32 protein-coding genes and 2 tRNA genes are annotated in these 55047 nt (G+C 36.3%); 15 read left to right on the forward strand and 19 right to left on the reverse strand.

Annotation, left to right across the window (positions count from 1 at the left end):
• Positions 1–53: 53 nt before the first annotated feature.
• A tRNA-Lys gene (locus GQR60_RS18820) sits at positions 54–126 on the forward strand.
• A 240-nt stretch (positions 127–366) separates the two neighbouring features.
• Positions 367–1389: a serine protease family protein gene (locus GQR60_RS18825; RefSeq protein ID WP_124994423.1), complete on the forward strand. Its 1023-nt coding sequence runs from the start codon at positions 367–369 to the stop codon at positions 1387–1389.
• A 417-nt stretch (positions 1390–1806) separates the two neighbouring features.
• On the opposite strand, the gene GQR60_RS18830 is transcribed toward GQR60_RS18825, so the two are convergent.
• On the reverse strand, positions 1807–2550 hold the full coding sequence (locus GQR60_RS18830; RefSeq protein WP_124994424.1) for a DUF6261 family protein: 744 nt from the start codon (positions 2548–2550) through the stop codon (positions 1807–1809).
• An 859-nt stretch (positions 2551–3409) separates the two neighbouring features.
• Between GQR60_RS18830 and GQR60_RS18835 the strand changes: the two genes are divergently transcribed.
• A complete protein-coding gene (locus GQR60_RS18835) occupies positions 3410–3952 on the forward strand; it encodes a DUF2867 domain-containing protein (RefSeq protein WP_124994425.1) in 543 nt (180 codons plus the stop codon).
• Between the two features lie 146 nt (positions 3953–4098).
• On the opposite strand, the gene GQR60_RS18840 is transcribed toward GQR60_RS18835, so the two are convergent.
• Entirely contained in the window at positions 4099–5133 is a 1035-nt protein-coding gene (locus GQR60_RS18840) for a LacI family DNA-binding transcriptional regulator (protein ID WP_124994426.1), read from the reverse strand.
• Between the two features lie 183 nt (positions 5134–5316).
• Here GQR60_RS18840 and GQR60_RS18845 point away from each other — a divergent pair, with 183 nt between their 5' ends.
• Together GQR60_RS18845 and GQR60_RS18850 are read left to right on the forward strand one after the other, a co-directional pair.
• A complete protein-coding gene (locus GQR60_RS18845; RefSeq protein WP_124994427.1) occupies positions 5317–6738 on the forward strand; it encodes a tagaturonate reductase in 1422 nt (473 codons plus the stop codon).
• A gap of 5 nt (positions 6739–6743) precedes the next feature.
• On the forward strand, positions 6744–8381 hold the full coding sequence (locus GQR60_RS18850) for a UxaA family hydrolase (protein WP_124994428.1): 1638 nt from the start codon (positions 6744–6746) through the stop codon (positions 8379–8381).
• A 128-nt stretch (positions 8382–8509) separates the two neighbouring features.
• Here GQR60_RS18850 and GQR60_RS18855 read toward each other — a convergent pair whose 3' ends face one another.
• The 10 genes from GQR60_RS18855 to GQR60_RS18900 form a co-directional block, all read right to left on the reverse strand.
• Complete coding sequence (locus GQR60_RS18855) at positions 8510–9724, reverse strand: pectinesterase family protein (protein WP_124994429.1); 1215 nt, start codon at positions 9722–9724, stop codon at positions 8510–8512.
• A gap of 33 nt (positions 9725–9757) precedes the next feature.
• Positions 9758–10744 (reverse strand): alpha/beta hydrolase, encoded by a 987-nt coding sequence (locus tag GQR60_RS18860; RefSeq protein ID WP_160463524.1) that lies wholly within the window; start codon positions 10742–10744, stop codon positions 9758–9760.
• A 93-nt stretch (positions 10745–10837) separates the two neighbouring features.
• On the reverse strand, positions 10838–11212 hold the full coding sequence (locus GQR60_RS18865) for a cupin domain-containing protein (protein ID WP_124994431.1): 375 nt from the start codon (positions 11210–11212) through the stop codon (positions 10838–10840).
• A 144-nt stretch (positions 11213–11356) separates the two neighbouring features.
• Positions 11357–12994 carry a glycoside hydrolase family 43 protein gene (locus tag GQR60_RS18870; protein WP_124994432.1) on the reverse strand — a complete coding sequence of 546 codons (1638 nt, stop codon included), beginning with the start codon at positions 12992–12994 and terminating at the stop codon, positions 11357–11359.
• 137 nt (positions 12995–13131) lie between these two features.
• The gene (locus GQR60_RS18875) at positions 13132–14724 is read right to left on the reverse strand and encodes a pectate lyase (RefSeq protein WP_124994433.1); all 1593 of its coding nucleotides are present in this window, start codon (positions 14722–14724) and stop codon (positions 13132–13134) included.
• A 26-nt stretch (positions 14725–14750) separates the two neighbouring features.
• On the reverse strand, positions 14751–15428 hold the full coding sequence (locus tag GQR60_RS18880; RefSeq protein WP_124994434.1) for a LamG-like jellyroll fold domain-containing protein: 678 nt from the start codon (positions 15426–15428) through the stop codon (positions 14751–14753).
• Between the two features lie 230 nt (positions 15429–15658).
• Positions 15659–17788 (reverse strand): RagB/SusD family nutrient uptake outer membrane protein, encoded by a 2130-nt coding sequence (locus GQR60_RS18885; RefSeq protein ID WP_124994435.1) that lies wholly within the window; start codon positions 17786–17788, stop codon positions 15659–15661.
• Positions 17789–17828: 40 nt separating this feature from the next.
• Entirely contained in the window at positions 17829–21119 is a 3291-nt protein-coding gene (locus GQR60_RS18890; RefSeq protein ID WP_124994436.1) for a SusC/RagA family TonB-linked outer membrane protein, read from the reverse strand.
• Positions 21120–21392: 273 nt separating this feature from the next.
• Positions 21393–22580, reverse strand: coding sequence for a glycoside hydrolase family 88/105 protein (locus tag GQR60_RS18895; protein ID WP_124994437.1), 1188 nt, complete (start codon positions 22578–22580; stop codon positions 21393–21395).
• 7 nt (positions 22581–22587) lie between these two features.
• Entirely contained in the window at positions 22588–24186 is a 1599-nt protein-coding gene (locus GQR60_RS18900; protein ID WP_124994438.1) for a glycoside hydrolase family 28 protein, read from the reverse strand.
• A gap of 294 nt (positions 24187–24480) precedes the next feature.
• Between GQR60_RS18900 and GQR60_RS18905 the strand changes: the two genes are divergently transcribed.
• Positions 24481–28908, forward strand: a complete 4428-nt coding sequence (locus GQR60_RS18905) for a hybrid sensor histidine kinase/response regulator transcription factor (RefSeq protein ID WP_124994439.1) — start codon at positions 24481–24483, stop codon at positions 28906–28908.
• 79 nt (positions 28909–28987) lie between these two features.
• Here GQR60_RS18905 and GQR60_RS18910 read toward each other — a convergent pair whose 3' ends face one another.
• Positions 28988–30355, reverse strand: a complete 1368-nt coding sequence (locus tag GQR60_RS18910) for a peroxiredoxin family protein (RefSeq protein ID WP_160463525.1) — start codon at positions 30353–30355, stop codon at positions 28988–28990.
• Positions 30356–30531: 176 nt separating this feature from the next.
• Between GQR60_RS18910 and GQR60_RS18915 the strand changes: the two genes are divergently transcribed.
• From GQR60_RS18915 to GQR60_RS18935, 5 genes are all read left to right on the forward strand, one after another.
• A tRNA-Lys gene (locus GQR60_RS18915) sits at positions 30532–30604 on the forward strand.
• A 156-nt stretch (positions 30605–30760) separates the two neighbouring features.
• Positions 30761–31330: an RNA polymerase sigma factor gene (locus GQR60_RS18920; RefSeq protein ID WP_124994441.1), complete on the forward strand. Its 570-nt coding sequence runs from the start codon at positions 30761–30763 to the stop codon at positions 31328–31330.
• 114 nt (positions 31331–31444) lie between these two features.
• On the forward strand, positions 31445–31990 hold the full coding sequence (locus GQR60_RS18925; protein ID WP_124994442.1) for a hypothetical protein: 546 nt from the start codon (positions 31445–31447) through the stop codon (positions 31988–31990).
• 46 nt (positions 31991–32036) lie between these two features.
• Complete coding sequence (locus GQR60_RS18930; RefSeq protein ID WP_124994443.1) at positions 32037–33098, forward strand: hypothetical protein; 1062 nt, start codon at positions 32037–32039, stop codon at positions 33096–33098.
• A gap of 152 nt (positions 33099–33250) precedes the next feature.
• Complete coding sequence (locus tag GQR60_RS18935; RefSeq protein ID WP_124994444.1) at positions 33251–35023, forward strand: aminopeptidase P family protein; 1773 nt, start codon at positions 33251–33253, stop codon at positions 35021–35023.
• A gap of 33 nt (positions 35024–35056) precedes the next feature.
• Here GQR60_RS18935 and GQR60_RS18940 read toward each other — a convergent pair whose 3' ends face one another.
• From GQR60_RS18940 to GQR60_RS18955, 4 genes are all read right to left on the reverse strand, one after another.
• Positions 35057–35467 (reverse strand): secondary thiamine-phosphate synthase enzyme YjbQ, encoded by a 411-nt coding sequence (locus GQR60_RS18940; RefSeq protein ID WP_124994445.1) that lies wholly within the window; start codon positions 35465–35467, stop codon positions 35057–35059.
• A gap of 200 nt (positions 35468–35667) precedes the next feature.
• Positions 35668–36108, reverse strand: a complete 441-nt coding sequence (locus GQR60_RS18945; RefSeq protein ID WP_124994446.1) for a hypothetical protein — start codon at positions 36106–36108, stop codon at positions 35668–35670.
• Positions 36109–36575: 467 nt separating this feature from the next.
• A complete protein-coding gene (locus GQR60_RS18950; RefSeq protein ID WP_124994447.1) occupies positions 36576–37004 on the reverse strand; it encodes an arsenate reductase/protein-tyrosine-phosphatase family protein in 429 nt (142 codons plus the stop codon).
• A 75-nt stretch (positions 37005–37079) separates the two neighbouring features.
• Positions 37080–38312 carry a dipeptidase gene (locus tag GQR60_RS18955; RefSeq protein WP_124994448.1) on the reverse strand — a complete coding sequence of 411 codons (1233 nt, stop codon included), beginning with the start codon at positions 38310–38312 and terminating at the stop codon, positions 37080–37082.
• Between the two features lie 184 nt (positions 38313–38496).
• On the opposite strand from GQR60_RS18955, the gene GQR60_RS18960 reads away from it, so the two are divergent.
• From GQR60_RS18960 to rocD, 4 genes are all read left to right on the forward strand, one after another.
• Entirely contained in the window at positions 38497–40908 is a 2412-nt protein-coding gene (locus GQR60_RS18960) for a TonB-dependent receptor (RefSeq protein ID WP_124994449.1), read from the forward strand.
• A 56-nt stretch (positions 40909–40964) separates the two neighbouring features.
• Positions 40965–43010: a vWA domain-containing protein gene (locus tag GQR60_RS18965; protein WP_124994450.1), complete on the forward strand. Its 2046-nt coding sequence runs from the start codon at positions 40965–40967 to the stop codon at positions 43008–43010.
• Between the two features lie 94 nt (positions 43011–43104).
• The gene (locus tag GQR60_RS18970) at positions 43105–44625 is read left to right on the forward strand and encodes a PAS domain-containing hybrid sensor histidine kinase/response regulator (protein ID WP_124994451.1); all 1521 of its coding nucleotides are present in this window, start codon (positions 43105–43107) and stop codon (positions 44623–44625) included.
• A 109-nt stretch (positions 44626–44734) separates the two neighbouring features.
• The gene (gene rocD / locus GQR60_RS18975; RefSeq protein WP_306599147.1) at positions 44735–46084 is read left to right on the forward strand and encodes an ornithine--oxo-acid transaminase; all 1350 of its coding nucleotides are present in this window, start codon (positions 44735–44737) and stop codon (positions 46082–46084) included.
• A 78-nt stretch (positions 46085–46162) separates the two neighbouring features.
• Here the strand turns inward: rocD and GQR60_RS18980 are convergent, their stop codons facing one another.
• Positions 46163–46870 carry an energy transducer TonB gene (locus GQR60_RS18980; protein WP_124994452.1) on the reverse strand — a complete coding sequence of 236 codons (708 nt, stop codon included), beginning with the start codon at positions 46868–46870 and terminating at the stop codon, positions 46163–46165.
• Between the two features lie 239 nt (positions 46871–47109).
• The coding region (locus GQR60_RS18985) for a hemoblobin-interacting domain-containing protein (RefSeq protein WP_124994453.1) at positions 47110–55047 on the reverse strand (7938 nt) is incomplete at its 5' end.

The raw sequence follows: 55047 nt of genomic DNA on the forward strand, positions 1-55047 counted from the left end.
TTCGAACCCCAGAGGGATCACAAAGACAACCAAAGTCTTCAAAAAATAAGGATGATTCCTTAGCTCAGCTGGTAGAGCACATCACTTTTAATGATGGGGTCCTGGGTTCGAACCCCAGAGGGATCACTTAGTCAATTTGGCTTCACAAAGGTATGATTTGTCTTCATACCTTTTTTTTTGGCATTATTGATTCCTTTTGAACCACCTACTTTTTGAATTGATCCCATAAGAGTCTTGAAGGATAGTAACTTAGGCGTATTGCTAGCGTTTTTTTGTATTCTGATTTCATTTTTTTGCCTACAATTGAGCAACCTTTTCCAGAAACGACCATCTCTAAGATAGCTCAAATCAAAAAAATAAAATATTATGGTAATCCTGACAAAATTATTAAAGCACCTGTTTGTTGCAGGTGTAATTATCTTTTTTTACGCTTGTTCAAAAGATGATAATGTAAACCCATCTCCGAATAATAACCCGGAAAACCCCTCTAAAATAGAAGATGTATTAAATGGAAACGACAGGGAGCTGATTGATCTGCTAAATAAAGTAAGGGGAAGCATCGGGAAACGAAATTATGGATCAAAAACGATTTGGAGTAGAAAGAATGACTATGGTTTGGGATTATATATCTCCGCTAATCATGTTATTGGGTTAAGTTCCTGGAGTTCGAACAATGCAGCGTATTTTGATATTACATCTGAAGACAATGGCATTTTTACTTCTTCGCAAATTCCGCCGTCAAGTGGGAAAGTGGATTTGGGCGATACATTAATCGCCGATTTTCCCTTAATCCATTTTGATATTTCTTCATCAGCTACAGATACTACTATTTTGCCTGCCGAGGATTTTTTCTTAGGTATTGTTGATAATCAAAAGATAATGTCTGATTTATTGGCACATAGCCCCGAGCTGGTTCAAACCGATGTTCCGTTGCAGATGTATGATCCAGATAATCGGACAAAAGCCGATCAAACATGGAATGTCCCAAATGCAGGAGAAAAAGCTATAGTGGTTGGTTACCCTCAGGACGTTGTTAATTACCCCAATGGAGGTGTTGCTTATGGAAATATACTGTCGAATTCGGAAGCAGAAGCAGTAATTAAAGAATTACAGGCTGCCGGAGATTCAGAAGGTGATATTCCGTACAACGAAGATGCCGAATTTTTTGTTGAAGCCCGGTCGTTAGCCGGAATGAGCGGAGGTGGGACATTCAATTCAAAAGGACAATTGTTGGGTATTGCGGTTAGGGGCAGTGATACGGCAAATGCACCTAAGATTATCCGGATCGTGAGGGCATCTTATATTCGTTCAAAAATGATCGGGTTTTATAATGGATTATCTCAAACCGATAAAGATAAATTAAGACCATTTATTAGCGGGGAAATTTGAGAATAAGTATTATTTCGTTTCGAAGAAGGCGGCTTGCAATAGGGGAACATGGCTCAATATTCCCGAAACTTTTGCTTGCCGCTTTTTTCGTCCAAAAATAGAGGAAGAAATCGAACAAGGTCAAATTCTCGGTTATAGTAGATTCCTTCAGGAAACAACAAATTCTGAAATACTTTTTTACTGTTCAAATCACCGGAGCCCTAAAATAGGAAGGGATTCCAGAGCAAATATGCAACAGTTATATGTAAAACTACTTTTCCTGAAAAAAGGAACGATAAACAACTTGATAAAAGCACTATCTCATAAACTTCATCACAGCCTCATAATCTTCAGCCAAAAAATTCGACATATTTCCGGTTGGGATCACTAAAAAGAGACTATCTCATTTGAGACAGCCTCCTGATGATTAACCGGATACTATTCTTCAATAACAGCATCTTCTTCCTTTGCACTTTTTAGGCGGGTAAGCTTTGCCGATACCCTTGTATTAATCTCACTCACTACTTCGTTTATTTTAGCAGCAATTTTGGCGTAATCTTCTTTCCCCGACTGCTCCGACATTACCGACAAAAACTGCCCCAAATATTCGATAGATTTGCGCAGCTCTTTCGCCGATTCGAGACCATCTTTACTGGGCTTGTCAGCTTCTTGGTCCAGCCTTTCGGATTCTTTGGTTACAAAGGCATTCTGAGTAATTTTTATTTCGGAATAGCGTTGCTCTCCCGACATTTTTACCAAAGCCTCTGTAAGCTCCGAACTCGAATCAACTCGGTTAAAGAAGTTAATCATACTTGCTGTTTGCTTCTGATAGCCCATTTTATGAATACGCATTTCCGGCATGTGAATCAGTACTTCCAGCTTATGAGCATGTTCACGAACCTCATCATCCATACAACGTACCTGCGACAGCACCAAATGATAAAAGCACATCCATGCATCATCACGGCGGTTATCCAACCGAGCCAACTCCTCGGTACGTAAATTGGCTTTCAATATCTTTAGTCCCTCTCTCAATTTATTTAACGCTTCTCTTATTTTAGCTACCGGAACACCCAACTGCAAAGCCACCTCATCCTCGTTACCAAGAATATCCAAAATTTTTGTTCCCAACAGCAGGTAATCCTGTAAATACATTCGGTAAAATCTAATTTTGTCAATCATTTCTTTGATTTTTAGTTTGTTTATAACCCTTTGTTTTGTTTTATGATGAACTGAAATTAGTAATCGAATTAACTAAAACAAATTTTCTATGTACTTTATTTAGCTTCATGATGTAAAATACCCGACACATACAAATCGTATTGTCCCAAAAATCAGAGCAAAGGATACTATTTCCATAACAATTCATAAGTTTATTTATTTTTTAGCTTCTACAGCTGCAGAAATGCACTATTTCGAATCTTAAAAAGATACAATTTCCCGGACAATGCACTCAAAACAATTTAACTTGATTGAATTTCCGGAGCAATACTGTATTCCGAATCGCTAAAAGCTTGCATTGCCCCGGAAATGGAGTCAAACAAAAGTAAGTTGGTGGTATTTCCCGGGAAATACATTCGTTTTACGGGTAGAATTAATGCGTTTCTGAAGCAATCGTATCTTTTTAAGATTCGAAATACAGATCTCACACAGCGGCAGGTAACAAAGCAAATACAAAAGCATACAATTTCCCGAACAATTGTGTCAAACAAAAAAACAAAATACAGATGCCACAAGCTAAGGTGTGCCAAATAAAAATAAAACAGGCATAAATGCGCAAACAACACAAGCATTTCACACACAAAAAAGCAGTGCTTATATTGTTTTGTTAATTGAATACAGATTGCTACATTGGCGAATCGTAAAGACATAGCATGCAATGTCTGTACATTTGGATTGAAGATTACAAAAACATCAAAAAGCAGGGCTTTTCCTTTTGCGATGGAATCGCTTATTCGATGGATTTTAATCCATCGTTATTATATTTTGTCCTTTCAGGACATAACAACTTACAAAAAACAACCGTGTAATACAGAGATAAATGATCAAAAAACAGACAAAGATTCCCGATCAATCAATTCTGAATAAAAACAAGACCTTATTCCACTATATTGATAGTTTTCAAAGTGATTATATGAATCGAGGATTGGATTATGACATAATTAGTATCGGAAAATTATTCTTCACCAGCGGTCCCAAATGGGCTGATAACTTAATGTCTTTCAGAGATAAGATAGTAGGACTGTTCGGATTAAAAACAGCTTCTCAGCTTACTGCCGAACAAAGGAACACAGATAGTTTTCAATTTGAGCCGGGAGAGCAACTCGATATTTTTAAACTTTATACCAGAACTGAAAATGAACTTATTATGGGTGAGGATGATAAACACCTAAGCTTTCGATTTTCGTTATTGCTTGAGAATATAAATGATGGTACTATAAAACAGAGGATTACATTAACAACCGGAGTTGAATTTAAAAATCTATTCGGCCGACTTTATTTTTTCCCAGTCAAGCCATTTCATCAACTTATTGTAAAAAGAACGTTGAAAAAAATGATTCGGAAGATAGAAAAGGAAAAATGATTAAAAACCATCTCCAACACTGGCAACCGTTGCACATTCCTATAGTATTTCAAAAATAAAATGAGAGCTTTAAGCCTTTGTGTTTATTGCAGGCGACTATAGTTATCAAGAATACCAATACCATAAAAACACTACCCGTAACTTCTCTACTGACAATACATTACATTCTCTTTGTTAATAATATCCAACGGCATATACTGATGCAAAGGAACATCTGTTTTTAAAACAATGTTTTTGTACAAAGACTGCATGCCTAAATAGCCTTGCACTTTAGGCTTTTGATGAATCAGATAATCGATAGTTCCACTATTTAGCAATCGTAAATTTGATTGCAGTAAATCGTAACCTACAACCCGCAATTGATTTGTTTCTTTGAACTGAATCAACTGCTCGGCCAGCTTATAGGTTTTTGAATTGGGAATAAAGAGATGAACCGGATTTTCATGTTTCAAGAGTACATTCAAGAAATCATCGGCAGTAATCTGATCTTTTTCGAGGTTTACTTCATGAATATTTACATGACTGATCTGATTTTCGTCGAAATAACTTCGAAAGCCTTCTATTCTATTTTTAATGATTTGCTCTTTAATGTCCGATTCGCTGAAGGTGGTGATGTAAATCTCATAATCCGACAAGTATTTATCGTGCAGCAGGCAAGCTCCCAAAACGCCGCTTCGGTAGGAATCCTGACCAATAAAAGTAAGCTGTCCTGCATCAATTATATTTGAATCGACAAACACATATGGTTTTCCTTTTTCTCTTAATTTGCTTAATAAATCGGTTTGCTGATGAAATGCTGACGGTGCAATAATAAAACCATCTGCATCGGAATCCAATATCTGATTCAGCTGCATTGCCTGAGAACCATCGTTGGCCACAAAACAATAACCGGCTGTAAAACCCATTTGACCAAATTCTTCGCAGCCTTCTTCAATGCCCTCTTTAAGCATCAGCCAATAATTGTTTTCCTCGGGCAAGATTACCGAAATCCGATAGGTCTTATTTAGCTTTAAATGACGCGCCATTACATTGGAGGAATAATTCCCTTCTTTGGCAATTTTGAGCACTTTATCGCGGGTTGCTTCTGCAACACGTCCCCTATTGTGCAAAACTCTATCGACAGTACCAATTGATACATCTGCCTTTCGGGCTATTTCTTTTATTGTAATTCGATTCACCATCTGAAAAAAACTTCTGTTTATTATGCAAATGTAGGCACAATTTACTATATTTGTCACAAAGTGTTAACGTACACGCAAAATATATCCTTTATTAGTAAAGGTTTTTTTCAGAAAATCTGCGGTAACGTTACCGCAAATAAATTGAATCGCAATTTCTTCACATTTATTTTTAAAAATTAAGTTATGAGACAGTTAAATAGAGAAACAGTACCATCACAAGAATTACCGATTAAAATTCTTCAATTTGGAGAAGGAAATTTTTTGAGAGCCTTTGTTGATTGGATGATTGACATCATGAATAAAGAACACAATTACAATTCGGGTGTGGCTATTGTTCAACCAATTGAATTTGGTATGACTGATCTTCTAAGAAAACAAGATAATCTATATCATCATATTTACCGCGGACTAAAAGACGGAAAAGCAATCAGCGAAACCAGACTGATCTCCTGTGTACAAAAAGCAATCAACCCATTCGAACAAAAGAAAGAATACGATGATTTGGCAATTCTGAATGAACTGGAATTGGTGATTTCGAACACAACCGAAGCTGGTATTGTTTTTAAAGCGGACGACTGTCCTAAAGATGGTGAACTTGCTGCTACCTATCCTGGAAAATTAACACAGCTTCTTTTGAGTCGATTTAATCATTTTAATGGTGATGCTGCAAAAGGATTGAAATTTATTCCTGTTGAATTGATCGACAAAAATGGCGAGAAGCTTAAAAAAGCGATTTTAGACTATGCCAAATTATGGGATTTATCGGAAGAGTTTACTCAATGGGTTGACAAATCCAATTATTTTGCAAATACTTTGGTAGACCGTATTGTTCCAGGATATCCAAAAGACGAAATTGACGAAATTAAAAAATCAATCGGTTTTGATGACAATTTAGTAGTATCCTCTGAAATTTTCCACTTGTGGGTAATTGAAGGATGCGAAGAAATTCAAAAAGCTTTTCCTGCTGACAAATGTGGCTTGAACGTAATCTACACAAAAGATTTATCGCCTTACCGCACCCGAAAAGTTCGTATTCTGAATGGTGCACACACATCAATGGTTCCTGTTGCTTTACTAAACGGTATTGAAACAGTTCGCGAATCGGTTGAAAGCGATAATGTAGGTGAATTTGTTCGTCACATCATTTTCAATGAAATTGCACCAACTATAAATCTGCCAAAAGCCGAATTGGAATTGTATGCAACAGAGGTTTTGGAACGATTCATGAATCCATACATTCATCATGAATTAAAATCTATCGCTCTCAACTCAATATCAAAATACAAAGTACGTGTATTGCCTTCGCTGCTTGACTCTTTAAAAACAAACAACAAGTTGCCTGAAGGATTGGTTTTGGCATTTACCTACTTAATTAAACTGTATCTATCTGAATCATTTACCATTCAAGACAATGATGAAGTAATTGCCTTCTTCTCTACTCTTTCAGCCACAGCTGAAACACCGGAAGCTATCATCCGTAAAGTATTGGGCGAAGTTTCATTCTGGGATACTGATTTAAATCAAATTAACGGTTTAACAGAAATGATGACCAGTCAGTTGGAAAAATTGAATAAAGATGCAGCAATCAGCAACTTTAAATTTTAACAATCATGAATAAAGCAATCACGATAAACAGCAGCGACAATCTTGCCGTTGCTCTTACAAACCTTGCAAAAGGTGAGGTTATTTGTGTTAATGATATCAATATCACTTTACAGGAAGATATTAAGGCGAAACACAAGTTTTCGATTAATGATCTTGCTGTTGGCGATGAAATGTTTATGTACGGTTTGGTTGTAGGTACAGCAAGCAAAGCAATCAATAGCGGCGAAGCAATTACCGTAAATAATACAGAACACAAGGCAACCGAATACGATCCAAATAAAACAAACGAGTTTCATTGGACCGCTCCAAATGTTGAGCGATTCAAAGATAAGACTTTCATGGGTTATCACCGGGCTGACGGACAAGTTGGCACGGCCAATAACTGGTTGGTTTTGCCTTTGGTATTTTGCGAAAACAGAAATGTTTTAACCCTGAAAAAAGCTTTTGAAAAAGTTTTGGGTAAGAAAAAGACCAATCCATACGAAAATTTAGTTCAGGATATGGCTGCCGGTTATCAATCCGGTGTTTCTTTCGAAGGATTGTCGTTGGCTAAAGAAGAAGATGTTGATCAAAAACAGGTTTTCGATCAGATAAACATCAAATTCATCACCCATGAAGGTGGCTGTGGTGGTACCCGTGAGGACAGCGATAGCTTGTGTAGATTATTGGCTGGTTATTTAAAAAATCCGAATGTAGCGGGAGCTACCGTATTGAGTTTGGGTTGTCAGAATGCACAAATAAGCATTTTACAAGAGGCTATTAAAAATCTGGATCCGAACCTGGACAAACCGATTTTAATTTTTGATCAGCAAACAATTGGCAATGAAGCCGTAATGCTTGAAAAAGCCATTAAGGAAACCTTTAAAGGTTTGGTTGAAGCCAATAAAATTGAACGCAAACCTGCACCTCTTTCAAAACTAACCATTGGTTTGGAATGCGGTGGATCTGATGGATTTTCTGGTATCTCGGCCAATCCTGCCTTGGGACGGGTTGCTGATTTAATTACTGCCCTAGGCGGTAAGGCAATTCTATCGGAGTTTCCTGAATTATGCGGCGTTGAGCAAGAATTGATGAGCAGAACCGGAAATCCTGAGCACGCTGATAAATTCCTAAAAATCATGCGTGCTTATGCACAAGCAGCAATTGATGCAGGATCTGGTTTTGATATGAATCCTTCGCCTGGCAATATAAAAGACGGCCTGATTACTGATGCGATGAAATCGGCTGGTGCTTCAAAAAAGGGAGGTTCCTCTCCTATTAATGATGTGCTGGACTATACCGAATACGTAAAACATGATGGTCTTAGTTTGCTGTGCACACCAGGTAACGATGTTGAATCGACAACCGGATTGGTTGGATCTGGTGCCAATGTAGTTTTGTTTACTACAGGTTTAGGAACACCTACAGGTAATCCAGTTGCTCCTGTGCTAAAAGTTTCTTCGAATACTGAGCTATCGAAAAAAATGTCGGACATTATCGATATCAACGCTGGTGTTGTTATTGATGGTACTCAAACTTTAGACGAATTGGGAGAAAGCATATTGGAGCATATTATAAAAGTTGCCAGCGGAGAAATTGAATGCAAAGCAGATCAATTGAATCAGGAAGATTTTATTCCCTGGAAAAGAGGTGTGTCTTTGTAAGATTTACCAGCTTAAATCATTTATTATAAACCCGTAATAATTTTACGATACCACAATAAAACCCGGTTGCTTATGCATTTTGCATGAACAATCGGGTTTTTCATTTACAACGACTAAACTAAATTGTATTATTTAAATGTTCGGGGCTTTACTGTTGCTTTGATGCTTTGAATCGTTCCACTTACCAACTCAAACTCCTGTTGTAATTCTTCCTCAGTTAAAGTATTTTCTCCTTTAAATTCGAAACGTTCCCGTCCCACTCCATTAAAATAGGAGAAAACTTTACCGCTTTTTGTCTGGATTTTTAAATCGCCGACCGGCATTACAATTTCATCAAACCATAAAAAAAGAGATTGGTTTTCATATTCCGCTTTAACCACTTTAATAGAAGAAGTATCTTCAGGATTCCATTTTTGATCGAATGTCCATTCCGGAGATATTTTAGCTGCAAAGCTGGAATCAATATTATTGGCGAACCATAAATAATTACCTTTTTTACGATTACAATTGTAAAAATTGTATCTGTCCCCGTACAAGTAAGGTCTGCTTTTCTCTGGTTTATCCGGATAAAAAACATGAACAATCGATTTATCTCTCATTTCTGAAGGAAAAATACAATTCAAAAAATAGAACTGCGCATCGTAATGATGACGGGCTAAATAGAAGCTATCCACTCCCATAAATTCACAATGGCTCAATACCATTTTTTGATTTTTATTTGTAGTTGCAGCATGCCACACGGCTGCGGTATTCATCAACTCTTTAAAACTTGAGTTGGAAATATAACACCATCCCCGGGGACAAACAAAATCAACACCTCCTTCAAAACAGCAGTTGTCGTGATAATACATTCCTTCCTTATAATTCCATAGAGAAACAGTATCGCCACCATTGCTGGTTACATTGCAATTTGTTATAATCGTGCGTGTTCCTGTACCATAAATGGTAAACGCATGAGGCCCCAACCTGGGTTGAGTGTTTTTTATGGTGAGATTATCTAAAATAATGTCATCAGCATGGATGTTGATAACCGCAGGGCCAATGTAATCTCTGTTCTTTTGCCAATCTTCCCGTAGTTGAGCATATTGTATAATTGTACTGTCACGGCTTTCTCCGCGAATGGTCAGGTAATCCTGTTTGATTCTTATCTTCTCATTGTACACACCATTTTTTACAAAAATTACCAAACGCTGATAATTGTAAAATGGCAAATGATCAATTGCCTCTGTCAGAGAGATGTAATCTCCGGTTCCATCAGCGGCAACAACAATATCACCCTTATTGTCTGCAATAGCGCAGTTTGTAAAAACTGTCAACCATGCAATGATCCAGATATATTTCATTTATTCTATTTTAAATCATTTATAAATTTGTCACTAGCTTCTATCGCACCTAAAAACAGTGTTAAGAAAATTAAGAATGCAGCCATGCGTTTCTTCGAACCATGGATGAAAAAGCCAAAAAGGATGAGGTGTTTTTTCAATTGTATGTACTTCGTGATACGTTTTATTCCTATCGAGGATATGAAACAAAGAATCTCTTCCGGCATGAAAACGTGGCAAAGCACTGTTTATGTACAGAGTTGCAGGCATATTTTCATCCACGTAATTAATTGGAGATGCTTCCTCCCATAGTTTCGGATTTTCCTGGTAAGTAACTCCAAAAAACAGACTTGCTGCCGATGGCTTATTGGGATTAGTTATTTTTCGGCTTTCATTTGGGTCAGTATAGTCAACAACACCATCTACATTCACCAAGGCCTGTACTCTTGACGAGTAGTTCGAATAAACCGATTCAGGATCGTCAAACTTCTTGATTCCTGCTGTAGCAGCCATAAAACTTGCAAGCGTGGCTCCCGATGAACAACCCAATACCGCTATTTTCGTTGTGTCGATACCATATAAATCACTATTGTGTTTTAAAAACCGAATGGCCTCCTTCAAGTCATAAATAGCGGCCGGGTATATCGCTTCAATTGACAAACGATACTCAACCGAGGCTGTTACATAACCATCTACTGCCAACTGCTGCGCCATTGGAATCAAATGCGACTTATTGCCCGATCGCCAACCACCACCATGAATCATCATAACAACTGCACGTTTCTGCCCACCTTCTCTGTTCGGAAGAAAAACATCCATGCGCAGCTTTCTGTTTGGTCTTATCCGGTAAACTTGATTTGGTAATGATAGAAACTCACTGGAAACAATTTCTTTAACCGGTGAAGCTTGTGGAAAATCTTTCTCTATTTTTTTCCCTGCAGAATATACCGAAAACGAAGTGTCCTTAGGAAATTCATTTTGCCCCCAACCCAATATTGGGAGCAGTAAAAAAAGAAGCGGTGCTATTTTATATTTTAACATTCTTGTCATTTTCGATCAAAAATTAAAGGGCATTAAACAAATTCAGGATATCCTATCTTTAAATTCAGTGATAAGATTTCTGCATTTTGAATATTACTTTTTGCCTCCTAAATAAGAAACACCGCTGCCTGTTAGAAAATCTTCCCGAACCGGACTGAATACATCTATTAATACTCCAGGTTCCAAACAAACAGCACCATGTAACATATTTGGCTCAATATATACGCCGTCACCTACGCCAATCACTTTTTTCTCACCACCAACAGTAAATTCAAACTGACCACTTGCGCAACAGGTTGTTTGTGTATGGAAATGCTGATGAGAAGCGCCAACAGCTCCTTTTTCAAATTTCACTTTCACCATCATAATTTGATTGTCGTAACCTAAAAACTGACGGGAAACACCAGCTCCTAAATCTTCCCATTCTAATTCTTCTGTCAAAATAAACTTCTCACTATTACGTTTCATATGATTATAATTTTATGTGTTTGCCATATGGAACTTACCATAAACAAATAATCATTCCCCTTCGGTCACAATTGCCTGTCATGGACGTTTCATATCTTTTTTTAATGATTTAATTTTATAAATACCAGTCAATAAAGTTAAACACTAATTCATGGTAAACCGATCAATATCTACAAAACCTGAATCATTTATTTTATTCTTTCTTTGAGCAAAGAAACCAATTTTACTACCAATCCATCTTCCTGTATTGGCTGTGAAAGGTAAACCAACCGATTTGAAATCCAATCCATTTTCGGAATATGAAAAATGACAAATTCCCCCCTCCTCAACTTTAACTTTCAAAAACAAATCGGAAGACACGGGCTGAAAATCACCTGCATAATTCTCCTCTGATCCTTTGCGTGCATTCAAACAAGTAATCTCATTCAAAACCAATTCTCCATTTTTATTTTCTACTACTACTGACGCATAATCCTGTCCCATTATTATCAATCCGAATCTTTCGCCATCATTTAAAAGTGACAATTTCACTTTTGCGACAGCTTCAAAAGAAACAGCCGGCCATTTCTGAAGAAACAATGAAGGTACATCCCATAAATTAACAGATCCTTCAGCAGACGACTGACAATACATTCTGAAAACACCTTTCCCTGGAAAGCTTTTTCCCCAATCGAGAGCAGGATTGGCATGCCATTGCCATAACAAAGAAGGTGCATCCCCATTAAATTCATCATCCATACTTTCAGGAGAAATCATCTCTGTCTGTTTAACAACAGGCTTACGATATGTAATTACAGGCTCTCCTGTTCCGTCGCCATCAGCATCATGACCAATCACGGGCCAATTGTCCTTCCAATTCATTGGCTGCAAATGCACAACACGTCCGTAAGCTTCCTGATCCTGAAAATGAAGGAACCAATCTTCACCACCGGCCAAACTAACCCAAGCTCCCTGATGAGGTCCGTTGATTTCTGTTTTGCCTTGACTCATAACCACTTTCGACTCATATGGTCCTGTAATATTTTTAGAACGAAGTACCAATTGCCAGCCTGTAGAAACTCCACCTGCGGGAGCAAAAATATAGTAGTATCCATTCTTTTTATAGAATTTAGGCCCCTCAACAGTTCCATTTCCATCATGACCATCGAAAACCAAAATGCCATCGTCCAACAATGCAGTTCCGTCAGGTTTCATTCGGTTAACCGCTAAAATACTTTTAATACCTGCTCTTGAACCAGCGTAGCCATGTACCAAATAGGCTTGTCCGTCTTCATCCCAAAACGGGCAGGAATCTATCCATCCTTTAGCTTCCTTAATTAAGAGTGGTTCACTCCACGGACCTTCTGCTTTTTCAGATTTCAACATAAAAATTCCAAAATCGGGATCGCCGTAAAAGATGTAAAATATTCCATTGTGGTAACGTAAAGATGGAGCCCATATGCCATTACCATGTTGTATTTTATTATAATGAGCTTCGGGCATTACTTTGGGTGAAGCATAAGCAATCAGCTGCCAATTTACCAAATCGCGGGAATGAAGAATGGGTAAACCTGGTGCACATCCAAAACTAGAAGCTGTCATGAAAAAATCATCCCCCACTCTAATGGCATCAGGATCGGAGTAATCAGCCTGAATAATTGGATTGGTATAGGTGCCATCTCCATTATCGGCACTTTTGAGTGTTACTTGAACTCCACTATAATCAGGAGCTGTGGTTGGCTCGGAACAAGCCGAAACCAACAAATAAACAGCTGCAAGGACACAGATTAATTTGCTTTTCATTTTTCAATACCTTTTTAGTTTCTATTCCTTTTTATTTAATGTATACAGACCTTTCTCAGTGCCCCAAATCTGTTGAAATGATAATTATCATAAGTGCTGATAAAGCAACTTTTCCTGTCTGTTGTTTATATACAGCTCTATTTTCGAGACTGATTCGATTTTAAGTAACTAATCAGAACATTCATATTCTGGATGTACTCTTTAGTTGAGATATAATATTTATCAGAAAGATCAGGATAAGTAGACGTATCTGTTTCATCACCAACACGAGTTGTTGAATACTCATCACTTTGATTCTGATTCTGATCATCCCCAATGTAAGGATGGCTAATAAAAGCATGTTTCACCAACCACCTGCCCTGCTGATCGAGAGATGCAATAATATCTTTTACCTCAGCTTCCGAAGCAATACCAGTAAATACATTACGGTTTAGGTCGTAAAATCGTTGAGGTGTATCACTTTCCTTGAAACATGCTTCCTTTAGAGGCGAATCTTTTGTCACCTTATCTAAGTCAAGCTCATTAAGCATTTTGTATTTAAACTTCAGCTCCTCAAGCTGAATACGGCACTTGCCGTAGTAATGAGCCAATAACTTTTTATCATCACTATCGACATAATACATTCCAAATTTCACATTCGCCCCTTTCCGATGCACATATATGGGCTTGTTGGTTCCTACTTCAATAAAAGTTGGATGAGAACGAGCCCCTTCTATCTGATTTTCGGGAAGTCGTGTACTGTCCAACCAACGAATTGCATCAGGAACTCGGGAAATAAATTTTTTATCTCCCGTATATTGATAAAATTTCAGTAGAAGCATTGCATTTTTGCATGTTGTAGATGGCAAAAAAGCTGCGGGCTCATAAGTTCGGGCACCTTCTGTTTCCATATTCAAATTAAGCTGCTGTCCCCAAGCTCCGCAAGCATCCTGAGAAATCAGATAAAAATCCATACCCCGGCGAATCGGTTCCAAAAACCGTTCTTCCCCCAAAGTCAGATAGCTTTGAATCAAAAAATGAACGTTTTCCCAAATTACATCGTCATTAAATGTGTAAAACGAACTATAATCAGGATGACCTTGTTTATTGAAATCATATTTTAACGGATAACGCTGTGGCCAGCCACCTGATGCATACTGACTTTTTAAGATAAAGCCAATTGCTTTGTCAAGAGAAGGTTTATAAACCGGATCTAATTTCTCGAGATAGATTCTTAGTAAAAACCTTGCTGCATCAGATGTAATATCATCGTCGAAAGTAGAATTGCCGTAATAATGCTGGAATTCTTCAAGTCTCCACCCATTTTTACCAATAGTATTATACCATTTCTTTAAAGAGCGGTCTCCGGCAAAATCGATCATATAATTCCAGCCACCTTCGTTACTTTGCCCCCAAATAATAGCTGTTGCAACTTTTTGCGCAGCTTGATAATAATATTCGTTTTTCGTGGTTCTATAAGCTTCTAAAAATAAGTGTCCAATGCTAATTGTTCCAGGATGTTGAAGCCAAATCATGGTTTTATAAGCTTCCATTTCGCCCCATCGACGAGATAAATCAGGCAAATAATACCAAACATAGCCTCCATTAGTACTCACCTCTTCAACCATAAATTGAGTGGCTTTCAGCATTGTTTCACAAATTTGTTCCTTTGTAATTTCAGATTGAGCTTTTAACTTCAATCCAAAAGCAAGAAATAAAAGAAGTAAAATTAAATATTTAGTAGGTTTCATGGTATTTATATTCTTAGCAGAGTTAACTAATAAGTCATAAAATCATCGGGCTTGAGTTGTTTAGATACTATTCTGATTTTGTAAATCATTCCTTTAAACCAAGACTTTTTGTTCAGGCAAACACCTATGGAACAACTCCCTGTCTTAATTGGCTGATAAGAAAACGACTCGGACAATTCCTGTTTTCCGTTAACAAAAGTTGTCAAGCTATTAGGTCTCACAACTAATGCAACATGATACCATTGTCCAAGCTGATGAGTAAGTTGTTCGTTAATTAAGGCTTTCTTGTTATTTCCGGAAGCCGCAAAACCATCGAAATACCAGATATCCGTAACTGCACGGATTTCCAGCAACATTCTATTACCTAAGACCTCACCAATATGAAGAATCCGCTGTTCGAAAGATGCATTTATATCCGGACAAAAAATCATTTCTACGGTAAATTCCTTCATCGATTTAAGAGGCATTTCCTGTAAAATAAGAGCATCACTACTTCCATTAAAGGAAACAGCTTTTCCATAAGGAGAATCAACCAGTTTTGGCTGACCAAGTATCTTTATTTGTTTTGAGTTCTTTTGCAGTAAATCCGCCACTAACCACTCTGTATGAAATTTTACTGTGGAATTTTTTTCTGAGTTTTGACCATTCCCTGAGAAGGGGAAATACATAAAAAACAAGACTAGTAATATTGGAGTAATCTTCATTTGTCTGTTTTTTTATTGGACTCAACAAAATTCATCTCAAATTCCTTTTAAAGGGAAGTAATAAATAGTATTTATCCAATTTGAGAACTTATATTATAATCTCTATTTAAATAACAGAGATTAGCTTCATGTTTTGTTACCGTTCACCTAAATTCAGAGATAAAAAGCAAAGATAATCCGTCAACGAATCAACGGATTATCCTATTTCTTATTAAGAATTTAAAGCATTCTTATTGATTAAATCCATAACCATTGCTTATTCCTGAATTCTCTAAAATTGTAGAATTCAATGGCACTAGATAGACTGGAGGATTACCCGCACTAAAGTCAGCATCACTATAACCCTTAAAAAGATCAGTTGAGTAATCTGCAGCATTAGCTACGATATCAGCACCCCAGTTTGTTTGAACATATCCATCAGCTTCAAGAGCCAATGCTTCTGCACTTCCAGGAGCGATATAATTGAACAATCCTTTGATCGCAACGTTAGTTTCCGGTCCATTAACAGTTTTGCCAATCTCAGTTGCAAAACTTTCCCAATTATCATATTGTCCTCTCCAACCTGGGAACGATACAGGATCTGTTTCGTCTACACATTGCGTAGTCAAACGATAACCATGAGTTGCTTTTGCATCAACCATTTTTGTCCAAATATACATTGGTATTTGGTTACCATTCTCAAATTGATAATATCCATTAGCCTCTAAACCACTAATAATAGTAGTCATCAATTCTCTGTTATCTACTATTGCTTTAGGTAATTTACCAGTACGAATAAGATCATAACGACGCATTCCTTCACCACCAAATTCTAATTTACGCTCTTCCAAAACAGCTTCATAAACACTACCCGCTTTTGCAATAAAACCGTTTAAATCGGCATCTGCAGGTGATGTAAATGCACGATTGTGTACTTTCTCTAATTCTGTTCTCGCGGGACCATCATTGCCTAAAGCAGCCTCAACCTCAGCGAGCATCAAGATAACATCTGATACACGCATGTATGGGCAATTAATTCCCGATCTACGTGATTTCGCTACATATGGATTGCTCATACGATTTTCATCCCATTTATTATTAGCAATACCTCCGTGCGACTTAGAACCAGGAATCCAATCGATTATTACTTCAGTACCATCTCCTTTACTTGCGGTTACTGCAACGGTAACATCACGTCTCAAATCCTTAGGATCGAAAGAACCATAATAATAATGTGCCTGGAAACGTGACTGCCCATAACTCTTACAAGGGAAAGCTTTGGAACCACCACCATTTGAAGGACGACCAAATGCATAAGGACGTTCTGTTTGTTGCCCATACTCTTCCGGAATCTCATAAATAGACTCTTTCGATAGTTGTTCACCAGTCATCATCATCTGAAATACGTATTGGAATGGATTCCCAAATTCTTGTCCTGCTCCTCCGGCAGAACGTGGATCACTTGTAATTAAATAAGCAGAACCAGAATTTTCTACACATTTAGTCAGATATGTTTTAGCAATATTGAAATAATCCTGCCAGTCAGAACGACGGGAATAAACTGCTCCATCCTTTTCAGTTCCCATAGTCTCAAATGAAATTGCACTTCCATCCAATTTTTTATAAAAATCACTTCCAAGATCAGTACGACGGGTAGCATAACCTCCGGCATAAAGACACATACGTCCGATTAATCCCTGTACATAAGTTCGGGTCATTACATCAGCATTATTTCCTCCCTCACCAACTCGGTACATATAAGGCTCTACCTTCATCAATTGGTTGATGTGATATTCATAAATTTCATCACGAGAAACAAGACCTTTGTTCTCTGTATCACTTATAGAAAGTACGTGAGGTACATCACCATAAAAGCGACACAATTCAAAATATGCAGTAGCTCTCAGTGCAACAGCTTGTCCGTATATATCCGACAATTCAGTCACTTCTCCACTACTCATCATTGCCTCAAAATCACTTGTTCCTTCAAACGCCTCAATCAAAGAGTTCGTTACTGACACAATCCCATAAAGAGCTGTCCAAGCTTTTTCACTATCCGTAAATGAAATGTCAAAACTTGAAGTTCCTCCTGGATAGAAATATTCAGGAACGTGACGTGTTTGTGATGAAAATGTTTCCGGATGATGTTCAACATCAGAACCAACAACTGCAAGATCGTAAAAAAGACCATTAGAGTGCACATATGCATTACCTCTCCATTTTTCGTATGCATTCAGTAAAGCTCCCTTTGCAGAAGTAGCTCCTGAAAATACAAATTCAGAATCTACAACCGAAGGAGAAGATGTATCTAAAAATTCTTCGCAGGAATTAAGCGATAAGGTGAATACACCAATAATTGCTATAATTAATATTTTTTTCATACCTAATTTAATTATCAAATTAACAATAATATTCCTCATGTTAGAAAGTAACATTTACTCCTAAAGTGAAAGTTTTTGCACGAGGATATGCACCCCAGTCCATATTAGTTGTTGGGAATATTTTCAAACTGCTAAAAGCGCTGCCTGCACTCTTTGGAGTTGTATTCACCTCTGGATCTACTCCTGAATAACCTGTTATTGTAAATAAATTATTACCTGTGAAGTATACACGGATTCTTTCAATTCCTATTTTTTGAGAAGCCAACTTTGGAACATTATATCCCAATGTTACTGTTTGTAAACGCAAATAAGATGCATCTTCAACAAATGTAGAATAGGTTACACCATTCTCATTGTAAGGTAGAGCATATTTAGCATTTGCATTTAATGCTTTTAATGCCGCAGGATCGGTTACAGCTGTCAAATCTCCAGAAGAATTAACGTCATAAACTTTATAAGCGTCTTTTACAAAGGCTAAACGGTTCGCACCAATACTAGCATCTTTATTTCCATAACTACTTACCAAAGCTGCAGCATTGTAAATTTTTCCTCCCAAAACCCAGTTCATATTAGCACCTAAATCAAAATTTTTATATCTCAAATTTAAGTTAATCGACCCTGTATGTTTTGGTGTTGCTTCTCCCAATTCTGTATAATCCTCAGCATCAACAGTTCCACTTTTATCTACATCTTTCAATTTAACAGCACCTGGGAAAGCATTCTGACCATCGGCAACATTAAACGGATTGGGATAACTTCCTGTAAAACCTGTATCAAAATCAGCAATTCCGTCTTTTAGTGTATAAATACCATTTGCATAGTTAAAATCATCAACCTTATAGAATCCTTCACTTACATAACCACGAATCACTCCTACTGATTTGCCTTCAACAAGTGCATAATCATACGCAGGCTTAGTCGCTGAAGAAGCCCAATTAGAAGCATATTGATATTGATCAGTGTTTTTAAGATTATCAATATTATTTTTATTGTAGTTGTAGATAAGATTTACTCCAAAATCCCAATCATCAGAACGAATAATGTCGACTCCAACAGAAAGCTCGACCCCTTTATTTGAGGTTTGTCCAAAATTTTGGTACTGGTAAGAATATCCTGTTGTATTGTCAACTGGAACAGCCATTAATAAGTCGTTAGTTGTGTTCCAATAAACTTCAGCAACCCCATAAATACGGTTGTTGAACATTCCATAGTCTATACCTAAGTTTCTGGAAACAGTTGTTTCCCATTTTAAGTCAGGATTAGGATAAAGACCTGATGGCTTGTAATAAGATCCAATACTACCGTTAATAGGATAATGAATATCACTGCTACTTCCACTTTCCCATGTTTCTTTCCATAATGAAGAGCTGATATTATCGCTGCCCGAAGCACCATAAGATACTCTTAATTTAAGGTTATCTAACCAATCCCTTGTGCTTTCCAACATAGGCTCATCAGAGATACGCCATGCTGCAGCTACTGCCGGGAAATATCCCCATCGATTGTTTGACGCAAATTTAGATGAACCGTCAGCACGAACCGTAGCTGTAAAAAGATATCTATCTTTTAATGAGTAGTTTGCACGACCAAAGAAAGACAATGAATGTGAAGGAGTTCCAACCGTGTTTAGTGGAGTTAAAGTCTCTCCTGTTTGAATTAAACCTGTTGTTGTCTTATAATCAAAGTTTTCAGGATATCCCTTACCTTTAACTTCTAAAGTAGTAGATTTCGATTTCAAAATTTCATTACCCAACAAAAAAGATAATTTATTTGATTCTCCTAAATTAAATTCATAATTCAGAGTTGTAACTGAACGAAAACTTTCCGCGCCCTTTCTTTTTATGGTTGCAGTTTTATATCCATTGGTCAATCCATCTTCGTAGTAATTACTTTCATCATTAACTCTGGTAAATCCTACCTCACTACGAGCTTTAAGTCCTTTTATGATCTCCCATGTTAATCCAGCAAACCCACGTAAGTTTTGTGATTTTGTAATATTTGTAATATCATTAATTAACCCAATAGGATTACTACTTTCGTCGATGTTTGCATCACCATTACCAAAACTGGAAGAAACATCGGTATAATCAACACCACCTAATGGATTGTCAATTGGACGAAACCAGTAAGCTGAAGAAATTAGAGACCCTCTACCATTGGTATTGCCTTCTTTTCCACTTAATTCTGATTCTGAATAACGAAGATCAAAATCTACTTTTAAATTTTCAGCTAATTCCTGATCAATTTTGAAAGAAGCATTTGAACGCTCATAACCTGAATTAATCTTGATACCTTCATCATTTAAATATCCAACAGAAGCAAATACTTTTGTTTTTTCAGTTCCGCCAGACAAACTAATAGTATGGCTTTGAGTAAATGCAGTACGTAATGCATCATCGGTGTAGTTATGAGCCTTTACATTGGCGTAATCAGCATAATGATTACCATTGGCACTTCCTAATCCAAAATATTCAGCTATTCCACTTCCATTACTGGCGCCGTAAGCAGTAGCATAAGCCCAAGTATGATTCACATATTCCTGTGCAGATAAAGTTTCAAGTGATTTTGCTACACTTTTAACCTGTGTGTACCCGCTATAAGTTACTTGAAGCTTTCCTGCTTTACCTTTTTTTGTAGTAACCAGAATAACACCATTTGCTCCACGGGCACCATAAATTGCTGTTGAAGATGCGTCCTTTAACACATCAATAGATTCAATTTGATCTGCAGGAATTTCCGAAATAGAACTTACTGGAAAACCATCAACAACAAATAGAGGATCGTTGGATTGAGTAATAGAACCTCCTCCACGAATTTTGATAGATACGTCAGCACCAGGACGTCCATCCTGACTAACCACATTTACTCCCAACAAACGGCCTTGTAATGCCTGAGCAACATCTGGCACTGAAATAGCTGCTAAATCTTCACCTTTAACCGAAGCTACAGCCCCCGTAAGATCTTTCTTTTTAACAACCCCATAACCAATAGCCACAATTTCTTCCAATTGAGTAAATGCTTCCTGCATCACTACATTAATTTCAGATCTCCCGGATACTGATATTTCTTGTGTCTCCATTCCGATAAAAGAAACTACAAGTACATCTGATTGAGCATTTGGTAATTCTATTGAATAAATTCCATCAATACCAGTAATTGTACCAAGGCTTTGGTTGCCTTTTACCGTAACTGTTACTCCTGGCAATGGAAAATTTGTTCCATCAGTAACCTTTCCTGTTACTTTTTGTCCATAGCTATCAAGACTGCAAAACAGCAGTACAAAAAAGCCCAGCATAAAAAGTTTGCTAATTTTATTCAGATTTTTCTTCATTTAGATAAGTTTAGTAAAAAATTAGAATACACTTTAATATATTTGATTAAGATTAGAAATTTCATATTCACAACATTTCGAGCCATCAATTCCCGCTCAAATTAAATTTTAAACATCAGAACATTTTTTGCAGGTTGACTGCCACGCTCTTTATGTCAACTTCTAACGTTTGCGCCAACGGTCTAACGAACAACTTAAGGTTCGTTTTTTTCCACAATACACATACTCTTGTTTCCCAGTCTAAATATTGACATAGACAAGTGAAAATCACAGTTATTTATTCAGTTCAATTGCAGCCAAAATAAAAGGTGCAATTCCTTTAGGATCATTTACAACCCTCTTCTCACTAATATAATATTCAAAAGAACCATCTCTGTATGGATTGCCACCCAAACCGCAACCGCCACAAATATCCTTCATCGTTATTCCTCCATTTTCATCCGTACTAATAAGGTTTTTAATAATAGAATCAAATACAGAATTGGCTATATCCTGATATCCTTTATCTAGATATCCCTTGGATGCCCCTTTGGCAAACGCGTAGCAAAACATTGCAGAACCAGAACCTTCCAGATAATTCCCCTCCCGGTTACCCTGATCAAGAACCTGATACCATAACCCACTATCTTTATCGCGTACCTTCAGCAAAGCTTCACAACTATTTTGAAGAAGCGTAATAAGTTCATTCCGATCCTTGTGATTCTCTGGCAAATAATCTAAAACATCAACAATAGCCATAACATACCACCCCATAGATCTGCTCCAAAAATTAGGTGCACAACCCGTTACTTTATTACTCCATCGCTGTTCACGACTTTCGTCATAAGCGTGATATAACAAGCCCGTCTTTTCATCTAAAGTTTTTTCATAGATTAATTCAATCTGTAAGCATACCTCATCAAATAGTTCCGGAGTATTGAATTCCTTTGCATATTGAGCTAAAAATGGAGAAGCCATATATATACCATCCAACCACATTTGATTCGGATATACTTTCTTATGCCAGAAACCTCCACTTTTAGTTTTTGGATGATTTTGCATTTGCTCTACGAATGAGTAAAGTGCTTTGCGGTACTTTTCTTCGCCGGTTCTTTTGTAAAGAGTAATAATATTCTTAGCTGGATTTATTCGATCAATATTATACTCCTCTATCTTATAGCCTTTTACACTGCCATCTTCCTGCACAAAATAATTCACATAATCTTCCATATAACGGGAATATTTTGAATCAATGTCTCCTAAATGATCGATCGCCTGTCCTAAAAAAGCAATATCGTATTGCCATTTTATAGCTTTAGGATTTAAATAATGAATAAGGCTATCCGATTCTCTCATCACCTCATCGGCCATTTTTACTGACCATTTTTGTACCTCTTTCGTTTGATTATTTCCCGTTGCAGATGACTTAGACTTACAACTGGTAAAAACCAATAAGATGATTATAAATGAAATGTTTTTCATAAGTGTTTTATTTTTTCACAGCAGTTTGCGCATTCTTTTCCATATCCTTCTTAATGATGTTCCCTTTTTCTGTCAAAAACGGCACATCACCTTCAACCAATAAATCTACACCTGAAAGAATATTATTTATTACAAATAGATTTGTTACCGACTGATTGCCTTCAATAAAAACAGGCAATTCTGTTGGCTGAAAACAATTATTAACCAATATATCAGAACAACTATCCAACTTTATCACCGATGCATCGGCGGACAAATTATAAACGGTTAGATCGCTGATCTGTATTTTTTCCGAATGATTAAATTCAATTGCATTTCCATTACTCACAGAAAGGCGAATATTTTTCATATCAATATTAGAAGCGTAATCACCTGTGACACCTGTTTTCGCATCTATCTGAATATCGTTAAAGCTTATTTGCTCAGCCGAACGTTCTTTCAATCCATAAATAGCAATGCCTTTATTAGCATTAGTCATTCTAATATTTGACAGATACACATTCCGAATAGCCGGAGTCCGTTCTGAAACCGGTTCCTCCGGTGTTTCATGATAATGCATATTAATCATCACACCTTCTCTTAACATGTTGTGCATAATAACATTTGAAACCCGAACATCTTCAACAACACCACCTCTTCCTCTCATGGTTTTAATACGGATACCTCTGTCGGTCCCCTCAAACACACAATTTGAAATGGCAACCCTACGCACACTACCAGACATTTCGCTGCCTATTACAACACCTCCATGCCCGTTAAGCATAGTACAATTTGAAATTGTAATATTTTCTGTTGGTCTGTTCGCATCACGGCCATCAGCATCACGGCCTGATTTAATTACAATACAGTCATCACCAACACTAATGTGGCTGTTACTGATTCTTACATTTCGGCATGATGAGGGATCAATTCCATCTGTATTAGGTGAGTCTCCCGGATTCAATATTGTAATTCCATCAATAGTAACATTTTCTGAAAAAACAGGCATCAAAGTCCAAAAGGGTGGATTTGTAAATGTTACCCCTTCAACCCTTACATTGGTACAATTATATGGCATAAATAAAGGTGGTCGCAAAAAACTCCCCATTCCTTGCAGATATTCATTCGTTTTAAGCATCTCTGCATTTTCCTTTTTAAATATTGCTTCCCATTTGGTATTTGTTTTCTCTCCACTTCTTACGCGCGACCATAAATCCCACCATTTCTCACCATTGCCATCTATCAGGCCACGCCCCTTAATTGTAACATTATTTGCATTATGAGAATAAATGCAGGATTTAAAATTCCTCACCCGAACTCCTTCCCATCTTGAATCAATCATTGGAAGGTATTCATCAAAATCATCTGAAAATTTAAGAACAGCTCCCGATCCGATATTAAGGGTTATATTACTTTTTAATTCTATTGGCCCGCTTAAATAAACTCCTGATGGAATATAAATCTCTCCACCTCCCTGTTCACTCAATTCTGCAACAATTTTATCAATAATAGGTGAACAGTTTACTAACCCCTTACTATCCGCACCTGCATCTTTCAAATCCACAACACTATTCTGCCCAAAAGTTAATTGAGAAACGAAAAGAAGAAAAACACAAAATAATTTCATACTTATTAATTTAATACTTACTAATTCAAATACAATTTATAAATAACCTGCAGTAGTTAACTTCTGCTTTTTCTTCTCTATCAGAGCAACTAATCATTCCGCATTTACAACGTTTGCAAAATATGTTCTTTTATTTAAACTTATAGATTACAATTTATCTAAAATACGGGGTCAAATCATCAGCCCGCAACGGAGACAAATCATCTATGCATTCATTATCAATCTATTAAGAAATTGAAATCGTTGCTTAAATCTTAAAAAATGTAAAAAAACTCATTAAATTATTATATTTGCATGAATAAGAAAAAACATATGCATCAACTAAGAATACTGATAATAATAATCCTCTCTCTTTTGCAAAGTCTTTGTGCTTTATCTCAAGACATTTATAGGTTTGAACATTTTAATTCAGAAAATGGACTTTCTCAAAATACTATATCCAGTTTACTATGCGACAGAAAAGGATTTTTATGGATTGGAACAATGAATGGTTTAAATCGTTATGATGGTTATCGATTTAAAATTTACAAGAGCAAGAAAGGAGATAGTAATGTTTTTACGAACAATAGGGTTATAGATCTATGGGAAGATGACCAAGGTTTTATATGGATGAAAACCTATGATGGGTACTATCATTACCTGAATCCTGAATTAGAATTATTTAAAACCATACCTGAATACGTTGAAATTAAAAGTACCAAAAAATCTATGGCAACTTGTTTTTTACAGTACTCTCCTGAAGAGATTTGGGTAGGTACCACAAACGAAGGTGTCCTTTATTTAAAATACAATTCCAAATTAAATAATTACACTCAATCAAAACACAGCGATAAAGGAAGATACAGCATTACAAACAAAGAAGTTCGCTTTATTGTTTCGGGTAAGGATTCTTCAGTTTGGGTGGGTACAAAAAAGGGAGTTAATCTTCTTACAAAAAAGGATCTTAATGCCGGAATATTTAATTTTCAACATCTTTTTATCAATTATTCCTTTAATTCGGCTATCGAACTAAATGATGAGATTTGGCTTGGCACCGATAATCACGGCATAATCAAGTACAACAAAAATGAATCATCGTTCAGATTTCTGGACATGTCCAACACCGCCGGCTTTAAGTCAAATCAAATTTCCAATCTATATCAGTCAAAGGATGGAATAATCTTAGCGACTTTCGTAAATAAAGGCGTATTAGCCTTTAACCCTGACTCTAATAAATGGACCAAACTAAAAATTCATGGCGATAAAATTTTGAATGTTTATTTTGATAAAAAAGACAATGCCTGGATAACAGCAACAGAATTTGGAATTACCAAAATTGAACTCAGCACACTAAAGTCAAAATATTACGAACTAACAACTAAAAACCAGAGAGTTATAACAGATCTGGAGCGACATGTATTTTATGAAGATCTGGATTCAAATTTATGGATTGGGCTGCACGGAGGAGCTTTAACATATTATAATAGTGAAAAAGACCAGTTTATTCACTATCAAAACAATCCTTCAAATCCCAATTCCATCTCGTCGAGTATTGTACACTGCATAACGGAAGATTTATCCGGGCAAATGTGGCTTGGAACCGGTCAATACAAAGGTGGTCTTGAAAAAATAATTAAACGGGATCCTGCTTTTACACAAATTCTACCAATTCCTGAATTTAATCAAATTACTGATAATGTAGTCCGTTCCATTTGTCAGGATAAAAACGGTTATATTTGGTTTGGTACCAAAGCAGGTGATTTGCATATCTACTCACCTAATTTAAAAAAACTGAGCACAATTCAGTCCTTTCACCCAACAAAAAATGATCCTTATAAGGATAATATATATAGCATTTTTATCGACCATCAGAATTATTTATGGCTGGGAACTAAAGGAAAAGGTTTATTAATAAGCCAAACTCCAATTCCAAATAATCCGGCAGAGTATACTAAAATCAAGTTCAATTCATATCTAAATAATCCAAAGGATTCTACCTCACTAGCAGGTAATAATATTTATTCGATTTCTCAGGATCAAAGGGGAAATATATGGATTGGTACATTTGGAAATGGAATCTGCAAAACCAATACCGATCATTCCAGGCCTTTAGTCTTCCAATCCTATTCAACAAACAACAGTCAATTATCAAGCGATTTGGTAAGATGTATCTACAATGATTCTGATTCCAACCTTTGGGTCGCCACCTCGTTTGGTTTGAATCTGGTAAAAGCCAATGACCTGAAACAAAACAATATCATCTTTCAAAACTTTTATTATTCAGCCGAGAAGCCAAACAGTATTAATTACAATGATGTAGTTGAGGTTTTTGAAGATTCTAAAAAACAAGTATGGTTTGGCACTTTTGGCGGAGGTGTTAATAAACTAAGCTTACCCATTGTTGATACAATTCAATTTTCATCCGTAACATCCGAGTCAGGACTCTCAAATGATGTGATATTTGGAATCAAAGAAGACAATTCAAACCATTTGTGGTTTAGTTCTGAAAACGGATTAAGCCGCTACGACGAATCAAATAAAAGCATTCAAATCTATAATGAATCGAACGGACTGGCTTTCAATAATTTCGCAGAAAATACTTGTTATACGTTAGCCGATGGAAGAATTCTATTTGGCGGTTCAAACGGAATCGAAGTTGTTCAGCCCGAGTTAATAAAACCATCTAAACAGACCAACTTTATCGAACTTACTAATTTTCAACTATTTAATAAAGATGTAATTGTTGGCGCACCAAAATCTCCATTAAAAAAGAATATCTCATATACGAACGATATAACTTTACTCAGCAGTCAATCAAGTTTCAGTATTGAATATTCGGCTCTTAACCTATCCGATCCGAAAAAAAATCAATACGCCTATTTACTGGAGAATTTTGATACTGATTGGAATTATGTTGGCAATCAAACCAAAGCAACTTATACAAACCTCGCTCCCGGGGAATATAAGTTTAAGGTGAAAAGCACAACCAGAACCGGTTTTTGGAATGAAAATGAACGTGTATTAAGAATAACCATTTCTCCGGCTTGGTGGCAAACCAAACTCGCATTTTTTGCTTATTTGTTATTCTCTATTGGTTTAATCATTTTCAGTAGATATATAATTAAGCGAATGAATAAGTTTCGCAATGATTTAACCATTGAAAAAACTATTAATGAACTAAAACTAAGGTTCTTCACAAATATTTCACACGAAATACGAACTCCTCTCACACTAATTCTTGGACCTATTGAAGACCTGTTGCAGCAAGACAATCTGGATGCAGCTCCAACTAAAAAGCTGCGGATTATTCGTAAAAATGCAAAACGCATGTTGCAGCTTGTCAATCAATTACTAGACTTCAGAAAAGTTCAGAACAATAAAATGCAATTAAAAATACAGGAAGTAGACCTGAACGAATTCACAAAAGACATTTTTGAAAGTTTCATCCCCTTAGCAAATCACAAACAAATTTTTTATTCATTTCAAAATTCAAGTACACCAATTAACATTTGGGGAGACCGGTCAAAATTAGATTCAATAATTTACAATCTAATTTCAAATGCTATCAAATTTACACCAAAAGGGAAAAAAGTAATTGTTAGTGTGAAAATTAATTCATCCGAAAATAAAGCCGAAGTTTTTGTTACTGATGAAGGCCCTGGAATTCCGGAAAAGAACATCTCCGAAATATTTAATCGATACACTATACTCAGCAACCACGATTTCGCGGGTACAGGAATAGGATTGTCATTAGCTCACGAATTGGCTATTCTGCATCATGGAAGTATTGAACTGTCATCTACAGTAGGAGAAGGCAGTGTTTTTTGTTTTTCAATGCCTTTGAATAAAGAAAAATTAATGCAGTCGCCTAACACACAAGCGATAAGCGATGAATCCCAGCAACCAATTTATCATCATGTAGAAATAGAAGATGATAATAATGTTACAGAAATCAGTGCTGATAATACAAATGATCAGGTGATACTTATTGTTGAAGACAATGAGGAGATTTTGGCATATACCAAAGATTCTCTGTCTTCACTGTATTCATGTATTGTTGCAAATAACGGAAAAGAAGGGCTTCGATTGGCACAAATTCATAATCCTGATGTTATTATTACAGATATAATGATGCCGGAAATGGATGGCATTGAGATGACACGTCTGTTAAAAGAAAATTTTACTACTTGTCACATACCAATTGTTATGATGACCGCAAAAGTAGATGTACAAGATAAAATTACTGGTTTTGAAACGGGAGCAGAAGCTTACATCACAAAACCGCTTCAAATGGCTTACTTAAAGGCTGTTCTAAAAACATTGATTACTCAAAGAAAATTGGTTATTTCAAAATACCGGGATAATAAAACCATTGATCCAAAAACATTAAAGGTTAACTCAAAAGACGAAGACTTTTTGAAACAGTTAGTTACATACATAGAGACAAATTACGCAACAGAATTAAGTGTTGACAGTCTCTCTGGCTTTTGTTGTGTAAGCCGAACTGTATTTTACAATAAAATTAAAGGTTTAACAGGACTAAGTCCTCTGGAATTTATTAGGGAAATTAAACTAAAAATTGCCATGCAGTTTTTAGAAAAAGGCTTTTCGGTTTCCGAAGTTGCCCATAAAATAGGTTATACTGATGTAAAATATTTCTCGAAACAATTTAGCTCTCAATATGGTTATCCGCCAAGTAAACTAAAGAAAATTAACAAATCCAAATCAGAAGGGACAGAATAATTCCTAATAATATTTGAATTGTAAATCGGCAAAACCAAATAATTCATAATTCAAAACAGAACTAAGATTGATTATAAACTTACTTAAAAAACTCGCCCAATTCTTTTTCCAATTGAAAGAAGGTTTGAGGTACAGCTACTGTTTTTAAGGATGGATCGATTAGAAACATGCTGGGTGTAACGTAAATATTAAACAAATTTGCAGTTGTCCCGTTTAATCCATCGGTATCGCAGGCATTTATCCAAGGGTAATCGTTTTGCGAAACCATTTCATTCCAAAAGCCAAGATTACTATCTAAGGATACGGCAACAACCTCTAACCCCATCTCATGATATTCAGGATACAAATCCTTAATGCGTTCCAACATTTCTCTGCTGTGAATACAACTCCCCGACCAAATTATCAGCAACGTTAAATCACTGTTAACATCAGATAATGATTGTATTTTGCCATCAAGGCAATGATTTAATTCTACATCGGGAACCAGCCAAACTGTGTTATTTGCATGCGAATTTCGCATTCGGTTTTGTATGATTTTATTTCCCATTACATATTCGCAGGTATTCAAAACCTTATACGCATCAACAATTAAATGATATATTTCAGGAAGCTTTTGTTCCGGGTATCGGTTCATTAAATAGTTCGCCAGATATTTTTGTGAGCTTGGATCCAGTTCTGTTAGCCAAAACAGATTACTTATCACATCATTTATCTTCGTATAATTTTCCTCTTTTATCAGATCTTCAATATAATTGGCTTTTAAGTATTTCCCAATTTTTTCATAATAGACAGGCGTAGCTTGTAATACCGAATCTGAAAAGGCGAAATAATCAAAAAAATGCTTTTGATAATAGTCATCGTAATTCTTTCCTTTTAATTTTAAATCCGGTTCCAACTCCTGTTTGGCCAGAGCCATGCGCGCCGGCCATGAATCAATATGAGATCTCCATAATTCTTTCAACAATATCTTCTTCTCTTTTTGCACCAACTTAAATTGAGCGTGCAATTCTTTATAGGAAGAATCTTTCTCATTTAAATTCACCAAGGTTTCCCTCAAAGTTCCAATTTTTTGATTCAATACATTAAATTCTGAAAGGTAATACTGGAACTGATTATTTTCATCCTTATCCGGAAAACGAAGCTCTCCAAGAACTGGCTTGCCATCCAGTGAAAAATGAAAGTCAGGATCCGAAATCAGAAAATCAATATTTCCTAATTCACCGGCAAGTCTGTAAAAACCGTAATTACCTTCCCACGAAAAAGAAAGGATTCCATTATCGCCTACTTTTGCCTGTCCCACAACAAATGAACCACCTTCATCGCCTCTCACAAGCAGAAACTGTTCCTGCTTACAATCGGGCATCTCCACAGTTAATTTAAGTTGTATTTGTCCAAATACAGTCTGTGAAATCAACAAAAATACAAATGCAAGAATTTTATTATTCATGAATCTCATGCTCCTGTTTAAATAATATAAGTACCAAAGTAAGTCATAAAGGTACATATTCCTGTTATGGATAGCCAAACCCATCCATTTAATTAACAAATTAGATTAACCATTGAATTAAAATGAATTTTTCCCGTTCTAAAATTTTATTGTAAATTTAATATCCTAAATAAAAAGATTCCTTAGCTCAGCTGGCAGAGCACATCACTTTTAATGATGGGGTCCTGGGTTCGAGCCCCAGAGGGATCACAAATAAACCATCAAATAAGTTTGATGGTTTTTCCATTTTACAGCGATAAACAAAAGCCTGCTTTCTTTAAACATTTTGCTTATATTTAATGGAATAATTTCAATATACATGCAACGCATGATTCCCGCATTCGTCATTAGAATAGAAATCGATTAATGAGCTCATTGTACAAGAACATTCACCAGGACCTGATTGAGCTTTGCGGAAAAAATGACCCCAAAGCCCAATTCAAAATCTACAAGTTATACTACAAAGCAATGTATAACTCATCTTTACGGATAGTAAAGGATGTTGCGGAAGCTGAAGATATCATGCAGGAATCATTTCTTGCTGCATTCCGAAACATTAAAAAATACAAAGGAAAGGTTAGTTTTGGTGCATGGTTAAAAAGAATTGTTGTAAACCGTTCTTTGGATAGTTTAAAAAAGAAAAAACTGGAATTATTTCCTATCGACAATGAGCTGTATAAATTATCAGAAGAAGAAGAAGATAACCATAACTTAGAATATTCAGAAGAACAAATTGCTATATTAAAAAAAGGAATAGACCTGCTACCAACAGGCTATCGAATTATCCTGAATCTGTATTTAATTGAAGGCTATGATCATGAAGAAATAGGAAGTATTCTTAACATTACCTCTTCCACTTCTCGATCACAATTCCTAAGGGCAAAGAAAAAACTGATTCAGATAATTTCGGAAAAAGAAAACCAAAAAATGCTATGAATCCTTCTCTTCTTTTTATGAACATTAATAGCTCTCAATTTTTGAGCTTAATTAATTGAAGAAGATAAAAATGAAAAGAAGGTTACATACTACAATCAATGAAAATTTGTAAGTATGAAAGACTTAGAAAAAATTTTACGAGATCATAAAGATCAATTCGATGATTATGAACCACAGGATGGTCATTTCGAAAATTTTCTTGAAAAACTAAACCATCAAAAGAAAAGAAATGTATTCGAAAGCATCCCAAACTTTTTAAAAGTGGCTGTAATAATTACTTTTGTAATCTTTTCGGGACTGGTTGGATATCAGATTCGAAATATGCAGGGCGATCATTTAGGATTGGGAGCAATATCTCCTGAATACAAGGAAGTTGAAGCATTTTACACTGCAAACATCAACAATCAGCTAGGCATGTTGAAACAACTTGGTAATTTTGATAAGAAACAACACCAAAGTATACTGAGTGAAGAATTAAAAGATATGGATGAACGATATTCGCAGCTAAAAAAAGAACTTAAATTGCATCCCGATGACGATAGAATTATTCAGGCAATGATTGAATATTATCAGGTGAAAACGAGTATTTTAAATCGTATAATCGAACAATTATATCTGATTAAAAAACAAAACAGAAACAACCTGAATACAGCAGTATAATTAAGATAATATCATACAAAAAAAATACACCCTAAATAAAAAGACTATGAAGACATTAAAATTCAAATTTTCTGCTCTCTTATTTGTTGTACTTCTTGCTTTTACAACAAATGCCTTTGCATTAGATGACTTCGAGAAACAGATTAAAGAAGTGTTCTCTGCTGCAGAAGGCACAGAATTCAGTATCAATAACAAATACGGCGATGTTAACATTAAAAATTGGGATCGTGATTCCGTATCCATTAATGTTGTCATCACGTTAGAAACCTCGAGTGAAGAAAAAGCCAAATTACTCTTTAAGAGTATCGACATAAAACTCAATAAAACGGGGAATGAAATAACCGCCGTAACCGAAATGTCGCATCAATTCAAAACAGGTAACAAATTCAGTATCGATTACGAAATATTTATGCCTGCATATGTCAAGCTGGATATTTCGAATAAGTTTGGTAACATTTACATCAATACTTTGCGTGCGAAAGCAAATATTAATTTAAGCTACGGAAACCTTCAAGGCGAAAATTTTCTTTATCCGGAAGATAAACCTGTTAGTACTATTAATCTGAGTTATGCTAAAGCAACAATAAGTGAGTGCAACAGAACCAAATTAACTCTTAAGTATTCGAAAATGAATATTGGTACAAGTAAGGCTTTAGTTGTGGTTAGCCGTTACTCAAAATTACATCTTGATAACAATGAAACCGTTCTTGCTGATAGTAAATACGATGCTTTCGATATTGTAAACACCAATACTTTTTTAGTTACAATGGGACAATATTCCGATTTCAAAATTGAAAATGTAAATCGGAATTTGGAATTGAATCTTCGTTACGGAAATTGTAAAATTGAAAATGTTTCTAAAGAATTTGAATCAATTAAAGTTGACAATCAATATGTTGCCAGCAAAATTGCGATTGAAGAAGGAGCAAACTACACACTGGACGCAGAAACAAAATATTGTGGCATAAGCTATCCTGAAGATGCTCAGGTAATTCAAAAAATTGTTAACAACTCAGAAACTTCACTAAAAGTTGTTGTAGGACAGTCTGCATCACCAAAAGGAAAAGTTATCATTAACAGCCAGTACGGCAATGTGAGTCTTAAATAGCTAACCAACAAGTCATACACCATCCCTCTTTGCCAGGCAAAGGGGGATTTTTTTATTAAAAGAACCTAAAACAGTAAAAAATATATCTGGTTTTCGCCCGATATAATTCATAATATTGTAATTTTAGCCTGTAAACAACTAGAAACCCAAAAATGACTGTTGCTGAGAGAGTAAACGCTTTGCGTTCTTTATTGCATGAAAAAAATATTCATGCCTATATTATTACCAGTACCGATCCTCATATGAGTGAATACGTTCCTGACAGATGGACAACTCGTCAATGGTTATCTGGATTTACCGGCTCGGCAGGAACACTTATCATCACCCAGGAAAAAGCTGGTCTGTGGACAGATTCCAGATATTTTCTACAAGCGGAGACCCAATTAGCAGGAAGTGGAATTGAGCTTTTTAAAATGGGAACGGCGGGAACTCCTACTCAAAACGAATGGTTATCCGGCGAACTACCTATTAATCCAAATGTTGGATTTGACGGAACTTGTTTTTCTGTAGCACAAACCAGAGAATTAAAAAACAAATTAGGTGATTTGGGCATTAATATCATTGAAGAATTCGATCTGGTTAATGAAATCTGGGAAAGTCGTCCCAAATTGCCAAACCAACCAATTTTCGATCATGAAGTTTCCTATTCCGGTCAAACCAGATATAGTAAATTGCTGCAAATCCGCAAAAAAATGAAAGAATGCGAATGCAATTTTCATTTTGTGGGCAGCTTGGATGACGTAGCCTGGATTTTCAATATCAGAGGAAATGATATAGATTACAATCCCCTTGTCTTGGCCTATGCCATAATAGGAATCGAATCGGCGACTCTTTATTTGGGCGAAGATCAAATTTCCAATGATTTGATTCAAAAATTAGCCGAAGATGAGATTTACATTGCAGATTACGGTCAGATATTTAACGATTTAGATAAAATCCCGGGATCTGCAAGTGTTCTGCTTGATGTAAACCGAACCAATTTAAATGCATTTTACTCAATAAGTGCTAATATCGTTGAAAGAGAAAACCCTTCTCAACTGCTGAAAAGTATAAAAAATGACATAGAAATAGACGGAATGAAAAATGCCATGAAGAAGGATGGCGTGGCTCTTACTCAATTCTACTATTGGCTCGAAGAAAATATTGGCAAAACTAAGATTACCGAATTTACGTTAATGGGTAAACTGAAAGAATTCAGATCTCTTCAGAAAAATTTTAAAGGAGAAAGCTTTGGAAGTATTGTTGGGTACAAAGATCATGGTGCTCATCCTCACTACTCTACCACACCCGAATCGGATGTGGAAATTAAAGCTGAAGGGCTGCTTCTTATTGATTCGGGCGCACAATATCTGGATGGTACTACAGACATAACCAGAACCATTCCGATGGGCGAACTAAACGAAGAGGAAAAAACTGATTTCACTTTGGTTTTGAAAGGAATGATTCAATTGGCAATGGCTAAATTCCCGAAAGGAACACTCGGTTGCAATTTGGATATTTTAGCTCGTCAGGCATTATGGAACAAAGGTAAAAATTACGGCCACGGAACCGGGCATGGTGTTGGATGTTTTATGAATGTTCACGAAGGTCCGCAAAGTATCCGACAGGAAATTAAAGATCAGGCCTTATTACCTGGAATGATAACTTCTGATGAACCAGGATTTTATCGCGAAGAATTCTACGGCATCAGACATGAAAATCTTATTCTATGCTGTCAGGAAGAAACAACTCAATTTGGTGAATTTCTAAACTTTGAAACGATCACTTTATGCCATTTCGAAACTAAAGGAATTATTTGCGAACTTCTCACTCCGGAAGAAAGACAATGGTTGAATAATTATCATCAGAAAGTTTACGATGTATTGTCTCCCGAACTGGATGAAAGTCATCAGAACTGGTTAAAAGAAAAAACCAAAGCGATATAAAATAAGGAACGCCTCAATTATGAGGCGTTTTTTTTACGAATATATAGTAACAACCAACTTTCTTCTGCCACCTCTATTTCTAAACTCGCAAAGATAAATCCCTTGCCAGGTTCCCATGTTTAACTGATGATTCGTAATTGGAATTGTAAGTTCCGGACCAATTAGCGAGGTTTTCACATGTGCAGGCATATCCTCTGAGCCTTCCAAAGTATGAGTATAGAAAGACTGGTTTTCGGGCACAATTTTGTTCATGATTGATTCAAAATCATCGCGGACCGAAGGATCGGCATTTTCATTTATACTTAAGGCCGCTGAAGTATGTTTCAGAAATAAATGAAGGATTCCTATTTTCGGCAAATTGCTTAAGTGCCCGGCAATCTCAGAATCGATAAGGTGATACCCCCTGCCATAAGCCGGTAAAGTAATTTCTAATTGTTGAATCATAGATCTGGTATTATACCAAATTAATATCAAAACCTTTAAACTATTCTTTTTTATAAAAATACTGTCGATATTAAATTGGCAACTGTAATTTAACACAAGATAGTGTATTCAGCACAATCCTCAAAAAAAGCAGATTCCTATAACCGGAGCTCTAAACGATCCAATTATAGGAACTGCCTAATAATTCTTGTACTAAACAACTAATGACGAATACGAACATTCACCTTAATAGGCTTCTGATCGAACACTTTTTTAACGCAGGCAATCATTTGTTTTTCAGATATATGATCTTCCGACTCAATTTTACGAATGCGGTCTTTAAGAATCGGCTCTTTGCTTATGTGTTTAGCAAGATGCACCTTCGTTTCGGCTGGACCAAACAAATAAATTTCTTCTGCGTCGGATAAATGATCGGTAATGTTTTCAAAATAATGTTTCAATTGATGACGTCTTTTATGTGTTATTTTGGTTGCAGGATTGATAAACTGATTGCCCATACGGGAATAAGCTTTTGTTTCTCCCTTGAAACGCAATCGTGATTCAATTTCTGATTCAATTTTATCAACTCTGGCTCCATTATCCTCAATGGTAATAATGTAGGCTTTTTCGGTATCTAACCAAACTCCAATGTTTTTTTTCATTTTCGTTTTCTTTTAATAAATAGAATTTAAACTAGTTTGAAACAGTTCGTAAAGGGCAGGAATAAGAGAAGTGTGATCTGAATTGATAGAACAAGGTTCTTACCATATTATAAAGATGAATTATCATATCACGTTTAGAATTATCAAGCGTATGTTCTTCTTATTTGATCTAATCTAAATTTACGAAATTTACAGCCTCTTGTCAAGATTAAAGATTGACCACCCCCACTATTCATACAATACTAAATCAATAACTTACAAGCATACTACTCATTAATAATCTCCTAAAAAATTACAATCAACAAATGAAAAATAAAGTTGAGACGAAACCAAACCTGCCAAAACAGGGAGGCCTGAAAACAAAAACGGGATTCATTTCTGAATCCCGTTGTATATTTAAATCTGCGTTAAGCTTTCTCTATTCAAAAAAACTACGCTCTTATCACTTATCAATAAAATGTCCTATTCTATTCTACAATTTGAAAATTATCCTGAACAAAACTAAAACAGATATCATCTACAGCATTGCAAACTGCATTATAGGCTTGTAATCTGACATTCTCCTCTCCTTCCACATTCGCCGGATCAGGCAGTTCAAACAACAAAATTTTAGGATTTCCATTGAGTACAGGAACTTTATTTTCAACTTCTTTATCGAAACACAACACAAAATCAAAAGTATTCTGATTAAGCTCATCAAGTGCTTTCGACTTATATTCAGGGATATCCATTATTGCTTCGGCCATTGCTTTTTGAGCCAATACCTGAATAGATCCTTTTTCAAGTCCTGCACTCCATACCTCTATATGTCTTTTACCATAATAGTTAAGCCACTTTTCAGCCATTTGCGAGCGGGCCACATTTTTATCGCTTAATACCAATACTTTCTTCACCATTCAATTTTTTAATATTTTCATGACAAATTTAAAAATTTGTGCACAAATAGAATAAGCTGCAAAACAGCAGGAGGTCTAATTCAATGTCATTTTCTTATTTCCGGCATATTCCTCTACTTCTTTAAAAACACGCATAAAATTTCCACCCCAAATTTTAGCAATTTCTTCTTCGGAATAGTTTCTCTTCAACAGTTCTTTCGTAATATTCATCATTTGACTCACATCGGAACAATCTTTTAGGCCTCCTCCACCATCAAAATCGGTACCTATTCCTACATAATCAATTCCAATTAAATTCACGATATGATCGATATGATCAACTGCATCAGCCACAGTTGGTTTATCCTTGGGATAATCAATTTGAATCTGACGCCATTCGTTCCAAATTTTATTTTCTTCCTCTATCGATATTTTTCCTGAATTTTTGTGCCGTACCCGCAGTTCCATCTCCTTTTTATAGCCGATAGTAGTAGTATCCGGAGCCTTAACGTAATCATCCAAAATGCACATTTGTATTACACCACCATTTTTAGCCAAAGCCTTAAGCATCTTATCCGATAAGTTTCTTGGATTATCGCATACTGCTCTTGCGCAGGAATGTGATGCGATAACCGGAGTTTTAGAAAGTTTTAAAACATCAAAAAATGAACTGTCCGAAATATGCGATACATCAATTATTATCCCCAAATCATTCATTTTGGGAACCACTTGCTCTCCAAAAGCACTCAATCCGTTAAATTCAACTCCATTTTTGTCGGTAGATGAATCGCAAATATCATTATTGGATGTGTGGCACAAAGTAATGTAGCGAACTCCTTTTTCGAAATACCTTTCTACTTCAGAAATTTCATTTCCCAAAGGAAAACCATTCTCCATTCCAATATAGATAGCTCTTTTTCCTTCCTTCTCTAATCGATAACCATCTTCAACACTCAATGCCACCTCAGCTATATCCTGATTTCTCTGACAAACAGAATAAACGGAATCTATCAATTCATCTGCTTTGGCACGAGCTGCAAGTATATTTTCCGGAGTTCTTTCTCTTTGCGAAGTAAACGCAGCAAAAAAGATTCCATCCAAACCTCCCTCTTTCATTCTCGGAAAATCAACACAACTTCCTCCATTTACATAAGGATGAGCAACCGCAATATCAAAATCTTTTTCCAACAACTGATATGGCGTATCCACATGAGTATCAACAGTAAATGCATGATTGTGAATCTTGGCGGCTTTTTGATCCAGACTTTCGCAGGATGACAAAACTGTTATTAGGGTAATAAACAGACCTGTCCAACAAATATTTTTCATATTTTATTCAATTTTGGGTTAGATAATCTGTAAAGATAAACTCATAATCTATAAAAAAGTAGAATATTGATTTTTTTATATTTTATGGAAACTATTCCTTTATTTAGAATTGCTTTGTATCTTGGTGTTTTAGTAATTCTCAATATTTTATCTGACATCAGAACTTAACAGGCTGTATACCATTATGGTTCAATCAACATATCGATTAATTCTTTTACTTTGCTTATTGCTTCCACTACAATTAGAAGCGCAACAGAATGCTATTATTAAAGGAAAAATTACTGACAACAAACAGAACAAGATTGCTGGCGCTCATATTCAAATTGAACCAATTTCACAATATACAATCAGCGATACAAATGGAAATTACTCCATTAAGGTCCCCTCAAATAGTACATTTACCTTAAAAATATCGCACATTAGTTATCAAAATATTGAAATGAATTTCCAGTTACTGAATGAGGAAATAAAATTGTTCAATCCTATATTAATAGTAAAACAGGAACAATTAAAAGAAGTTACTGTTGATTCAAAAAAAACCATAACAGATAAAAACATTAGTATCAGCACCAAGCAACTGGAACAACTTCCTGTAACAGGAAATGGTGCTGTAGAACAAATAATTAAAACCCTGCCGGGTGTAAGTTCAAATAATGAATTAAGCTCTCAGTATTCAGTTAGAGGAGGTAATTTCGATGAAAATCTTGTATACATTAACGATGTAGAAATTTACCGTCCTAATTTGGTTCGATCAGGTCAGCAGGAAGGATTGAGTGTTATTAATCCCGATTTAGTCTCATCCATTCAGTTTTCTTCCGGAGGATATGATGCAAAATACGGAGATAAGCTTTCTTCTGTTTTGGATGTAAAATACAAAACACCAAATAAATTTGAAGCTTCTGCTGAAGCTAGTTTGCTGGGGAGTTCTTTTCACTTTGCCAACAGCAGTAAAAACAACAAGCTAACCTATTTAGCTGGTATCCGATACAAAACAAATGCATATCTGCTAAATTCTTTGGACACAAAAGGGGAATACAAACCAAATTACACAGACGTTCAGGCACTGGTAAATTATCGTTTTTCCTCATCGTTCAGCATGCATTTGTGGGGAAGTTTAAGCCGAAACAATTACAATTTTAAGCCGGAAACCAGAAATACATCTTTTGGAACAATCAGTGAGGCACTGCAACTTAAAATCTATTTCGATGGCAAGGAAAAGGACAAATACGAAACTAATATTCAAGCACTCACATTAAAATTCCATCCGAACAGTAAGTCCTTGTACCGTGTTATAGCCAGCAGATACGAAACAACAGAAAAAGAAACTTTCGATATCATGGGACAATATTACCTCAGTGATTTATTTGTATCGCAAGGAGGAAGTTCATCGGAAAGCTTAGAGAATCTGGGTGTAGGAACTTTTATCGATCACGCAAGAAATAAACTGAGTAAAAAAGTGAGCACAATTGATATAAAAGGTGATCACAACAGAAACAATTTATTTATTCAATGGGGAATTGGTGGAAAACATGAAGAAGTTGATGATCAGATTAACGAATGGCAATATCAGGATTCAGCAGGTTATTCAATTCCCGTTTCAGATTCTGAAGTATCACTGGCATACATGAAAAATGCAGTTAATAAAATTAGCAGCAATCACATTACATCCTTCGCTCAGGGCACTTATGTATTTCAAAACAGCAAAGGCGAGTTTCAGATAACCGGAGGGCTGAGATATCATTTTTGGGATTACAATACTGAAAGCTTCTGCTCTCCTCGGGCATCTGTCAACTACATTCCCAACTGGCAAAAGAAAGTTAAATTTCGTTTTGCCACCGGTTACTACCAGCAAACGCCATCGTACCGCGAAATGCTGATTAACAATGGTCAGATTAGCACCAATGTGAATCTGCAAAAATCAATTCATTATGTTTTAGGTCAGGAATATTACTTTAAAGCATGGAACCGCCCGTTCAAATTCTCAAGCGAATTGTACTATAAAGATCTGAAATCATTAACTCCTTATGACATTGAAAATGTTCGGATTCGATACTATGGTGACAAAAAATCGAAAGGCTATGCCACTGGTTTGGATTTAAGAATTAATGGTGAATTTGTTCCGGGAACTGAATCATGGGCGAGTTTATCAATAATGAAAACGGAAGAAGATATCATAGGCGATGAACTTGGTTATTTACCCAGACCAACAGACGAACGGGTAAATTTCTCGATGTTTTTTCAAGATTATTTACCAAACAACCCATCCTATAAAATGCATTTAAGTCTATTCTACGGAGGAAAACTACCAGTTTGGACTCCTAAAAAAGGAAAGAATGGTGAGAGCTTTAGAATGCCTAATTACAGAAGGATTGATTTAGGTTTTTCTAAAATATTGCTCGATGAGAATACCAAATACAAAACTGGTTTATTAAGACATTTTAAATCGATGTGGATAAGTCTGGAAGTTTTCAATGTTTTGGATATAAATAATACAATATCCTATTTATGGATTAACGATGTATCGGGAAATCAATATGCGATTCCTAATTACCTTACATCAAGAAAAATTAACTTGAAGCTTACCGCTAAATTCTAGCCAATAGCTTATCATCAATCAGTAATTTAGTGTAACGATAAAAACAAAGCTTAAATATGTTTCATTTTTTACATCCCGAGGTTCTTTGGGCTCTATTAGCCCTTCTACTTCCTATTATTATACATCTTTTTAATTTCAAGAGATTTAAGAAAATATATTTCAGCAATTTAAAGTTTCTTAAAAACCTGAATATTGAAAATAAGCGCCGGTCGAAAGTGAAAAAATGGTTGCTTCTCCTGCTTAGACTTCTTGCCTTGGCCTGCATTATTATTGCCTTTTCACAACCTTATATTCCCAACGAAAACAATCAAAATAAGGGATTGCAGCAAAACGAATACTTTACGATTTATATCGACAATTCATTTAGTATGAATGCCGAAACAGAAAGTGGCAATGCTTTAGAAGCAGCAAAAAATAAAGCCATTGAATTAATTAACAGCTACCCCAACTATTCTAAAATTAGAATTTACAATAATAATTTTTTTCCCTTCACCTCAAATTTAAACAAACAACAGGCGATAGCCAGGGTTATGGACATAAACCCTTCGCCAATCCCCGTTTTACTTTCAGAACAAATTAAAAAGATACAAATTAATAATGCCGGTAATAATTACCATCTCTACGTGTTCTCCGATTTTCAAAAAGCGCAAAGCGATATTGAAAATATTAAAACTGACAGTACAAATTCAATCACCTTCCTACCTCTTTCGGTACAGCGATCAAACAATTTACTAATTGATTCCTGTTGGTTTGACAAGCCATATCATCAAATAAAACAAAGTCAGGAACTCTTTATCAGAGTTGTAAATACTTCGAATCAAAACTATCAGAAAATACCTGTTAAACTAAGTATCAACGACAGTACAAAATCCGTTTCCAGCTTTGATATTGATAGAAATTCAAAGAAAATTATCAGCCTGAAATACGTAAATCACAAATCAGGAATTTATCAGGGAATGGTTGAAATCAATGACTTTCCTATCACCTACGACAACAAATTCTATTTCTCATATTCAATTAATGATAAGATTCAAATCGTATCTATAAATCAGAATAGTCCCAACAAATATCTGAACAAATTATTTTCAGGCGCAGAAACATTTGAATTTAAAAACCATGACAAATCCAGTATTTTCAATGAAAATTTAGATAATTATCAACTGCTTATTTTGAATGAAATTCAAGAAATGGAAAGTGGTTTCAGTCAAACCATAAAAAATTACCTGTCTAACGGAGGGCATGTTCTGTTTATTCCAAGCAGTGAGCCTGATCAGTCAGTAAATGCATTGCTTGATGAAATTTCGGCTCCTCAATTAATAGAAATTGATTCAAACAAACAAAAGCTGTCAATTATTGAACTAAACTCTGAACTTTACCAAAATGTATTCAAGGAAATTAAGACTGATGCCAGACTACCGGATATTTACAAGCATTACAAATTAGGTCAGTCAAAAAATAATTTAGTAGAAAATATATGGAGAACTCAGGCCGGCGACAATCTATTACTAAAAATAAAATATGGAAACGGTTATTTCTATCAGCTTACCATGCAGTTAAACCCAGAATGGACCAATTTAATTACACATCCAATTTTCGTACCTACAATTATTAATTTAACCCGTTACAGTAGTAACAATCATTCTTTATACTACACTTTGGGCAACAAAACACCTATAAGAATCAATTCATTTGAGCATAACTTATCCAACGAATCGTTTCATATCATCAACAAAAAGAATCAGACAGATATCATCCCCGATCAAGAAAATAACTTTGATAAGGGAACGCTTCTCTACACTCGAGAACAAATTACTAAAGCCGAAAACTATTTGATATCCAGAAATGATTCAATAATCTATTCCTGCTCTTTTAATTACTCAAGAACAGAATCAGATCCTGAATATTTCACACCAGATGAACTAAAATCACAAATAAAGTCACAATTATTACCCATTTCGCTTAATTCTCCCGAAAAAATGAAACTATCTGACATTTATAACGAACAAAGTAATGGAAAGCAATATTGGAAACATTTTGTTCTGTTTTGTATTTTACTTATTGTTTCAGAAAGTTTGTTGCATCGAATAAACTTATCACAATAATCATAACCTTACAGTAAAATACATCGTAACAAACAAGTATAAAACACAATATCAACACACACATTGACATAATTACTAAATTAATTTAATCAGCATGAAACTTGATACTTCTACACAAATTAGGCAACTAGAAAAAATTCATAGGATTGCTGGTATTGGCTATTGGATCTACACTTATAACTCAAATGAAATGTGGTGGTCAAACATCACCTATTCTATTTTAGGCTACGATACCCCAAACTTTACACCTAACAGACAAAATTTAATTAAACACATCCATCCTGAAGATCTTGAGTTCTTTTTAGTCTCACTGCAACAAATGGCAAAGCAAACAATAGAGATTGAATTTCGATTTTTTAAAAATGGAGAACTAAGACTTGGTAAAATAACCGGAGAAGTATATAATGACAATCTGGAAGGCCTAATAGAAGAAGTTCTTTTCCAAGATATTACCGAAACTAAAATAAAAGAGTTTGAAATTGCAAAAGCCTGGAGCAAAGCTCTTGATGCCGAAAATCTAAAAAATTCTTTTTTGGAAAATATGAGCCATGAACTAAGAACTCCTTTAAACTCAATTATTGGTTTTTCAGAACTATTGGAAACAAGCAATGAAAAGGACAACGTTAGTAAATTTGCAACTGCAATAAAAACATCAGGCTTACAACTGTTGCGCATTATTGAAGACCTATTAAAAGTATCGATGCTTGAAAGTCGCGTATCAAGACCAATTAAGAGAAATTTTCATCTCAATCAAATGCTTTTGGACATAAAAGAGAACAGCCTAAACCTGCTGAAAGAAAACAACAAAGAACATATTGACCTAATTTTTAATTTTGATCTTGATTCCACAAACGATGTGATAAAGTCAGATCAGATTAAAATCAGAAGCATATTTAAAAACCTAATACACAACGCAATAAAGTTTACAGAAACAGGAAGCATTACATGTTCCTACAAAATAATAAAAGACACAATTCACTTTTCGGTTACCGATACCGGAGTTGGTATTCCTTCCAAATATGAAAATCGAGTATTTAAACGATTCAGACAAGTTGATGAATCAGGACAAAAATATTATGGCGGCACTGGTTTAGGCATGTATATTTCACGATTGGAACTGGAATTACTAGGTGGAAAGATTTGGTTTGTTTCTGAAAACAATTTAGGAACAACAATTAACTTTACAATTCCAAACATCTTAACTTCTGACAACCAGCACGAAGAAGATCACTCTCCAGAGTCTTACAACTGGGAAAACTACACCGTTATTATTGCCGAAGATCAAACCACCAATTTTAAAATCCTTGAAGCTTATCTTCAAAGAACAAACATTAATATTCTATGGGCAAAAAACGGACAGGAAGTAATTAATTCGTGCCTGCAAAATCCTGAGATAAACATTGTATTAATGGATATTAACCTGCCACAAATCAATGGATTAGAGGCCACTGCAATCATCAAAGAAAAAAGACCTAACCTAATTGTTATTGCACAAACAGCGTACGCACTTATTGGGGACAAAGAAAAATCAATTCAAGCAGGCTGTTCCGACCACTTATCAAAACCGATTAAAAAAGGAGATTTACTGGAATCAATGGCAAAATTCCTCCCATAAATCAAACAGACTGTTTTCATTGGGAGAACAGCTCTAACTCCTAATCATAAAATCAGACACATTTTAATAAATGACCTTATGATAAGAGTTTTCTTTCAAATTAATTTTATTGGAAAGATTAAAAAATATCTCAAAAGTATTGGTTTATAAAAAAATAATTGCAAATTTGGCATACTGGATTGCAAGAACTCAATCCAAACAAACAAATCTTTTAAACATTGTAATTATGACAAATGCAACAACATCCATGACTGCGAAAGATTACATGGAGAAGGAATCCAAATTTGGTGCTCACAACTATCATCCACTTCCAGTAGTTCTTGAACGTGGAGAAGGTGTATATGTTTGGGATACTGACGGGAAAAGATATTTTGATTTTTTGTCTGCATATTCTGCCGTTAATCAAGGTCACTGTCATCCAAAGATTGTGAACGCTTTAATTGAACAAGCTCAAAAACTGACTCTTACCTCTCGCGCTTTTTACAGCAACAACTTAGGTAAATACGAGGAATTTGTAACTAAATATTTTGGATACGACAAGGTATTGCCAATGAATACCGGTGCCGAAGCCGACGAAACTGCACTTAAATTAGTGCGTCGCTGGGGATATGATGTAAAAGGTATTCCTGACAACGAAGCAAAAATTATTGTATGCGACGGGAACTTCCACGGACGTACAATTACTATAATTTCTATGTCGACCGATCCGGATTCATACAAAGGTTTCGGGCCTTTCACTCCAGGTTTTGTTGTAATTCCTTACAACGACATTGAAGCTCTTGAAAAAGAATTGAAAGATCCAAATGTATGTGCATTCCTTGTTGAACCAATTCAAGGTGAAGCCGGAGTTTACGTTCCTGAGGATGGTTTCTTGAAAAAAGCATCAGATCTTTGTAAAGCAAATAATGTACTATTTGTTGCCGATGAAGTTCAAACCGGTATTGCCAGAACAGGTAAATTATTAGCGGTTGATCATGAAGGTGTTCGCCCTGATGTATTAATTCTTGGAAAAGCAATCTCAGGTGGTGTTGTGCCTGTATCTGCGGTATTGGCTGATGATGAAATCATGCTATGCATCAAACCAGGTGAGCACGGTTCTACATTTGGTGGTAACCCAATCGCCTGCGAAGTAGCAATGGCGGCATTAACCGTTGTTAAAGAAGAAAAATTAGCTGAAAATGCTGAAGCAATGGGTAAAATCTTCCGTGAAGAATTACAGGCGGTTAAATCAGACATGATTGAACTTGTTCGTGGTAAAGGATTACTTAACGCAGTTGTAATCAAACCTAAAGGTGGTAAAACAGCATGGGATGTTTGCATGCGTTTACGCGATAACGGAATGCTTGCAAAACCAACTCATGGTCATATTATCCGTTTTGCGCCTCCACTGACAATTAACGAAGAACAATTGAGAGAAGCTATTGATATCATTAAGAAAACAATGGCTGAATTCGAATAAAAAAATTCTCAATAAAATTTAAAAGGCTTTCCGATGGAAAGCCTTTTTTTATTATAAACTACCGTAAAAATATATATATCATTGCAAATCAAAAGTAATCGGAATTGTATACGATACATTAACTAATTCACCTTCTTGTCTTCCTGGTTTCCATTCTGGCATACAACGCACAACTCGAATTGCTTCAGCATCAAGAAGTGGATCTGCAGATCTAATAATCCTGACACCTACAGCCCTCCCGTCCTTGTTTATAACAAATGTTACAAAAACTCTACCAGTTATTCCTTTTTGCTGTGCTTCTATAGGGTATCTAACACTCATTGCAATATACCTTTGTAATTCCAAATTACCACCTGGAAATTCGGGCATGTCATCCACGATAACATAGACTTCACCTGTATTTACTGGTACTGGAATAGGATCTGGCAAGTGAGGAATGTACTGAATTTCTTTGGATTCCGATTTTTTTTCTTTCACATCCACCATTAAATGGGTTGTTTTGTGATTTAATACCTCAACAGAACATTTAAACTTTTTTTTCTTAAGTATAAAAGTTATATCATAAACACCCGTATTTATTTCTTCTAAAATAATAGAGTCCTGGATTTTATTTCCATCAATACCTAATTTAGGAATTTCTATAATCAACTCTGATGGAATCGTCTGGATAATTAAATTCCCTAAATTTATTTCCACAACTTCTTCAGCTTCTCCTGAATTTTCAGATTGTGCGCATAACTGAAATCCTGAAAAAATTAAAAACACGATTAAAATAATTTTGTTCATCTTCTCTTATTAGATTAGTAGGTTACAATTGAGTATGAAAATTTATGCTAAAAAAACTTTAATAACAAATATATAACAACATAATACTAATCAAAATAAAATTAAAATAACAAAAAGGAAATCAAACTATATAAGAAAACAGCAATTTCATTACAAATTTGATCAAAATGTAATAAAATTGCTGTTAGTAAATTAATTCAAAACTATTGTAATTTGTCTTAATTAGTTATTAAAGTTTCTTAGTGAATAATCAATTTTGTTCGAACCACTTTATCAGGATACTGGATTGTTAAGAAATAGATACCTCCCGTCAGATTTTTCAGATCGAAAGCCATTCTATTTGCACGAAGGCCATTCTCAATATTGCGGGCAGCAACCAATTTCCCCGCCTGATCGAATATTCTCAAAATTCCATCCTGATCAGAATTTGAAATCTCGATGAAAAATTCTCCCCGACTTGGATTTGGATAAACCACTACCCCGGTTTCTGCTATTAAATCCTCAATACCAGTTGTAATGAATACCTGCTGAGATTTTTTACTATCAGGACATGCATCGTTCGAAGCCGTTAAGCTAACCACATACCCCGATCCATTTGCATTATCCAAAACAAACGAATGGCTTGGCTCAAACTCACTGCTAATGATTCCGTCACCAAAATCCCAAACTATATCTGTTGCATTAACACTTAAGTTTGTAAAATCAACCCGATTGTAATCAATATTGAATGCAAAATCAGCTAAAGGCGGCTCAATTGGACTCACACTTACAGAATTAGAGTATTGAGTTGTAAAACCATCTTTCGAAACCATTGCTCTGTATCTGGCATTTTTAACCACTTCATCAGATATAAAAATCTCAGAAGTTTCGCCGGCAACATCTTCGTAAATATCATTCAACTCATCGTACTTTTGCCACTGAATAAGGCCATCAAAACCAACAAGGGTAATACTTGAACTGGCACCATAACAAACCAATTCAGGATTTGCCCTGGCTTCGCCTGCCCTATTGACCTGCGGTTCTGGAATTGTAAACGACTGAGATAATTTAGGAATTATTCCTGTTCCTTCAAACTCCAAACGTGCTCCTTCCACCTCCCTTTCACTTGTTGCAGTTAGATCTGTATACTTAACCATACCATCAACAGCAATCTGAGTAAAAGTTCCTGCAAGTGACCAATCTCCATCGTCACCTTTTTTAACAGCTACAGGTGTTTCATTATCGGTAACACAATTATTTCGAAACTGATCCTGCAACTTAAGTTGTGGTTGTCTGAGCAATACCTCTCCATTTTTGAGGGGAGCAGATGGCTCTTTAACAATTACCAGATATTTCGACTTTCCGTGATGTATTGTCTGTTCAAACCGGACAGTATCATAGTTCCCGGAATAAATATACATCGAATCAACTCCTGATTTTTGAAGGATAGAAGTCACGGTTGGATCAAACGTAATTTTCCCCGGCTCAGAGATATCGTAATTTCCCTCCAAACTTCTTATTCCATATCGGATATCAAAAATCAGTGACCGCCATGTTTTGTTATCAGTAAATTCTACATAGAAACTTTCATCAACATTAGCATCAACAGCTCCCACAATAACCGGCGGTGGTGGAATTACAATATCGAAACTATCAGAAACAACATTCGGTAATGCATCGGAAGTAAACAGCAAACGCGCTCCTTCTACCCGATTTTCACTGGTTGCAGTCAAATTCAGATAAGTTACCAAACCTCCAACAGCAGTTATGGTTTTGGTTCCTCCTAAATCCCACAAATCAACCACATCGGCTTCCGAACCATCGGAATATTTAGAAGCTAAAATTTGAGTTACATTGTCTTTTTCACAATTGTTTTTATACCGATCCTTCAATTGAAGTTTGGGTTGCTGTGCGAGAGTATCTCCGTTATTTTCAGGACCAATAGGCTGGTCGATCATCACCATTTCTGTCGCTATTCCATGTCCAATTTCTTGCTCAACCAATGCATTTGCATATCCATTGGCAACAATTATGATTGTATCAGTTCTTGCAATTTGTAATATCGAATCCCTATCAGGATAGAAAGTAATACCTCCGGCTTCGATCAAGTAAGAAGTATCGACTAAAGTTTCGCCGGCAAATGATATGGCTGATATTGAATCCCTCCAGCTGGCATTGTCACTAGCCTGTATTGTGAATTCATTATCCACTGTCACATTTAATGCTGCAGTCAGCTCAATAACCGGAACAGGAATCTTAAACAAAGCAGAAATTACTGTGTCTTTATTGAATGAAAACTGAAGGTAAGCTGAGTCGATTGCAATTTCGCTTGTTGCAGTTAAATCAGTAAAACTAACTACACCACTTACCGATTGAGCTTGAAGAGTTCCTGATAAAGTCCAGGCTTTCTGATCATATTTAACCACATTTACCTGCGTAAGATTATCTCCGGTACAGTCATTTAGATATTGATCACTTAATTTTAAAACAGGTTGCCGAGATAATAATTCACCATTATTTGCAGGATCTGACGGCTGAGTTGTGATCAGTAAACTATCTGCTATACCGTGATTGATCTCCTGCTGAACTGTATCGTGAGCATACCCCCGGGACTGCACAATAATCTGAAATGATCCGCTTTTTTGCAGAAACTCCGATTCAGAAGGAATCAACTCCAACTCTCCGGCCTGACCCGCATTATAACTCGCAGCACTCAATACACTGTCGTTAACAGTCACCACATTAATACGGCTTCTCCAAACGGAATCCTCAGTAAAAGTAATTTTAAACGGATTATCAACAGTTGCACCAATTGCAACGCTTAGAACCGGAGAACTGCTAACATCCGGAATATCAAAAGGTGCAGAGACAACTGCAGTTAAATCCGCAGCAATAAATTTCAATTCAGCACCACTTACCGGAGCCGTGCTGTATGCCGACAAATCCGTAAATGTAACAATTCCATTTGTTGCTGTTTGCTCAACAGTTCCAGCTAAAGTCCATTCTCCGCTATCATTTTTTTCAACAGCAATACTCTTTTGAATTTCGGAAATGCATACATTTGCATATTGATCCAAAAATTGCAAAACAGGCTGCTGATCAAGAACATCACCATTGGTTAATGGAGCTAAGGGTTGCTGGGTTATCTCCATACCTGCAATTGCTCCGTGTCCAACCTCTTGTTCCACAATTACATTAGTATAACCCAAAGAATGGATTACAATAGTGAATGTTCCTGCCTTCTGCAGCAATACTTCCTGTGAAATATGAAAAGTAATTGATTCCGCAGCTATCGTATAAGCAGAAGAAGGTAAGGTATCTCCCTCGTAGGTGATGGTCGTAATGCTGTTTTTCCAGGCATCGTCAATGGCAAAAAAGTTTAATACAAAATCGGCATCAACAGTTACAAGAAATGCAGGATTAATAGTAGGCGGATTTAACAGCTCTACAATATCGAAAGGATCTGAGTTCACTGAAGCCACTCCTGCACCGGAAAATTTCAAAAAAGCTCCGGCAATGGCTGTCTCACTTGAAGCACTTAAATCGCTATAAGTGAACACACCAGACGAAACAGTTTGAGTTAAAGTTCCTCCTAATGTCCACGCCTGTGCATCTCCATTTTCGACAGAAATCTCAAATGTACTGTTGCTTGAACAACTATTGTTGTACTGATCCCGAAGTGAAACCCTTGGCTGTGTATCTAAATTACCACCATTCACTAACGGTGCCGTTGGCTGCCTGTCAATAAAAATAGTATCCGGAATACCATGTTTAATTTCCTGATTGACTGCTGCATTTTGATATCCTCTTGAATAAACTAAAACTTCTTTCGTTCCAGTTACTTGTAATTCAGTACTTTTTGAAGGATCAAAAACAATTTTTCCTGCTTGACTTTTGTCATAAACATCAGTTGCCAGCAAGTTTCCTCCATAAGAAATTGAATCAATTTCTCCCTGCCAAGCGGCATTTTCCGAGAAAGTAACATCAAACAATGAATCAACCGTTGCAGTTGTTGAGGCAATAAGAGGTGGAGCAATAAGAGGTGCTGGAATAATAAATGTCGCCGACTCCTGGCTTGTTAGTCCTGTGCCAGAAAAAGTGATTGTTGCATCAAATACCAGATCCGTACTTCTGGCGGTCAAATCGGTAAAATCAACAATCCCATTAGTTACCATTAACGAAGTAGTTCCCTCTACTACCCAGCTTCCTCCTGTTGCATTTGCATTAATTATTTGTACACTGTTCGTAGTACAATCGTTTAAATATTGATCTTGTATTTTAACAGCTGGTTGGGTTTGTAGCAAACCCGCATTGCTTGCAGGCTGTTGTGGTTGAGTTGTTATTGCAATAGATGTTGCTGCACCATGACCAATTGCCTGCAGAACAGAATCTTTCAAAAATGAGGTAGAAGTAATAAAAATATATTCGCTGGCTACCGTTTGTAGAATTGGCGATTCTGCAGGTTTAAAAGTTATTACGCCTGCTGTTGAAGTATCGTATGCTCCGACAGGCAATACTTGAGTTCCGTATCTAATTTCAGTAATCTGACTTCTCCAGACCGCATTATCAGTAAAAGTAATGTCGAAATCTGAATCAACGGTAACAGCATCTGCAGCAGTTAATACCGGCGAAGCACTTAAATCAGGAATGTTAAATGTGTTTGAATTTACCGTTGCTAATCCGGTTGTAGAAAAAGCAATAAAGGCTCCTGTAACAGCTGCATTGCTTGATGCTGTCAGATCAGTAAAACTAACTGAACCATTGGTTACTTTTTTCACCAACGTTCCTCCTAAAGTCCAAACATTTGCATCCCCTTTTGCTGCAGTTATTTCAATTGTATTTTCACCCGTACAATCATTCGCATACTGATCCCGAAGTGTTAACACTGGTTGATTAGCTAGCAATGCTCCATTCTCAACAGGAGCTGTCGGCTGCAAAACAATTACCATATCAGTAGCCACACCATGCTTTATTTGTTGTGATACACTCGCATTATCATATCCTCTGGCATAAACTATCATATCAGCTGTTCCCGAAATCTGTAAATCAGAATCTAATGCCGGATCAAAAATAATCTTCCCGGATTGAGTCTTATCATAAGCACTTGCTGCTATTAAATTCCCGTTGTACTTAATCGAATCAATGGCAAGCTGCCAAGTTGCATTTGCACCAAAACTTATTTCAAAACCTGCATCTACTGTTGCTGTTGAAGAAGCAAGTAGTGTTGGTGATGAATCCAAAGAGGGTATTGTAAACGCAGCAGATACAACATCGGTTAAAACTCCTGATGAAAAAGTAATGCTGGCTGTAGTCAGTTCAACACTACTACTTGCCGTTAAATCTGTATAAGTAAATACTCCTGAACCCGCAGTTAATCCCCTTGTTCCTCCCAACGTCCAGGTTCCACCGCTGGTTGTTTCCGAAATAGTACTTGTATTATCTGTAGTACAAATATTTGCGTATTGATCTCGTAATTGAACTACTGGCTGGGTAGCAAGCTGACCTCCATTGCCTGAAGGACCAACTGGCTGTGTAAACATGAACAGCTCATCAGCAACCCCATGCTCAAGCACCTGACTTAAAGTATCATTAGCAAAGCCACTGGAAATAACAATGATTTCTTTTGTGCCTGCAGTTTGTAATATATTTGATTCAACAGGCTTAAAAATAATTCGAGTTGCATTGGTGGCATCATAGGCTGATGCCGGAATAGAATTGCCATCAAATGTAATATCAGTTATACTTCCCCTCCATGTTGCATTATCTGTAAAAGTGATCTGAAATTCTCCATCAACCGTAGCATTATTTGCGGGAGAAAGAGCAGGTGAAGCATTTACAGGAATATCGAAAGTTGCAGAATTAACATCCGCAAAACCAGCAGATGAAAAAGTTAAATAAGCTCCAATAACCGGTGCATCGCTTGTAGCCGACAAATCAGTATATGTAAATGATCCTCCCACTAAAGTCTGATTGGGTGAGCCACCCAACGACCAGTTTCCAGTATCACCCTTCACTACAGATATTGCCGTTGCATTATCTGAAGTGCATGAATTAAGATATTGATCCTGACTAATAACAACTGGTTGCTGCACCAATAAACCACCATTGCTTGTTGGTGCTGTTGGTTCAACACTTACTTTAATTGAGGTAGGTACACCATGACCGATCGTTTGTGATAAAGCTGCATTTGAGAATCCTGCAGCAATAAAAACGAAATCTTGTGTTCCTGCAGTTTGCAATGCTGTTGATAAGGATGGATCAAATATTATTTGTCCACTTGTTAGTTTATTGTAAGCAGAAGCATCAATCTCTGTACCACCATAACTAATACTACTGATTTTACTTTGCCAACTGTTTTCATCAGCAAAAGTTACCGTAAATGCACCATCAACGGTCACACCTGAAGCTGCTGTTAATACAGGAGGTGAATTTAATCCCAGATCGAATGTTGCCGAGGCTACTCCTGTTAATCCAGATGCTGTAAAAGAAATATAAGCTCCTGTAACTGCAGCATCGCTGCTAGCAGATAAATCAGTGTAGTTTAATACTCCAGACGCAACAGTGCCCATTGGAGTTCCACCCAAAGTCCAGTTAACAGGATCATTTTCACCGGCAGTAATGGAAACAGTACTATTCGAAGTACAAATGTTACTATATTGATCCTGAATAGCAACAACAGGCTGCATGGTAAATAGACTTCCATTCACACCGGACGGTACAGGTTCTGTTTGTACAACTATTTTAGTTGCTGCACCATGTCCTATATTTTGGGTTGTACTCGCAGGACTGTAGCTATCAACAAAAATTTCCAAGCTGGCAGATACAGCAGTTTGCAGTGAAGGATCTACCGAAGGTGTAAAAACAATTTTATTTGTTGTTGAATTTATAGAATATGCACTTGCAGATATAGTTGTTCCATTAAATCGAATCGAATCAATACTTGATTCCCAGCTAGAGTCATCTGAATATGAAATTTCAAAAACATCATCAACAGTTGCTCCTGTAGCAGCAGTAAGTGTTGGTGGAGTATTGACTGGAATATCAAAAGGAGCAGAATTGAGCGTTGGCAAGCTGCCTGATGAAAAAACTAAATATGCCCCACTAACAACCAAATTACTACTTCCCGTAAGTCCGGAAAACGAAACAGTTCCTCCTACCGCAGAAACAGTAGTGCCTGTCCCCCCCAAAGTCCAATCTCCGGAAGCATCAGCGGCTGCAATTACCTGTGTTGCACCATCACCCGTACAGTCATTACCATACTGATCCTGCAATTTAACTACAGGCTGTGTTCCCAATAAACCTCCATTGGAAGCCGGAGATGTTGGTTGAGTAACCATTACAATATTAGCTGCAGCACCATGCTTCATCTCCAAAGATTCAACGGCATCAGCATATCCACTTGACACAATGGTCAGATTCTTTGTTCCGGGAACCTGCAAAAATCCTGACTGAGACGGCTTAATGGTGATTGCATCCGCACTTGTCTTATCATAAGCTCCAACAGGAAGAACATCGGTGCCATATCGAATTTCACTGATGCCGGTTCTCCATGTTGCATCATCTGTAAAAGTAATATCAAAATCAGAATCAACAGCAGCATCTGTTGGCACTGAAAGTGTTGGATGAGCATTGACTGGAATATCAAATGGATCGGAGATCAGGGAAAATCCATCCAAAGAAAAAGTGATTGCAGCTCCGGTAACAGCAACAACGCTGCTCCCTGTTAAACCAGAAAAAGTCACGACTCCCGATGATGCTGTTTGAGGCGTTGTTCCGCCCAAAACCCAACTCGCCCCACTGGCAACAACTCCCACAGAACTTGTTCCATCGCTTGTGCAAGTATTGCTATACTGATCCTGCAGGCTCACTGCAGGCTGTGTTCCCAAAACTCCGCCATTGGAAGCCGGAGCAGTCGGCTGAGTAGTTATAACAAACTTTGTTGCAGCACCATGCTTCATCTCCAAAGATTCAACAGCATCCGAATATCCACTGGACACAATGGTCAGATTCTTTGTTCCGGGAGTTTGCAAAAATCCTGACTGAGACGGCTTAATGGTGATTGCATCCGCACTTGTCTTATCATAAGCTCCAACAGGAAGAACATCGGTGCCATATCGAATTTCACTGATGCCGGTTCTCCATGTTGCATCATCTGTAAAAGTAATATCAAAATCAGAATCAACAGCAGCATCTGTTGG

It is taken from the genome of Labilibaculum euxinicum, from assembly GCF_009795715.1.
Classification (GTDB): Bacteria; Bacteroidota; Bacteroidia; order Bacteroidales; family Marinifilaceae; genus Labilibaculum; species Labilibaculum euxinus.

Coding starts and splice junctions, on each gene's coding strand:
- GQR60_RS18825 (WP_124994423.1), top strand. CDS start 367: ATGGTAATCCTGACAAAATTATTAAAGCACCTGTTTGTTGCAGGTGTA.
- GQR60_RS18830 (WP_124994424.1), bottom strand. CDS start 2,550: ATGATTGACAAAATTAGATTTTACCGAATGTATTTACAGGATTACCTG.
- GQR60_RS18835 (WP_124994425.1), top strand. CDS start 3,410: ATGATCAAAAAACAGACAAAGATTCCCGATCAATCAATTCTGAATAAA.
- GQR60_RS18840 (WP_124994426.1), bottom strand. CDS start 5,133: ATGGTGAATCGAATTACAATAAAAGAAATAGCCCGAAAGGCAGATGTA.
- GQR60_RS18845 (WP_124994427.1), top strand. CDS start 5,317: ATGAGACAGTTAAATAGAGAAACAGTACCATCACAAGAATTACCGATT.
- GQR60_RS18850 (WP_124994428.1), top strand. CDS start 6,744: ATGAATAAAGCAATCACGATAAACAGCAGCGACAATCTTGCCGTTGCT.
- GQR60_RS18855 (WP_124994429.1), bottom strand. CDS start 9,724: ATGAAATATATCTGGATCATTGCATGGTTGACAGTTTTTACAAACTGC.
- GQR60_RS18860 (WP_160463524.1), bottom strand. CDS start 10,744: ATGTTAAAATATAAAATAGCACCGCTTCTTTTTTTACTGCTCCCAATA.
- GQR60_RS18865 (WP_124994431.1), bottom strand. CDS start 11,212: ATGAAACGTAATAGTGAGAAGTTTATTTTGACAGAAGAATTAGAATGG.
- GQR60_RS18870 (WP_124994432.1), bottom strand. CDS start 12,994: ATGAAAAGCAAATTAATCTGTGTCCTTGCAGCTGTTTATTTGTTGGTT.
- GQR60_RS18875 (WP_124994433.1), bottom strand. CDS start 14,724: ATGAAACCTACTAAATATTTAATTTTACTTCTTTTATTTCTTGCTTTT.
- GQR60_RS18880 (WP_124994434.1), bottom strand. CDS start 15,428: ATGAAGATTACTCCAATATTACTAGTCTTGTTTTTTATGTATTTCCCC.
- GQR60_RS18885 (WP_124994435.1), bottom strand. CDS start 17,788: ATGAAAAAAATATTAATTATAGCAATTATTGGTGTATTCACCTTATCG.
- GQR60_RS18890 (WP_124994436.1), bottom strand. CDS start 21,119: ATGAAGAAAAATCTGAATAAAATTAGCAAACTTTTTATGCTGGGCTTT.
- GQR60_RS18895 (WP_124994437.1), bottom strand. CDS start 22,580: ATGAAAAACATTTCATTTATAATCATCTTATTGGTTTTTACCAGTTGT.
- GQR60_RS18900 (WP_124994438.1), bottom strand. CDS start 24,186: ATGAAATTATTTTGTGTTTTTCTTCTTTTCGTTTCTCAATTAACTTTT.
- GQR60_RS18905 (WP_124994439.1), top strand. CDS start 24,481: ATGAATAAGAAAAAACATATGCATCAACTAAGAATACTGATAATAATA.
- GQR60_RS18910 (WP_160463525.1), bottom strand. CDS start 30,355: ATGAATAATAAAATTCTTGCATTTGTATTTTTGTTGATTTCACAGACT.
- GQR60_RS18920 (WP_124994441.1), top strand. CDS start 30,761: ATGAGCTCATTGTACAAGAACATTCACCAGGACCTGATTGAGCTTTGC.
- GQR60_RS18925 (WP_124994442.1), top strand. CDS start 31,445: ATGAAAGACTTAGAAAAAATTTTACGAGATCATAAAGATCAATTCGAT.
- GQR60_RS18930 (WP_124994443.1), top strand. CDS start 32,037: ATGAAGACATTAAAATTCAAATTTTCTGCTCTCTTATTTGTTGTACTT.
- GQR60_RS18935 (WP_124994444.1), top strand. CDS start 33,251: ATGACTGTTGCTGAGAGAGTAAACGCTTTGCGTTCTTTATTGCATGAA.
- GQR60_RS18940 (WP_124994445.1), bottom strand. CDS start 35,467: ATGATTCAACAATTAGAAATTACTTTACCGGCTTATGGCAGGGGGTAT.
- GQR60_RS18945 (WP_124994446.1), bottom strand. CDS start 36,108: ATGAAAAAAAACATTGGAGTTTGGTTAGATACCGAAAAAGCCTACATT.
- GQR60_RS18950 (WP_124994447.1), bottom strand. CDS start 37,004: ATGGTGAAGAAAGTATTGGTATTAAGCGATAAAAATGTGGCCCGCTCG.
- GQR60_RS18955 (WP_124994448.1), bottom strand. CDS start 38,312: ATGAAAAATATTTGTTGGACAGGTCTGTTTATTACCCTAATAACAGTT.
- GQR60_RS18960 (WP_124994449.1), top strand. CDS start 38,497: ATGGTTCAATCAACATATCGATTAATTCTTTTACTTTGCTTATTGCTT.
- GQR60_RS18965 (WP_124994450.1), top strand. CDS start 40,965: ATGTTTCATTTTTTACATCCCGAGGTTCTTTGGGCTCTATTAGCCCTT.
- GQR60_RS18970 (WP_124994451.1), top strand. CDS start 43,105: ATGAAACTTGATACTTCTACACAAATTAGGCAACTAGAAAAAATTCAT.
- GQR60_RS18980 (WP_124994452.1), bottom strand. CDS start 46,870: ATGAACAAAATTATTTTAATCGTGTTTTTAATTTTTTCAGGATTTCAG.